Below are 56,649 nucleotides of genomic sequence, written 5' to 3' on the forward strand. Positions count from 1 at the left end.
TGTTTGGTCGGAACGGCAGGATTTGAACCTGCGACCACTACACCCCCAGTGTAGTGCGCTACCAGACTGCGCTACGCCCCGAATGACTGACTATTTTACGCAAAATTATGCATATTGCAAGGGCTATTTATTTTAGTCAAACTCTATAACCTTAATTTACGTATCACAGTCAGCATAACCAATGGGCAAAACCAATCAGCAATTATCCTTAACCTAGTAGCTCTTTGAGGATTTGGTTGACTTGCTGCGGGTTGGCACTACCACGACTGGCTTTCATGACTTGACCGACCAGACCGTTAAAGGCTTTTTCTTTACCGCCGCGATACTCTTCAACCATGGCTGCATTTTTAGCGATGACTTCTTCAACGATGGCTTTAATAGCGCCCGTATCGGTTTCTTGCTTAAGCCCTTTTTCTTCGATGATTTTGTCAGCGGCATCATCAGCATCACCGCCTTCACGCTCGTATAGAGCGCTAAAGACTTTCTTAGCCAATTTGCCAGATAGCGTATCGTCTTTAATTCGGGCTAGCATGCCAGCCAATTGCTTGGCGCTGATAGGGGAGTCAGTAATTTCTTTATCATCTTTATTTAGCGCACCGAGTAGGTCACCCATCACCCAGTTGCCAGCCATTTTGGCATCTGCTCGCCCAATTTCTTCGACGACTGCTTCGAAATAATCAGCAATTTGACGACTACCCGTTAGGATGCGAGCATCATATTCTGATAGACCAAGCGCTTCTTCAAAACGGGCACGACGAGCAACGGGTAGCTCCGGCATTGCTGCACGAATGCTATCAACCGTATGCTGTTCGATACGCACAGGCAGCAAGTCAGGATCAGGGAAATAGCGATAATCGTTGGCGTCTTCTTTGGTACGCATGGTACGAGTTTCATCACGCTCTGGATCATAAAGCATTGTCGCTTGAACGACTTTGCCACCGTCTTCTAAGATATCGATCTGACGCTCGATTTCACGATTGATGGCACGCTCAATAAAGCGGAACGAGTTGAGGTTTTTCAGCTCAGTACGTGTACCCAATTCAGCACCAGGCTTACGGATAGAGACGTTACAATCACAGCGGAATGAGCCTTCTGCCATCACTGCGTCTGAGATACCAAGCCACGTGACCAGCTGATGAATGGCTTTGATGTAGGCAAGTGCTTCGTGAGCAGAGCGCATGTCTGGCTCAGAGACGATTTCGATTAATGGCGTACCAGCACGGTTCAAATCCACACCAGTCATACCATCGACGGCGTCGTGTACTGACTTGCCAGCGTCTTCTTCTAAATGCGCACGAGTGATACCCATACGTTTGGGATATTCGTTCTTATCCCCTTCATTGACCACGACATCGATATAGCCTTCGCCAACGATAGGGTTGGCCATCTGGGTGATTTGATAGCCTTTAGGCAAATCTGGATAGAAGTAGTTTTTACGGTCAAACGTATTAAATAGACCCAACTCAGCGTTGACGCCGATACCGAATTTTAAGGCACGATTGACCACGCCAGCATTTAGCACTGGCAATACACCAGGCAGACCTAAGTCTACAATGCTGGCTTGGCTGTTTGGCTCATGACCAAAATCAGTTGGCGCACTTGAGAATATTTTACTCTCCGTATTTAGCTGGCAGTGAATCTCAATGCCGATGACCACTTCATAACCATCGACGAAAAGCTCTTTACGTACGGCGTGTTCACGGACGGCATTGTTATCAGTAATAGCTGTACTCATTATACCGTCTCCTTCGCGATGGCAGAGTGTTGTAGATGATGATCTGTATGCTGCTGGAATAAGTGAGCAGTCGTGAGTAATTGGCTCTCTTGCCAATGTTGACCGATTAACTGTAAGCCAACAGGCAAACCTTCTGAGGTTAGACCAACTGGCTGGCTAACCGCAGGTAGACCCGCTAAGTTAACAGCGATGGTATAAACGTCACCCAAGTACATGGTCGCAGGATCAAGGTTGTCAGTAAGCTTGTAAGCAGCGGTTGGTGCTGTTGGGCTAGCAATCACATCACAGCTAGCAAACGCTTCATCGAAGTCTTTGACGATTAAGCGGCGAATCTTCTGTGCTTTAGTATAGTACGCATCGAAGTAGCCAGCCGATAGCGCATAAGTGCCGGTCAAAATACGGCGCTGTACTTCTGGGCCAAAACCTTCAGAGCGTGAACGCGTGTATAGATCGAGTAGATCGGTTGGATTCTCACAGCGATAGCCAAAGCGTACGCCATCGAAGCGTGACAGGTTTGATGATGCTTCGGCAGGGGCTAGCATGTAGTAAGTGGCAAGGGTAATCTCAGGATCAGTGATATTCACCTCCACAATCGTCGCACCCAGCTCTTCATATTTTTTCAGAGCAGCACGTACGGTCGTTTCTACCTCAGTGTCTAGTCCAGTACTAAAATATTCTTTGGCAACACCAATACGTAGACCGTCAAATGGCTTATCACCAGCCGCGGCTTCAGCATCATTGATGTCTTGTACGTAGTCAGGCATATCGTATTTGATAGAAGTCGCATCGCGTGGATCGTGACCAATCATTGGCTGTAGCAGATAGGCACAATCTTTAGCGCTGCGTCCCATGCTACCAGCTTGATCAAGGCTTGAGGCATAGGCAATCATACCAAAGCGAGAGACGCGACCATAGGTTGGCTTGATACCGGTTAGTCCACAAAATGAGGCAGGCTGACGAATAGAGCCGCCAGTATCACTACCCGTTGCGACTGGGACAAAACCTGCGGCAACGGCGGCAGCACTACCACCTGATGAACCACCAGGGACGCGCTCTAGGTTCCAAGGGTTCTGCACAGTGCCATAGTAAGAGCTGCTGTTGTCTGAGCCCATCGCAAACTCATCCATATTGAGCTTGCCTAAACTAATCATGCCTGCTTTGTCGATGTTAGAAACGATGGTAGCATCATAAGGCGAGATAAAGTTATGCAGCATCTTAGAGCCACAAGTCGTCAGTACACCTTGAGTACAAAAAATGTCTTTGTGCGCCATCGGTACGCCAAGTAATGGACGCTGATCGCCTTGTGCGCGCATCTCGTCTGCTGCCTTTGCTTGCGCGCGTGCTGTCTCAGAAGTATGAGTGATAAAGCTGTTTATCTTGCCATCTAACGCATTGATGCGCTTGATATAGTGTTCGGTTAATTCCGCGCTGCTAAATTGTTTGTCTTGCAAGCCCGTAATAAGCTGCTGGGTACTTAATAGATGAAGTTCTGACATAAGGTGTCGTCCGTCAAAATGTGAATAGCATAAAGTAAAATAGGGTAGCGATTAAAGCAGCGCGCTGCTTATTCAATCACTTGTGGAACCAAATATAAGCCATCTTCAACAGCTGGGGCGACTGACTGATTGCGCGCGCGGTTGATATCGTGTTTGGCCACATCAGCCCGCAATTCTTGGCAAGCTTCATGAATGTTTGCTAAGGGTTTGATGCCTGTGGTATCCACGTTAGATAGCGTATTCATCAGTTTTAATACTTTACTAATATCGTCGGCATAGCTATCGGCTGTGCTTTCATCGACACCCAAACGTGCAAGGTTGGCAACTTCTAGGATTTCTTCACGGCTGACGTTGCTGTCAGACGTTGCTGGTTGCTGTGACATAGTTTCTCCAGTGAAGGACAGTTTTTGTTAGAGTAGAATGCGGCTAAAATAGACAAGCATTAGATATAGATAATTATTAACACAAACTAAAACAAGGGGTTTATCTTAAGATGTATATATAGTGGCTTTATTATAAAGCATCTGGCTTAAGTTTACAGAGCATGACGCTTGATTGATGCACAATATCAACCAAGATGGCGTGATTTGCAAAATTGACCGTATAATTCACGATTGATTCTCAATTGCTTACCCATTACGTTCTGAAATACGTTACAGTATGCACCTGTGCTGCTAAGCAAAATTATCATTTGCCTGTAGAGCCTTGTTAGTTATTGAATTAAATGATGTTTCATTAAGTCGAATGGTGTTTACTGCTATTTTAAACTTTGTAACAACTTTTAGCGTTTAAGACCGAAATCCTGACTTACTGATGCAAATATCTGTGTTTTTTTTGAGCCAAATCGGTATAATTTAGCTCAGTTTTTCCATTGCATCATTATTGCTTAGGTTTGACTTGTTGCGAGGTTCAAATTTCGCCATAAGTAATGTCTAACGACGACCTGCTCAACGCTGACGAGTAACGCCTCAGTCAATCTCAGTCAATCTCATTCGCCTCATTTGTAATACGCTGGAAATATTAGTCATGAACCTGTTTGGATTTTTATCAAATAATATCGCTATCGACCTCGGTACTGCGAACACTCTCATTTTTATTCCTAATAAAGGCGTCGTACTTGACGAGCCTACGGTGGTTGCGTTACGAAGTAATCGTACACAAAACCCTACCGTTGCGGCTGTTGGTATTGATGCCAAGCAGATGCTTGGTCGTACACCTGCCAATATTACAGCGATTCGCCCATTAAAAGACGGCGTGATTGCTGACTTTGAAGTGACGCAAAAAATGCTCAAGCATTTCATCACGAAGGTAAAAGCCAAGCGTTTTATGGCGCAGCCTAATGTGGTGGTTTGTGTGCCTTGTAAGTCTACTCTGGTTGAGCGTAAAGCGATTCGTGAAGCGGTATCTTCGGCAGGTGCGAGTAAAGTACTATTGTTAGAAGAGCCAATGGCAGCTGCCATCGGTGCTGGCTTGCCAGTTCATGAGGCCAGCGGTTCGATGGTGGTTGATATTGGTGGCGGCACGACGGAGATTGCCGTTATCGCGTTATCTGGTTGCGTTTATGCCGAGTCGATTCGTATCGGTGGCGATATGTTTGATGACGCTATTATCACCCATGTGCGCCGTACCCATGGTTGTGTGATTGGTGAGACGACAGCTGAGCGTATCAAACACGAAGTTGGCTCTGCTTTGAATGAAGACAGTCAGCTAGAAGTTGAAGTTCGCGGTCGTAGCATGGCAGAAGGCGTGCCAAAAACCTTTACTGTTAATTCAGAAGAAGTACAAAAAGCCCTGAGTGATCCGCTGAGCGGTATCGTTAGTGCAGTGAAAGCTGCACTTGAGCAGACGCCACCTGAGCTGTCATCAGATATCGCAGAGCGTGGTATTGTTTTGACGGGCGGCGGTGCGCTGTTACGTGATTTGGACAAGTTAATCTCAAGAGAGACAGGTCTACCTGTGACCGTTGCTGAAGATCCATTGACTTGTGTTAGCCGCGGCGGTGGTATTGCGCTTGACTTTATCAATAACAAAAGCTTGAACATGATTTTTGTTTAGATTGCTTTAGTTAAGCACTGCGGTATTGATAAATCATCTTCGTCGTGCTTGATGATAGCTTGTGTAAAAATAGTGGGTCAAAACAGTATAAAATTAAAGGTAGCCAGTTGCGCTGCCTTTAATTGCATTAATCAACTAGAACCCAGTACTGGCTACTGCTTATTTTATAACTCCTGAGTTAGAAGACTTATGACCCCAAGTATTTTTGCGCGCCAGCCGTTAGCACTTCGTAAGACTGCCATTGTATTAATAGCAGCTCTGATACTGATGTGGTTCGATAGCAAAAATTCAGAATGGTTTAATCCAGTACGCAGTACCAGTCATGCCGCGATGCAGCCTATTTATGAGCTATCACTGTTACCGAGTTATGCCAAGCATTGGGCAGGTGGCAGCTTACAGTCTAAAGAAGCGCTGCGCCGCGAAAACATGCAATTGAAGTCTCAGCTTATCCATGCGCAAGCCAAGTTGCAGCAGCAAGATTATATTTTGGCACAAAATGCGCGGCTGCAAGGTATTCTATCAACGACCAAGCCTGAACAATTTGATCTTAATTTGGCACAGGTAATCGGTACAGACACCAACTTACTCAGACAAATCGTGGTGCTCAATAAAGGGGTTCAAGACGGGGTTCAAGTTGGACAAACAGTGATTGATGAGGACGGTATTTTAGGGCAGATTATTAATGTCTATCCCAATACCAGTCGCCTACTATTGATTACTGATGAGCAGCAATCAGTTGCAGTTACAGTCAAGCGCACAGGTCAACGCGCTATCGTGACAGGGCAAGGTATACCAACCTCATTAAGCCTTGATTATGTGTTCAAAACCTCAGACGTGCGTGTGGGTGATGAGCTGGTGTCATCAGGATTGGGTGGGCGTATTCCAGCAGGGTATCGTGTCGGGCGTATCGCCCATATTAAAGATACTCAAGCCGATAACTTTAGAAGTATAGAAGTGACCCCAGCGGCGAACTTTATCGATAATGCGTATGTATTAGTCCTGCAAGATAAGCTGGTGAATAAAAATAATATGACTCTTAATGAGCGCTAAGAAGTTAGGCGCTCAATACGTAAGCACCAATCAGATAATGGCTGGCATCTATTTATTAACTGGTCTGTTTTTTGATACATTTTTAGCCATGGTTTTTATCCCATCAATGCCCACTCATGCTTTAACAGCAGCCATCAATACATTCGTTAAGGTAAGTACCCATGTCGTATCCTGATTCTGAGAATGCAACGGTACTACTGATTGCTACTATCATTCTAAGTTTTGTTATTGCGTCATCGCTTAATGTCTATCCGTTAAGTCCTAGTATGGCTACCTTACGCCCTATGGTCATGATCATGGTGCTAATTTTTTGGTTGTTATTTCAGCCACGCTATGTTGGTATTTTTACAGCATTTACCATCGGTCTCATTGCTGACTTACTCATGGATACCCATTTGGGACAGCAAGCCTTTGCCGCCGTGGCAGTCGCCTTCTTCATAAAAATAACCAGTATTTATATTAGGCAACTAAATACCATCAGTGCATGGTTATTAGCGAGCTTAGGATTGGTTGTTTTTCAATTATGTTTATGGATATTACAGATGTTTATCCAGAATGTCTTTGTCGCACAATCTGCCTTATCGCTGTTGATGAGTATCATCAGCTGGCCATTGGTACTACTGGCTTTGCGTAAATTTGCGTCATAAGAAAAATTCTGCTGCCAACCAATAAGACTGTAGCGCTGGTGTTTATTAATCATGACTAACTAATATTAATGCACTAACAGGCAGCAGTTTTCGGTAGTAGGTAGATAAATTCAGATATAAAGAGAGTAGCGATGGATATTATTTTAGCTTCTGGTTCGCCGCGCCGTCGTGAGCTGTTAGAAAGAGCACAACTAGAATTTAGCACATTGAGTGTAGATGTCGATGAAACAAAGCATGATGAGGAGTCACCTACAGACTATATCGAGCGCATGGTCGCCACTAAAGCTGAGGCTGCCATACAGCAACTAGCATCACGCTTGAAAACGGATAAAAGCTGTTTTTCTGACTCATTTATCATTCTAACGTCTGATACCATCGGTGTGCTGGCAGATGGTCAAACAGTGCTGGTCAAGCCAGTCGATCGTGAGCACGCTTATAGCATGTGGCGACAGATGTCTGATAGTGTCCATGAAGTATGGACAGCAGTTCAAGCAACTTATGTATCATTATCTTCTAAAGCGGCTAACAGCCCAACTCATGAGCCAGTATTTCAAATCATTAATCAGCAACAAATCACTGAGCGTACCGAAGTGACCTTTATAGCGCTCACTGCGGAGATGATGAGTAATTACTGGGAAAGTGGTGAGCCTGCTGATAAAGCGGGTGGTTATGGTATACAAGGTTTGGGTGCTATTTGGGTCAGCCGTATCAATGGTAGCTATACCAATGTCGTGGGTTTACCGCTTCCACAAACGCTGGCGTTAATTAAAAACGTCACAGATATTAGTGTCAAGTAAAATACGAGACAGAACCTGATGGAGATTATTTGTCTCTCAGAGATTGATTGTCACTCTAACCTGCTGCACATAATAACACGCGAGAGTAATGGGCGAGAGCCAGCTGCATTTGTTACACTATAAAGATAATAGACGATGAACGTCTAACAAGAAAGCTGAGAGATAAGAGAAAAGTATTATGTCCGAAGAGCTGCTGATTAATATTAGTCCAATGGAATCCCGTGTCGCAGTCTTAGACAATGGCATCTTGGGCGAAATTTATATTGAACGTCATCATAAATTGGGTCTGGTCGGCAATATCTATCTGGGTACAGTCGTACGCGTTTTACCTGGTATGCAGGCAGCATTCGTTGATATCGGGCAGTCGCGGACAGCATTTTTACACGTCAATGATATGCAGCGTGAGCCGCGTCCAGTAGCAGAAAATAAAAGTAAAGCGGCTGACAATAGCGATAAAAACTCGGATAGCAATATAGAAGATGCTGTGGTAGAAAATAGTACTGATAACTTGGCTGTCACGCCACCGGTGGTTAGTATACAAAATACCGAAGTCATCCCTGTGTCTAAAACGTTGATTCAACATCGCTTGCATGAAAGCCAACGTATTTTAGTGCAAGTGACCAAAGATCAGTTAGGCAGTAAAGGCGCTCGCTTGACCACCAATATATCCTTGCCATCTCGCTATTTGGTGTATCTACCTTCAAGCGAACACATTGGTATCTCACAACGTATTGATGGGGAAGAGGAGCGCACTCGTCTTAAAACTGAGTTGTCTAGTTTGATGCAAACGGTCAATCTAAAAGGCGGTCTCATCGCTCGTACCGCCGCTGAACGTGTCCCTGTCGATAAGCTTGAAGAAGACATTTATTATCTATTGCAGCTGTGGCGTACCATCTGCGCGCGTCGCCAAGAGATGAAACAACATCAAAGTTCTGAGCTTATTTATCAAGAGCTATCATTACCGCTGCGCTCTATCCGTGATTTGGTACACGCGGATACCGAGAAAGTCATCATTGATAATGCACAAATTTATGAACAAGTCAGATCCTTTGCCAAAGAGTTTGTGCCTTTTGTCTATGACCGCATTGTCCATTATACCGCTGAGCCATCCTTGTTTGATGTCCATCGTGTCGAAGAAGATTTGCGTGATGCTTTAAAACGCCGCGTAGATTTAAAATCAGGTGGCTATCTCATTATCGACCAAACAGAAGCGATGACCACGATCGATGTCAATACGGGATCATTCGTAGGCGGGCGTTCGTTAGAAGATACGGTTTATAAAACCAATCTTGAGGCAACTCATGCAATCGCCCGTCAGCTGCGTTTGCGTAATCTAGGCGGTATTATCATTCTAGACTTTATTGACATGCTTGAACAGCAGCATAAAGATGATGTGTTAGAGAGCCTGCAATCACAGCTAGTACAAGACTATGCCAAAACTAAGATTACTCAGGTCAGTGAGCTTGGGTTAGTAGAGATGACGCGTAAACGTACGCGTGAGTCGCTCGGACAGCAGCTATGTGAGCCATGCTCGACCTGTCAAGGACGCGGCTTTGTCAAAACGGCTGAGACAGTGTGCTTTGAGATATTCCGTGAAATCATGCGTTGTGCTCGTACTTATAACTCTCCCAAGAAATTTACGGTCGTTGCTCATGCCGCAGTCATTGATTTACTTCTCACTTCAGAGTCAGACACAGTGGCAGATTTAGAGTATTTACTTGGTAGAGTGATTACCTTTGATGTCGAAAATCTCTATACTCAAGAGCAATATGACATTGTTTTGGATTGATGTTTCATAGCTTTAGATTAACAGTGCATAGTTATCGATTCATATAAGCGTGATTATTAAGCACAGATGCTGTTGTTTACATATTACTGTTTATAAAGGGTAATATCATAAGTCGCTACAGATATTACCCTTGCAATGACTGAAATACTATGTATAATATACACCACTGAATTATATATGCGCCGCCAATCAAACAGCGGGCGCTATGACAGCTAGAGCATCGTTTCTAGCACTATTTCATTATGCCTTTGCTGACATCCTATAATGGAAGGGTCGGCGGGGCTTTAAACTATTTTGCTTTTGGCACGCTACAAGTTCGGATAAAGAACTCATTCTGGTTAAGAACAGAAGGCCGCTTTAAGTGAATATTTAACCAAACGGCTTTTGATCATATCTTTGCAAAGCAAAAATGACAAAAGCACATATTAGGAGCTTGCTGGCATGGCTAACCAGAGAATCCGTATCCGTCTTAAGTCTTTTGATCATCGTCTGATTGATCAATCTGCACAAGAGATTGTTGATACTGCAAAGCGCACCGGTGCGCAAGTTTGTGGTCCTGTACCGTTGCCGACTCGCATTGAGCGCTTCAACGTTCTAACTTCACCACACGTAAACAAAGACGCTCGTGATCAGTACGAAATCCGTACTCATAAGCGTATGGTTGACATCGTTCAACCTACCGACAAAACTGTGGATGCGCTAATGAAGCTTGACTTGGCGGCGGGTGTTGACGTTCAAATTGCTTTGGGTTAATGCACATAAACACCCAACCCATTAATATAAGATATAAAGAGGTCTAAAATGGCGATCGGTTTAGTCGGTAAAAAATGCGGCATGACCCGTGTCTTCACTGAAGCAGGCGCATCTATCCCTGTAACAGTGGTTGAGATCAGTGCTAATCGCATTACTCAAGTAAAAAATACTGATGTAGATGGCTATCAAGCCATCCAAGTTACCACAGGTACCCGTCGTGACAGCCGCGTAGCAGCAGCTCAAAAAGGTCACTTCGCTAAAGCTGGCGTTGCCGCTGGTCGTGGTGTTTGGGAATTTCGTGCCAATGATAGCGATCTTGAAGGTCGTGAAATTGGTGGTGAGATCCTAGCTGACTTGTTCGAACAAGGTCAGATGGTTGATGTCACAGGTAACAGTAAAGGTAAAGGCTTTCAAGGCGGCGTGAAGCGTCACAACTTCAGCATGCAAGATGCCACTCATGGTAACTCAGTATCTCACCGTGCCATTGGTTCAACTGGTCAAAACCAGTCACCAGGTAAAGTCTTCAAAGGCAAAAAAATGCCAGGTCAGATGGGTAACAAACGCGTTACCGTTCAGGGCCTAGAAGTGATATCGGTTGATGTTGAAAAAGGGTTACTTGTCATCAAGGGTGCTATCCCAGGTGCCACCGGTGGCGATGTCATCGTACGTCCGTCAGTCAAAGCCTAAGCAAGGGGATTAACGTGGATTTAAAAACAGTTACAGGGGCGGCAGTTGAGCTTTCTGATACGGCTTTCGGTCGTGAATTCAACGAAGCACTAGTGCATCAAGTCGTCACCGCATATCTTGCTGGTGCTCGTCAAGGTACACGCGCTCAAAAAACCCGTGCCGAAGTTTCTGGTGGTGGCATTAAGCCATGGCGCCAAAAAGGTACTGGTCGCGCTCGTGCAGGTTCTATTCGTAGCCCAATCTGGCGTGGGGGCGGTCGTGCATTCGCGGCTAAACCACAAGATTGGTCACAGAAAGTTAACCGTAAAATGTATCGCGGTGCTATGCAGTGTATCTTAGCCGAATTGATTCGCCAAGAGCGTTTGATTTTGGTCGAAGAGCTAAGCGTTTCTGGACCTAAGACTAAAGAGTTGATTGCAAAGTTAGGTGAGTTAAATGCATCACGTGCATTAATCGTCACTAAAGAAGTTGACGAAAACTTATACTTAGCTGCTCGCAACATCCCACATGTCAATGTACTTGATACAAGTGAAGTGGATCCAGTGAGCTTGATCGCTTTTGATAAAGTGATCATGACAGTCGAAGCTGCGAAACAATTTGAGGAAGCACTAGCATGAATAACGCAAGACTTTATCAGATCCTAAGAGGACCTGTATTCTCAGAGAAATCTCAAATGCTTGGCGACTCACTTGGTGTGCAGGTATTTAAAATTGACTCTAACGCTACTAAGCTTGAAGTCAAAAAAGCGGTTGAGATGATGTTTGAAGGTGTTGAAGTTTTAAAAGTAAACACTTTGAATGTTAAAGGTAAGACAAAGCGTTTTGGTAAAAGTATTGGCCGTCGTAATGACTACAAAAAAGCCTACGTTACCTTAAAAGCTGGTCAAGATGTACAAATGGCTGATGCTGGTGAAGAGGTCGCGAATACGACTGCTTCTACTAGTGAAACAGCGAACAACGAATAAGGATTACACTCATGCCTATCGTAAAAGCAAAGCCAACATCACCAGGCCGTCGTTTTGTTGAAAAAGTGGTGCATCCACACCTTTATAAAGGTCGTCCGTTTGCAGCGCTTCTCGAATCAAAAAGTAAAACTGGTGGTCGTAACAATAATGGTCGCATAACGACTCGTCATATTGGCGGTGGTCATAAGCAGCATTATCGTATTATCGATTTCAAACGTACTAAAGACAATATCCCAGCAACGGTAGAGCGTATTGAATACGATCCTAACCGTACTGCACACATTGCTTTACTTAAGTACGCTGATGGCGAACGTCGCTATATCATTGCTGCTAAAAAACAAGCAGTTGGCGATACAGTAATGTCAGGTGAGCTATCACCAATTCGTCCAGGTAACTGTTTACCGCTGAAAAACATCCCATTGGGTACTGTGATCCATAATATCGAACTTAAAATCGGTAAAGGCGCACAGATGGCTCGTTCTGCGGGTGCTAGCGTTCAGTTGTTAGGTCGTGAAGGTATTTATGCTATTCTACGTATGCGCTCTGGCGAAACACGCCGTGTACACGTGAACTGCCGTGCCGTTATCGGTGAAGTTTCTAACACTGAAAACAACTTGAAATCACTTGGTAAAGCCGGTGCTTCACGTTGGCGTGGTGTTCGTCCTTCTGTTCGTGGTGTTGCTATGAACCCGGTTGATCACCCACATGGTGGTGGTGAAGGTCGTAATAAAGGTCGCCATCCAACCAGCCCTTGGGGTCAGAAGTCTAAAGGACTTAAAACGCGTAGTAATAAGCGTACTGACAATATGATCATCCGCCGTCGCGCCAAGAAGAAATAAAGGAAGAATTTCATGCCTCGTTCATTGAAAAAAGGTCCATTCATAGACGCGCATTTGTTTGCCAAAGTTGAGAATGCATTAGACACCAACTCACGCAAGCCAATTAAGACTTGGTCGCGCCGTTCGATGATCCTACCACAAATGGTTGGCTTAACCTTGTCTGTTCACAATGGCCGTACTCATGTACCGGTTATCGTGAGTGAACAGATGGTTGGTCATAAACTAGGTGAATTTGCCCCGACTCGTACGTATCGTGGTCATGGCATTGACAAAAAAGCTAAGAGATAAGGTGCTTACCATGGAAGTAACTGCAAAATTACGCGGTGCCGCCATATCGGCACAAAAAGTTAGACTCGTTGCCGATGAAGTTCGTGGCAAATCTATCGAGCGTGCTTTGGATATCCTAACGTATAGTAATAAAAAAGGCGCTGTATTTGTTAAGAAATGTCTTAACTCAGCCATCGCCAATGCCGAACATAACAACGGTCTAGATATTGATACCCTTAAAGTATCAACCATCTACGTTGATGAAGGCATTACGCTAAAACGTATCCTACCACGTGCTAAAGGTCGCGCTGATCGTATCAGTAAGCGTACCTGTCACATCACTATAAAGGTAGGAGAATAAGTTATGGGTCAAAAAGTACATCCAATCGGAATTCGTCTTGGTGTTGTAAAGAAGCATAACGCAAACTGGTATGCTAACCCTAAACAATACTCAGAATACCTAATCAACGACATTCAAGTTCGTGAATATCTGCGCAAAAAGCTTGATAGTGCTATGATTAGCAAAATCATGATTGAGCGTCCTACCGGTGCTGCTAAGATTACCATCGCTACTGCGCGTCCTGGTATCGTTATCGGTAAGAAAGGCGAAGACATTGAAAGACTTCAAAAAGAATTGACCAAAATTATGGGCGTACCTGCTCAGGTCAACATTGAAGAAATCACCTCGCCTGATCTTGATGCTCATTTAGTAGCGGAAGGTATCGCAAGTCAGCTTGAGCGTCGTGTTATGTTCCGCCGTGCTATGAAGCGCGCCGTACAGAACAGCATGCGTTCTGGTGCTAAAGGTATTAAAGTTGAGCTGTCTGGCCGTCTTGGCGGTGCTGAGATTGCTCGTACTGAATGGTACCGTGAAGGTCGTGTGCCATTGCATACACTACGCGCTGATATCGACTATTCGTCAGTACGTGCGGAAACTACTTACGGCACCATCGGTGTAAAAGTTTGGATCTTCCGTGGCGAAATCCTTGACGGTATGAACAGTGTATACAATCCCGTTAAAGAAGAGCAGACTCGTGCGCCAAAACGCCGTGGTCGTGGAAACGGAAACCGTCGAAACACAGACAGAGGTTAAACTATGTTACAGCCAAAACGTACCAAGTTTCGTAAAATGCACAAAGGTCGTAACACTGGGCTAGCTCATCGTGGAAGCACCGTTGCATTCGGACAAATTGGTCTAAAATCGTTGACTCGTGGTCGTATGACTGCCCGTCAAATTGAAGCAGCACGTCGTACCATCACTCGTAAAATTAAGCGTGGTGGTAAGATTTGGATCCGTGTATTCCCAGACAAACCAATTACCAACAAACCACTAGAAGTACGTATGGGTAAAGGTAAAGGTCCTGTAGAATATTGGGTATGCGAAATCAAACCTGGTAAAGTGCTATATGAACTCGAAGGGGTTTCAGAAGAACTTGCTCGCGAAGCGTTTACGCTTGCTGCAGCAAAACTGCCCTTTAAAACTACCATTGTTAAGCGGACGATAATGTAATGAAGATCAGTGAATTACGTGATAAATCATTAGAAGAACTGACTCAGTTACTTGATGAAAAGCAACTTGATGCTTTCCGTATTCGTATGGCTAAAGCAACTGGTCAGTTGGGTAATACCCATGAAGTACGTGTTAATCGTCGTGCGATTGCTCAGCTTCAGACTTTGATTAACGAGAAACAACGAGGCGACTCATGAGCGATAACAATCAAACAGCTAATGCTAGCGTATTGACAGGACGAGTTGTCAGTGACAAGATGGACAAGTCCATCACAGTTTTGATTGAGCGTCTGGTTCGTCATCCTTTGTATGGCAAGCAGCTTCGTCGTTCTACAAAAATCAAAGCACATGATGAGAATAACGTTTGCCAACAAGGCGACCTTGTCCGCATCAAAGAAACGCGTCCAATCTCTAAAACCAAGTCTTGGACTTTGGTTGAAGTGGTTGAAAAAGTAGAAAAAATCTAAGTAAATTGCATTAAAAGCCAGAAGCTGTTAAAATAGCCGCCTTTTTAAGGATGCTGATTGCGCCGAGCGTATATCACTCACATTAAGAGTAGCAGCGGTTATTATTATTAAAATGCCGACTACTCATACTGTGCTAGCGGCAGCAACTGGTTTTTATTGCTCATACGTGTGGAGTAACGCTATGATTCAGGTTGAATCGATGCTGGAAGTTGCAGATAATAGCGGTGCAAGACGAGTTCAGTGCATTAAAGTACTGGGTGGCTCTCATCGTCGTTATGCATCAGTTGGCGACATTATTAAAGTAACGGTTAAAGAAGCCATTCCTCGCGGTCGTGTTAAAAAAGGCGACGTGATGAATGCTGTAGTTGTACGTACCAAAAAAGGCGTTCGTCGTCCTGATGGTTCTGTTCTGCGTTTTGACGACAATGCTGCGGTATTGTTGAACCAAAATAAAGCACCGATTGCAACTCGTATTTTTGGACCGGTAACTCGTGAACTACGTGGTGATCAGTTTATGAAAATTGTATCACTAGCACCAGAAGTATTGTGAGGTAATCCATGTCAAAATTACGTAAAGGCGATACAGTTATCGTGATTGCTGGGAAAGACAAAGGCAAGCAAGGTACTGTACAAGCTGTAAAAAATGATCGTATTAAAGTTGAAGGCATTAATATTGTCACTAAACATCAGAAGCCAAATCAGGCAACTGGCGTTGAAGGTGGCATTCTTAAGAAAGAAGCTTTTCTACATATCTCAAATGTCGCAATATTAAATGCGCAAACCCAAAAAGCTGATCGTATTACTTATCAGTTCGGCGAAGACGGCAAGAAACAACGCGTCTATCGTTCGAACGGTGAAGTAGTGGCGACTGCGTAAGACACTAAGGGTGTAATGGTAATGGCAAGATTAAAATCTTTATATAACGAAGAATTAAAGCAGCAAATCAAAGAAGAGCTTGGTTTGGCTAATGTGATGCAAGTGCCTAAAATCACTAAAATCACACTTAACATGGGTGTGGGCGGCGCGTCTCAAGACAAGAAATTGCTTGAAGGTGCAGTAGCTGACATGACCGCTATCGCTGGTCAAAAACCTGTCGTCACCAAAGCGCGTAAATCAGTTGCTGGCTTTAAAATTCGTGAAGAATGGCCAATTGGCTGCAAAGTAACGCTACGCGGTGAGCAAATGTACGAATTTCTAGATCGTCTCATTGCCATTGCAATTCCTCGTATTCGTGATTTCCGCGGTTTTTCACCTAAAGCCTTTGACGGACGTGGTAACTACTCATTGGGTATCAAAGAACAGATCGTATTCCCAGAAGTAGATTTTGACAAGATTGATCGTATCCGCGGTATGGATGTGACAATCACCACGTCAGCTCAATCTGATGAAGAAGGTCGCGCGTTGCTTAAAGCATTCGGCTTCCCATTTAAATAAGGTAAAGACGTTATGGCAAAGAAGAGCATGATTAACCGCGAATTAAAGCGCGAAAAAATGGTTGCTAAGTACGCTGATAAGCGTATCAAGCTAAAAGAAACTATCAGTGATATGACTGCAAGTGACGAGACTCGTATGGAAGCGATGCTAGAGCTACAAGCTCTTCCACGCAATTCATCGCCAGTACGTCTGCGCAATCGTTGTGCTATCACCGGTCGTCCTCACGGTTACTTCCGCAAGTTTGGCTTGTCACGCAATATGCTGCGTGAGCGTGTCATGCAAGGCGATGTGCCTGGTGTTCGTAAAGCAAGCTGGTAAGGGGTAACTATATGAGTATGCAAGATACCGTTGGGGATATGCTAACCCGTATTCGTAACGCACAAATGGCTAACAAAGTATCGGTAGCAATGCCGAGCTCTAAATTACGTAAATCAATTGCTGATTTGCTAGTTAGCGAAGGTTATGTGGCGAGCGCTGTTGTTACTGAAGAAGCAAACAATAAAGCAACCCTATCTATCGAATTGAAATACTTCGAAGGCCGCGCTGTCATCGAAACGATTCAACGTTTTAGCCGTCCTGGTTTACGCCAGTTCCGCGGCAAAGACGCTATCCCTACTGTTAAGCAAGGTATGGGTGTTGCTATCGTATCAACCAGCCAAGGCATCATGAGTGATCGTGCTGCACGCGCTGCTGGTATCGGTGGTGAAATCGTCGCATTTGTAGCGTAAGCTACACGACGATAAAGTCTATTTGATGATTGTTAGACTTCTATTGATTGAGTAATAATGAATTATTTCAAATTGATAGGTGTCTAACGCAGTCAACTATGCTAAACTAACACGCTTTTTAGCCTGTTAGTTTTTTCGCTAATATAAAGAAGTTAATTTTTTAAGGAATATTCCTATGTCTCGTGTGGCTAAAGCCCCAGTGACACTGCCAAACGGCGTAAGTGTTACTTTGAACGATCGGCAGGTCGAAGTGAAAGGCAAGAACGGCATTTTGTCTTTACGCCTGCATGAATTGGTCGAGCTGAAACAGGAAGATGATGCGATCATTTTCTCACCTACAGTCGATTCAAAAGAAGCTATGATGCACACTGGCACCATGCGCGCTCTTGTTAACAACTATGTTAAAGGCGTGAATGAAGGCTTTGAAAAGCGTCTTCAGTTAATTGGTGTTGGTTATCGCGCACAAGTTGCTGGTAACAAGGTAACTTTGAACGTTGGTTACTCTCATCCAGTAGAATATACGTTGCCTGAAGGTGTGTCAGCTGAAACCCCAACGCAAACTGAAATTGTTTTGAAATCAAACAATAAACAGCAGCTTGGTCAAGCAGCGGCTAATATCCGCGGTTTCCGCCCACCTGAGCCTTATAAAGGTAAAGGTATTCGTTATAGTGACGAGCATGTGATTCGCAAAGAAGCCAAGAAAAAATAAGGTGAGTTGAAATGTTTGATAAAAAAGCAGCTCGTCTGCGTCGAGCTAAGAAAACCCGCGCGCATATCCGTTTCTTAGGCGTTCATCGCTTAACGGTTACTCGCACGCCAAAACATATTTATGCCCAGATTATCTCTCCTACCGGTGGTGAAGTGATTGCTCAGGCATCTACCTTAGACGGCAGCTTGCGCTCAGGCGCGACTGGCAATGCTGATGCAGCAACGTCTGTGGGCCAAATGATCGCAGAACGCGCAAAAGCAGCTGGTATCACTAAAGTTGCCTTTGACCGTAGTGGTTTTAAATATCATGGTCGAGTTAAAGCTTTAGCAGAAGCAGCTCGCGAAAACGGATTGGAGTTTTAATCATGGCTAGAAATGATAAAAATGATAAAAATGATAAAAATGAACAGACTGACGGTCTAGTAGAACGCTTAGTTACCGTTGATCGCGTTGCAAAAGTTGTTAAAGGTGGTCGTATTTTCTCTTTCACTGCATTGACTGTAGTGGGCGATGGCAATGGTCGTGTTGGTTTTGGTCGCGGTAAAGCACGTGAAGTGCCAGCGGCTATCCAAAAAGCACTAGAAGCTGCCAAACGTAATATGATTACTGTTGAGCTAAATGATGCAACTTTGTATCATCCGATCAAAGCACGTCATGGTGCTAGTAAAGTTTATATGCAACCTGCATCTGAAGGTACTGGCGTAATCGCTGGTGGCGCAATGCGTGCTGTATTAGAAGTTGCTGGTGTCAAAGATGTTTTGACTAAATGTTATGGTTCTACCAATACTGCTAACGTTGTTCGCGCAACGTTTAACGGTTTACGTGATATGTCAACTCCAGAGAAGATGGCAGCAAAACGTGGTAAATCTGTAGACGAAATCTTGGGTTAACTTAGACTAGGTGAGTTACGATGAAAAAAATGAAAGTCACTCAATTTAAATCGGGTGCCCATCGCCTAAAGAGCCACAAAGCGAGCTTGAAAGGATTGGGTTTACGCCGTATTAATCATACTGTTGAAGTAGAAGATACACCTTCAACACGTGGTATGGTCAATCGCGTTAACTACATGGTAAAAGTGGAGGAAGCGTAATGGGTCTTAGATTAAATGAATTATCACCAGGTGTTGGCGCAAAGAAAACTGCCCAACGTCGTGGTCGTGGTATCGGTTCAGGTCTTGGTAAGACTGGTGGTCGTGGTGTAAAAGGTCAGAAATCTCGTTCAGGTTCTAGCATACGCTCAGGATTTGAAGGTGGTCAAATGCCTTTATATCGCCGTCTACCGAAATTTGGTTTTACCAGTAAAATGGCAATGAAGACGGCTGAAGTACGTCTTTCTGAACTGAATAAAATTGATGGCGATGTGGTTAGCCTTGAAACACTTAAAGCTGCTAACCTAGTCCGTCACGACATGAAGCGTGCCCGTATTATGTTGTCAGGCGAAGTCACTAAGGCTTATACCTTTAAAGGTATCAAAGTGACTAAAGGCGCTAAGCTAGCAATCGAAGCTGCTGGTGGTAGCATCGAGGAGTAGTAACGTGTCAAAACAATCAATGTCATCGACTGGTATACCGCTCAATCCATTTGCATTCATACGCAAGTATGATGAATTATGGACGCGTTTATTATTCTTAATCGGCGCATTGGTTGTTTATCGTTTAGGGTCACATATTCCAGTACCGGGCATCAATCCGGTCAACTTGGCTGATCTGTTTTCGCGCAACGAAAACACCATTTTGAGTATGTTTAACATGTTCTCAGGTGGTGCACTAGAGCGTATGTCCATTATGGCGCTCGGCATTATGCCATATATTTCAGCATCGATTATTGTACAGATGATGTCTGCAGTATTGCCATCGCTTGAAGCCCTCAAAAAAGAAGGCGAAGCGGGACGACGTAAGTTGAACAAGTACACCCGTCAAGGGACACTTGCTTTAGCCCTAGTACAGTCATTAGGAATGTGTGCTGGCTTAATCAGTCAAAATCTTACTTTATCTTCTGGTCTGACCTTTTATATTCCAGCCGTTACATCTTTAGTAGCGGGTGCTATGTTCTTAATGTGGCTTGGTGAGCAGATTACAGAGCGCGGCGTAGGTAACGGTATTTCAATGCTCATTTTTGCGAGTATTGTGGCTGGTACGCCAGGTATGATTTCGCAGTCTATTGAACAGGTCAATCAAGGGCAGATGAACTTGATTGTACTGTTTATTTTTGTGCTACTAGGCATCGCGGTTACTGCTGGTATTGTTTATATTGAACGTGCTCAGCGCCGTGTTCCAGTGAATTATGCGCAGAAGCAGCAACAGGGTCGCAAAATATATGCTCAGCAGCAGTCACATTTGCCGTTGAAGCTGAACATGGCAGGGGTTATACCAGCCATTTTTGCCAGCTCATTGTTGTTGTTTCCAGCAAGTTTAGGGCAGTGGGTCGGTCAATCAACTGATCCTACCCTTACACAAAAGATACTACAGAATATGGCATTGGTGTTGTCTCCAGGACAGCCGCTATATTTGGTTCTGTTTGGCGCGATGATTATTTTCTTCTGTTACTTCTATACGGCATTGGTATTTAGCCCACGTGAAGTAGCTGAAAACCTTAAACGTAGTGGTGCGTATATCCCAGGTATTCGCCCCGGACAACAAACTCAGCGTTACCTAGATCATGTATTAAACCGACTGACCTTTATTGGCGCGATGTATATGACGGTTATTTGTTTAATGCCAATGGTCGTCCAGTCATCGTTTGGTGTGCCGTTTCAACTCGGTGGTACGTCTTTACTGATTATGGTGGTTGTGGTAATGGACTTCATTTCGCAAATCCAAGCGCATTTGATGACCCATCAATATCATGATCAGACGTTAATTCAATCGCCCACTCAACCTTAAATGAGCGGTACGATATCTCAAAGGAGCATGCTATGAAAGTTCAAGCATCAGTTAAAAAGATTTGTGGTAGCTGTAAAGTTGTGCGCCGTAAAGGCCGTGTACATATCATCTGTACAGCAGAACCTCGCCACAAGCAACGTCAAGGTTAATATTTAGTATTATAAAGTCTTAGACTTTTGTTACTATCTCAATTAATACTTGAAAAATGACGGCGGATGGGATATCATCCGCCACTTGCCGTAGTTTATGCAAAAACTTTTATAAGACCGTCAATGAATAGGCTTGTAACTAAGTCAAAGCAGCGATTATAATTATAAAAGCTTTAGTATTGACAGCAACAAATCTGAAAAATAAAGCCTTATTGATAAATAACGCTTATTTTTCTTTAATGGAGAGAAATCAATGGCTCGTATTGCCGGCGTAAACATTCCGGATAATAAGCATGCTGTTATTTCACTAACTTACATCTTTGGTGTAGGTCGTACCACTGCTCAGAAAATCTTAGAAGCAGTTGGCATTGCCCCTACTACTAAAGTTAGTCAGTTAGATGATACACAGTTAGATGCTATCCGTGCACAAGTTGCAAATTACATGACTGAAGGTGATCTTCGTCGTGAAGTGTCAATGAATATTAAGCGTTTAGTTGATCTTGGTTGTTACCGTGGCATCCGTCATCGTCGTAACCTACCAGTTAGAGGTCAGAATACTAAGAACAACGCTCGTACTCGTAAGGGTCCGACACGCCCTCTCAAAAGATAATTAACTTAGGAAGCTAAAAGATGGCTAAAGACACTCGTAGTCGCAAGAAAGTGACTCGTCGTTCAGTATCGGAGGGCATTGCCCATATCCATGCGTCTTTTAATAACACCATTGTTACGATTACCGATCGTCAAGGTAATGCACTGGCTTGGGCCACTTCAGGTGGACAAGGCTTCCGTGGTTCACGTAAATCTACACCATTTGCAGCTCAGGTTGCAGCTGAGGTCGCTGGTAAAGCGGCTCAAGAATATGGTGTTAAGAATATCGACGTTTTGGTCAAAGGACCAGGACCGGGTCGTGAGTCTGCGGTAAGAGCACTAGGTGCATTGGGTTATAAAGTTAACAGCATCTCTGATGTAACCCCAATCCCACACAATGGTTGCCGTGCGCCGAAAAAGCGCCGCGTCTAATATTAAAGACGAAGCTTTTTATCCCAAAAGCTTATAGGAGACATAACAATGGCCCGCTATATTGGACCAAAACTCAAATTATCACGTCGTGAAGGCACGGACTTAGGTCTTAAGTCTGGCGTTAAACCATACGACGTAAAAACGAAAAAAGCTGGTCGTCCACCAGGTCAACACGGTGTAAGCCGTAACAAGACCTCAGAATATGCTTTACAGCTGCGTGAAAAGCAGAAAGTTAAGCGTATCTATGGTGTATTAGAGCGTCAGTTTGCTAATTACTATAAAGAAGCTGCTCGTAAGCGCGGTGCTACTGGTGAAAACCTGTTAGCTATGCTTGAGAGCCGTCTAGATAACGTTGTTTATCGCATGGGCTTTGGCTCAACTCGCGCCGAAGCACGTCAGCTAGTCAGTCATCGTACTGTTATGGTAAAAAAAGCTGGCCGTGATGAGTTTGTTCGTGTGAACATTCCATCAATTCAGTTGCAAGACGGTGATGTCATCGCTATCCAAGAGAAGTCTCGCGAGCAATTACGTATTAAAAACGCAATTGAGCTGGCTAGCCAACGTGGTATTCCAGAATGGCTAGATGTTGACCACAGCAAATTACAAGGCACGTTTAAACAAGCGCCTGATCGTATTGATCTACCTGCTGAAATCAACGAAAGCTTGATCGTTGAGCTATACTCTAAGTAATGACGTACTGCTCGATGTCGTGAAAACGGCATTGAGCAATCAACGTTAATTAAACCAGTTTAATAAATCGAGGTGACATCATGATGCTAAATGCAACTGAGTTTCTAACGCCGAATGCCATTAATGTGGATACGGTTAATGAAACGATTGCGAAAGTCACGCTCGAACCGTTAGAACGCGGCTTTGGGCATACCCTTGGTAATGCCTTACGTCGCATCTTGTTATCTTCATTACCTGGTGCTGCAGTCATTGAAGCTGAGATTGATGGTGTTGACCATGAATACTCAACGCTTGAAGGGCTACAAGAAGATGTACTTGACTTGCTTTTGAATCTAAAAGGCTTGGCTATTACCCTTCATGACCAAAATGAAGTATTTTTGACCTTGGATAAACAAGGTCCAGGCACTATTACTGCTGCAGACATCGCGTTACCGCATAATGTAGACATCGTCAATCCAGAATTGGTGTTGGGTACATTGAGTGATCGTGGTCATCTTAAGATGCGTTTGCGTGTAGTAATGGGTCGTGGATATGAGCCAGCAAACCAGCGCCGTGAAGATGGTGATACTAAAGCAATCGGACGTTTAAAGCTTGATGCAAGTTTTAGTCCTGTGCTTCGTGTTGCTTATCAGGTTGAGAACGCTCGTGTAGAGCAGCGTACTGATCTTGATCGTCTTATCATTGAGCTTGAAACTAATGGCACTATAGATCCAGAAGAAGCAATTCGTAAAGCAGCCACTATTTTACAACAACAGATTTCTATCTTTGTTGACCTAGAAGCTGAAGAAGCGCCTGAGCCTGTGAAAGAGAAAGAAGAGGTTGATCCGGTGCTATTACGCCCTGTGGACGATCTTGAACTAACGGTTCGCTCAGCCAACTGCTTGAAAGCTGAAAACATTTACTATATCGGTGATTTGGTACAACGTTCAGAGACTGAACTTCTAAAAACCCCAAATCTTGGTAAGAAATCATTAACGGAAATCAAAGACGTACTAGCGTCTAAAGATTTAGAGCTCGGTATGCGCCTAGATAACTGGCCACCAGCTGACCTTCGTGTTGATGATCGCTTTTCTTATCGTAGCCGTTAAACTTTAAGGATTTTTGACTATGCGCCATCGTAAGAGTGGAGTCAAGCTGGGTCGTACCGGCAGTCATCGTAAGGCAATGTTTCAGAACATGACTAACTCATTATTTGAGCATGAACTGATCAAAACAACTTTACCAAAAGCAAAAGAGTTACGTCGCGTTGCCGAGCCATTAATTACTATGGCTAAAGAAGACAGCGTTGCTAACCGTCGTTTGGCATTTAGCCGTATGCGTAGCAAAGCTATGGTAGGCAAACTATTTGGCACGTTAGGTCCTCGTTACCAGACCCGTCCAGGTGGATATTTGCGTATCGTAAAATGCGGTTACCGTGATGGTGACAATGCGCCAATGGCATATGTAGAATTGGTTGATCGCGACTAATTTTACAATAAGCAAAAGATGTATATAAAAAAGCTCCAATTGAATTGGAGCTTTTTTTGTGTCTGATGCTTTAGTTTATTACCGTAGTAGTGAATCTACATCCGCGGCACCTTGTCTGATAATTTCAGGCTGGCTACCAGTCATATCAACAATCGTAGTTAGTTTAGTGGTTTTTATACCTGCATTTATCAAACCATCGATTTGATTGCCTAATAAATCCTCAATCTCAAAGGGATCATCTAGTATGTCATCACGGTTAGGCAATATTAATGAACTGGTTAAGATAGGTTCATCCATGGCCTCTAAAAGCGCCTGCGCAATGGGGTTGCTAGGTACTCGAATACCGATGGTTTTTTTCTTCGCATGTGCCAATTTTTTTGGTACGTCTTTTGTGGCGTTGAGGATAAACGTGATGGGCGCAGGAGTAAGTGCTTTGAGCTGTTTAAATTGTATATTGTCCACTGCAGCATAGTTGGCAATTTCGCTTAAGTCACGGCAAAGCAAGGTAAACTGGTGTTTATCATCAAGTTCACGAATTTGTTTGAGCTTATCGAGTGCATCCTTGGCCCCTAAGCGACAACCAAAAGCATAGCTGGTATCGGTAGGGTAGATAATGAGCTGGTCTTTACGTAACAGATCCGCCACTTGCTCAATCAGACGTGGCTGTGGATTTTCTGGATGAATATAAAATACTTGCATAGCAGTTCCTTATTTTATAGTTATAGGTTTTTAAATGTGAAGTTTTTGACTAAGTAGAACATTTGTGGCACGTATGCTTCTTTCACTAAGTTTATTAAAAAAGCATCACTGCCTTCTTAGTATAGCGCAAAGCCAATATAAGTTTGATTGCAAGCCGTTACTATGCGTAGACAATCGTTAACGCAAAAATGCCACACCTTTATGCTGATATGCTGCTGTTACTCTGGATCAGCTATAGAGACACTGAGTAAGGCGTGTAATAAAGTCTTAGCATCAGATGGTAATATATTGGGCTTAGCGATGTATTGTTGCACTTGTCGGTAGACGTCATTTGCGAATGTACTATTGCTCGTATCAAAGTCAGCAAACAAATTATCTTGTGACACCTCAAATGATCGTTCACAAGCGAGAGTAAATAAACACTCTAACGCTTGTGGCTTAATCTCTACGCGCTCAAATGCTTGCTGCTGAGCGGCGGTACGCCCATCTGGTGCGTACCAGTAGCCAAAGTCAGGCAAACGTCTACGAGCCTCTCCAGCCACACACCAATGGCTCAGCTCATGCAATGCGCTAGCAAAAAATCCATGAGCGAATTCAATTTTTGCGGGTTCGTTATTTTGTGCCGGAAAGTACTCTGGTTCTCCTTGTCCACGAACCAATGTAACGTTTTGATGAGTGAATAAATTATTGAATAATTGGATGAGCCAATCAGTAGCCGCTTGCTCGTATTTATTAACCAATGATGGAATGCCATCTAAGCCTTTGATAGCAGCTAACCTTTCTAACCTTTGCCATTCACTTTTTACGTTCTCTAAGCACTGATTGTTGTTAAGGTTCCACGAGTCAGTGGAAGAGGCATTCACATTACTGGTTAACGTAGTGAGACGCTGCAATAGTATTTTTGCTTCAAGTGGAGAAAGTAGGTTCGAGAAGTCAGGTTTATTATTAAACACATTCATAGGTAAAACACTGGTCAAATAAAAGATAAAAAGAAGAACTATCTTTGAATATAAATAGGAGAAATAAAGAGATGAAAATAGAGCTTATATCAAATAAATTTAACATACTAGCGCTAGCGTCGCTCAATGCTTTCCGTTAGTATGGCAGGCAATATTATACACCGTTTTGATGAATGAGGTCGCGCATGTCAAGCACTCCAGAAAGTAAACCGTCAGCAGGTTATGCTGATAATAAAAAAGCGCCTTTATCTACTAGTATGCCTGAATCTATTTCTTTGGATAAATGGGCAGATACTGGTTATGAATGGACAGGAGAGGTAGAGCCAAGCGCTTTCAAACGTCTTGCTACTACCTTAGCCACCGAACATGAACAAGCAAACATCTCGCTTAATGCCAATCTGTATCGCCGCAATAATGTCTTATATTTGGCATTCACATTGACGGGTGAAGTTTGGTTAACCTGTCAGCGTTGCCTACAGCCAGTGGCTATCGATTTGTCTGATGATTATAATATTGCGCTACTAGAAGATGAGAGCCAAGCACGTTCAATCAATGATGAACAAGACTATTTATTACTTGATGAAATTATTACTGAGCCTGCACCAGAGCTTTTATTGCCATTCAAAAAATTGGTAGAAGATGAGATATTACTGAAGACGCCAATGTCGCCAAAACATGACGACTGTGAAATGACGGTAGAGCAATTTGGTGAGATTCCAGAAGAGGAAGAAAGCGAAAATCCTTTTGCTGCTTTAGCCTCGCTAAAAGGCAAGTTGTAATCTTATTAAGAGACAAGTCATATATCAATGTACTACTTAATAAATTTATGATACCTTTCATCAGCTTTCTACCAAAGAGTGAGAAGCAGGGCTTTATTAATCCGCTAAACATGCGTATAATGTCCCGTTTATTGCATTCTAGCAATCTGCTACTGGCAGATAGATGCTGATCTTGCAGACTAACTATAGATTTTAGACGTAATCAACACTTTAATACGTGGCAATCTATTTAACTAATGATGCGTAAGACTTAGGTTGTTGTGATTATATAGCCTCTGTCAGTGTCGATTAAAGCTGAATTTCAAGCTTATCCCCTTTTAAGTATAGGAGCTATATCATGGCCGTTCAAAAAAGTCGTAAAAGTCGTTCTCGTCGTGACATGCGCCGTTCACATCATCGTATGGAAATCGCTGAGATAAGCGTAGATGCTACCACTGGTGAAAAACATCGTCGTCATCACATGACTAAAGATGGTTTCTACCGTGGTCGCCAGTTGTTTAAAGTTAGTCAAGACGCTTAAACTGTTGGCTATTCAATAGCTGATTGTAAAAATAATGATAGTACTGGTGACTGTCATTATTTTTGCAACGCTGTTATTAGGTAATATGCTTTGAGCTGAAGAAAGCCAAGTTATTTCGCTATCATATATTATGTGGCTAGATAACTTGGCTTTTTGCTATTGGCTTTTATAGTAGGTATTTGAACAACCTTTTACCATGTTACCATGTGCCTTTAGAAAACATGAAAATGAACCGATATACTCTACCATTTTAATTTGAGTGGTATCTTTTACTATACGTGTTTCAGTAGCATCCGCTATGATAATAGTGTGCGTCAGTGTATAGTTTATCGATAATCCGTTTTTTTAGACAAATACTAAAGCAACGGCTTTATATCGCCTCTAATAATATAATAAACCCCAATTGTTTTTAGGGATATTTCCAATTAAATAAGGAATATTGGTTATGGCCTCTGTACCCGATATGGTAAAAAAGCCGCCGACACGTATTGCGGTAATTTTTCCTGGTCAAGGATCGCAAGTAGTCGGGATGACTAGTGAGCTTGCTGAAATCTATCCAGAGATTCTCGATACCTTTACTGAAGCTAGCACCGCGCTTGGTGAAGACTTATGGGCAATCTGTCAAAATGAAGAAAAACTCAATCAAACACAATATACTCAGCCTGCATTACTGACGGCCAGCATCGCCATTTGGCGTATCTTAAAACAAAAAATAACCACAGCGCCTTGTTATTTAGCGGGTCATTCTCTAGGTGAGTACAGTGCGCTTTGTGCGGCTGAAGTCATATCGCTTGCTGATGCGGTTAAATTGGTACATAAGCGCGGTCAGTTGATGCAAGAAGCCGTTGTAGGTGTCGATACTGCCATGGCAGCAGTGTTAGGGCTTGAGGATAATCGAGTAGAAAATTTGTGTGAGCAAGCGACTGAACATGTCGAAGGTGCCATTGTAGGTGCAGCCAACTTTAATAGTCCAGGACAAGTGGTGATATCGGGTAATGCTGCTGGTGTGAATGCAGTTATTGATAAAGTGCAAAACACTGGCAAAAAATCTATCCCGCTAAAGGTCAGCGTACCATCACATTGCGCGCTTATGGAGCCAGCCAGTAGTGCATTGGCTGAGATTCTGGCAGAAATAAAATTTGATCAAGCGACGATTCCTGTTATCCAAAATCGACATGCGCGTGTTGAGAGCAGTGCGGTAGGTATCAAGCAGGCACTAACAGAGCAATTAAGCCAACCAGTATTATGGTCAAAAACTATGCAAGAGCTGGCTGACAAGCAAATTAATATTTTAATCGAATGTGGCAGTGGTAATGTGTTGAGCAACTTGGCGAAGCGCCAAGCACAGCCAATTACGAGCTATCCTACTGACAAGCCCGCTCGTCTTGATAAATTAATGGAGGTGTTATCATGAGTCGTACGATTACTCTAGTGACAGGTGCTAGCCGTGGTATTGGTAAAGCCGTTGCCAAACGTTTCGCCAAAGAAGGACATTTTGTTATTGGTACAGCCACTACGGAAAAAGGTGCCGAGCTGATTGATGGTTATCTCCACGATAGTGGCGGTATTGGACGTGTTTTAGACGTGCGTGATACCGCACAAATTGATAAGCTGTTTGAAGAGATTGAGAGCGTCTACGGCGCAGTACAAGTCTTGGTCAATAATGCAGGTATCACCCAAGATGGTCTGCTGATGCGTATGAAAGATGACGACTGGGAAAATGTTATTGATACCAATTTGACGTCGGTATACCGCATGAGTAAACGTGCTGTGCGCGGTATGATGAAAGCACGTCGTGGTCGTATCATCAATATAACCTCTGTCGTTGCGCAAATGGGTAATGCAGGTCAGTCTAACTATGCGGCGACCAAAGCGGGCGTCGAAGGGTTCAGTCGTACGCTCGCGCGTGAAATTGGCTCACGACAAGTGACGATCAATTGCGTAGCTCCTGGTTTGATCGAAACGGATATGACGGACGAGCTTGATGAGCGCCTATTGAACTCTATGCTAGACGCTGTACCTATCAGCCGCCTTGGACAGCCAGAAGACATTGCCGCCGCCGTACATTTCTTAGCCAGCGATGAGGCAAGTTATATCACAGGCGCTGTTATCCCTGTCAATGGTGGTATGTATATGTAGGTGATAAATAAGTGTTACACAGTTATAATAAAAAACTCTGTGCACGAGTGTAAACTATAATAAAGGGTGTTATAATGACGGATACTTTTATGTCAAAGCCCTGTATTATAGCAGGGCTTTACTAGACATCTGTCAAAACGTATAACCAGCTATAAAACAAGTTACAAAGTACTCAGATAGCTGTGCTAATCTGAAGATATGATTTTATATACAATGCTGTAGAGCCTAATGATAGGCCTATGGTGACTTGCCAAAATAATAGATCAAAAAGGAGAAATCTACATGAGTAATGATACCGAGCTAAGAGTTAAAGCTGCAGTAGCTGAGCAATTGGGTATGAATGTTGAAGATATCAACAATGATGCATCATTTATGGAAGACTTAGGTGCAGATTCGTTAGACCTAGTCGAATTGGTCATGTCATTTGAAAGTGACTTTGGCATTACCATTCCTGATGAAGATTCAGCAGAATTAACGACTGTTCAAAAAGCGATTGATTATGTACAAGCGCAGCTATAATTAGCTAGTGGCTTAGCGAGTTATTTTAGCCGCCTATCTGTAGAGATAGGCGGCTTTTTTATGTTCTTAATTTACCATAGCAACAGGTAGTTATGTGACTAATCAATACGTTAACATAAGCTACGCCAAATCAACATTACTCAACATACTATTACTATCTACCTCACCTATCTTTGTCTATAATCATAATGGTAAGCAGTAACAAAGTGTAGTTATATATAAAGTGTGGTTATATATGAAAGTATATGCCATTAAAAAAATAATGATGAATAATAAATAACAATATTTAAAGGAGTATGTAAATGGGTATGTTCAGTTTTGCAAAAGATATCGGTGATAAAATTTTCAATCGTGATGACGCCAAACACGATGCCAAGTCAGAAACAAAAGCAGACGCTAATACGCCAGTACAGAGCAGCGAGCCTTCTGCGCAATCAGTTGCCAATATTTTACTTCGTCGTATTCAGCAGCAGAATCTTAATATCAGCGATTTGAAAATCAAGTATAACGGCTCAACAGATACTGCAGAAATCAGCGGTAAAGCTAAAACACAAGCAGACCGCGAAAAAGCGATTATCGCCATTGGTAATGTACAAAACGTGGCCAAGGTAATCGATAATATTGATATCGAAGAAGATGCGCCTGAGTCAACGATGTATACAGTGAAATCTGGTGATAGCTTGTCTAAGATCGCAAAAGAGGTTTATGGTTCAGCGGATGATTACATGAAAATCTTTGAAGCCAATAAGCCGATGCTATCTAGCCCTGATAAGATTTATCCTGGTCAAGTACTGCGTATTCCTAAGCCATAATATGGTTTTGAACTATCAGAGATATGTGTGAATACAATAGACAATGCCTCTTACTATAATAAGAGGCATTTTTTTGGCGTATATAAATATAAACTTAAGATTTAGAGGTCTTTTAACTTCTCATACTGTTCAGCTATGGCCCAATTGATATGTACATCGAGCATTTCGTTATGTACGCCCAACTTTGATTGTAACTGAGTAATGGTTTCTTCATTACCATTAGCATTTCCAAGACCAATCGCGATATTACGCAAAAAGTTCACATAGCCTGTGCGTCTGAGCGGGCTGCCTTCAGTTTTTTTCATAAATTCAGCTTCTTGCCATTGCCACAGCTCAAGCAAACTGCTGCTATCAAGGTTATGCCGTGGTGCGAAGTCCTCTACAGGTGTAAGATTGGCGTAGCGATTCCAAGGACAGATAAGTTGACAGTCGTCACAGCCAAAGATGCGATTACCAATTGCGCGGCGGTACTTTGTATCAATAATACCATCGTGCTCGATAGTAAGGTAGGAGATACAAGCTGAAGCATTGAGCTCATAGGGCGCGACAATCGCTTGAGTGGGACAGATATCAATACAGGCGCTACAACTGCCGCAATGCTCTTTGACGGGTTTGTCATCAGGTAACTCGAGGCTAATAAATAGCTCACCCAATACAAAAAATGAACCCGCTTGCTTGTTGATTAATAAGGTATGCTTTCCTGTCCAGCCAAGACCAGCAGCATCGGCAATGGGTCGCTCGAAAATAGGAGCAGAGTCGCTAAAAGGCCTAAAAATAAAATCTTGCTCTGAGCCTATATTGAGGTGTTGCCACTCAGGAAGCATGGCTTCTATCTTTAGTGCCAATTGCTTCAAACGACTGCGCATCGTTTTATGATAGTCGCGTCCTCTGGCATAACGAGCAATGATACCTTGATTGGGGTAGTCATTGTCAGTGATCGTACGTGGGGTTGGTGCTTGAGTCAGGTAATCCATACGGACACTGATGATGGTTTTTGCCCCTTCTACCAGTTGGTCAGGATTTGCCCGCAGTTCATGGTTGTTATGCATAAACTGCAGTTGTCCCTCATAGCCTTTTTCGAGCCATTGTTGCAATTGTACAATCTGCTTAGCAAATAAAGGATGATGCACCGATAAAAAACCACAGTCGGCAAACCCTAAAGCCTGTGCTTGGTCTTTAATCCATTGTTTGACATCCGCTGTGGTGGTAAATGTTGGGCTATTATTCACCTTAATCTTTTTTTCGGACGCAGGCTTAGGTTCAGAAGAGATTTTCTTAGCTGATTTCTGCTGGGTTGAAGAGATAGGCTTTACTTTAGGAAGATTATTCATGTGTGACAGTAGGCGATAAAGTGAATACCGATATAATAAGCCAGTGAGCTGAGAGCGCAAGTATAAAAGCAAATAATTTCACATTCATATTGATACATACGTTGATGTAAGCGTTTGCTAAGCTGATGCTAAATGATAGTAATCATATCTCAATAAAATAAAAAATCAGCAAAAAATACTCAAGGATTAGCTATGAAAAATCAGATCAATTTATCACCTATAAAAAGTACAAAACCTATCCCGTTATATAGCAGTGAACAACTCTATGCGATGGAGCAAGCATGGTTTGTAGAGGGGCATGATAGTTTTGGGTTGATGAAACAAGCAGCCTGGCAAATGGCGCAACACATAGAACAATTATATGAACAAAAGCAATTAAATATATATTTAGCAGCCACTACTTATGTGCCTCGTCGTCATATGCGCCAGCATCGAGTGAGTATTTGGGTTGGAAAGGGTAATAATGGTGGCGACGGTTGGCTCATTGCTTATTATTTACAGCAAATGGGTTGGCAGGTACAAGTGGTAACAGTGGGTTTTGAGAGTGATGATTTTGATACCAATGACACAACAGCATTTTCCGACGCACAAAAAGCCTTAAAAGAGGCGCTATTGGCTAATTGCCCTTATCAACACTTTGAAAATAGTGCTTGTGAGCTAGAAGAAGGAGTAGATGGTAATCTGCAAGCCGATGTCTATATTGATGCGTTGTTTGGTATTGGACTGGATCGTGCGCCTACAGGTATTTATAAAACAGCCATTAGCACTTTTAATGAATTATCTAAACGAAATAACACCTTGGTCATTGCGGTTGATATTCCAAGTGGTTTGGTGGCTTCGACTGGCGAGGTGTTTGACCATGTGGCTATACAGGCTGATATAACGCTATGTTTAATTGCACGGAAATTCGGTTTGCATACCAAAGATGGTATGGATTGTAGCGGCAAGGTAATTGATATACCGCTGATACCTTACCCAATAAATGACAAAAATTTCATGCCAGTAGCAACACTAATTACTACTGCATATGGTCTAAGTCCTCGCCGTCAAAATAGCTACAAAGGTAGCTATGGTCATGTACTGATTATTGGCGGTAATCGTATCGATGGCTCACAAGGTATGGGCGGCGCTGCGATACTGTCTGCTTCGAGCTCGATGGCGGCAGGAGCGGGTAAAATTACAGTTGCTTGCCATGAGGCTTTTCATAGCGCCCTATTAACTTCGCTACCAGATGCAATGACGATCAATTTGCATGATGTGGATGGAGTGCAGGAGTTAATTAAGTCAGCCACTGTGATTGCGATTGGTATGGGGCTTGGTCGTGATGAAAAAGCAAAAGTGTTATTTATAAAGTATCTACAAACTGCGATGACCGCTAAAAAAGCAATAGTGATTGATGCTGATGGACTTTATCATTTGGCATCATTGCAACTAGAGCATCATGAATTGGTCAGTCAGCTGCGAGAATATAGCGTTACTCATCAAGTTTGTTTGACACCGCACAGTGGTGAAACTGCTAGATTACTGAATAAGAGAATCAGTGAGGTGGAAAGCGATAGACTACAAGCGATAAAACAGTGCGCTACAACTTATGGTGGTGAATGGGTGTTAAAAGGCGCAGGTTCTTTGATATTAGAGCAGGGCTTAGATGAGCACCACGTTTATGTTTGTGCTGTCGGTAATGCTGGGATGGCGACGGCTGGCATGGGTGATGTGTTATCTGGTGTCATTGCTGGTCTGCTAGCACAACAAGATTTATCGTCAGGAATGCAAAGCTTGCATCAAGCGGTTGTTATACATGGATTAGCAGGGGATACGCTGGTCAATCAAAGTAATAATACGTTATTGGTTGGACAACGAGGACTACAAGCTCAGGATATGCCAGCAGCCATTCGTCATGTGATGCAGCTATTGATTAACGTCTATAATTAGCATTAAGCCTAGGTAGTTGAGCTGCCACAATACTGATCAATTGCCTGCTGTACGCGTTCACGTTTGAGCTCAATTTCACGACCGTCTAAATACTGACGCTTGCCATTTGCATCCATCTCATAAATACGTCCGCCGACATTCAAGTTGGTCAAATTATTGCGGAGTGACTGGCAACGCTGTGCATTGGCTTGTGCTTCTTGTTCTTTAATCCGTGCTTCAAGCGCTGCAACTCTTTGTTCTTCTACGCTTTGAGTACTAGTACTTTGATTGGCATCTGTTTTGCCAGCCAATTGTCCTGCATTGCTTTGTCTGCCGTCACTACGAAATTCAATCAGCTCAATGTTTTTACCATTTTGCGGCGCATGTTGGCTGTATTTGACTTCACCATGTGCACCAACAGATTTGTAAACTTGAATAGCATGACTGGCATTCATCGACAGCATTAGCACATACGCAGTACTCACAAGCAGTTTGGTAGCAGTATTGATTTTAGACGTATATGCCATAGTAGCAATCCTCTCAAGGGGTAAAAAACAGATGTGTATATATGTGTCAATATAACATTTAAGTGTTGGAATGGTACTAAAAATGTACCAGCTCTCGATTCTAACAAATAATCCTTATGAATGTATATTATTTAATAACTAATAGTTAGGGATGGGCTTTAGAAGTTTTTCTTGACAATAGCTCACAAACCATCGAATATAATAGCAGTTGATTGGTCAGTGAGCGGCTTTTATGATATTGCCGTGGCACTTGAAAATGAGGACGATAGGTTACTTATCAGTGGCTTACGCAGTTTTCGTTTCTTTGTGACAATGATATTGCAAAGATAGTAATCATAACGATTGTTATCGATGACTTTATGTATTGTCTCCGGACTTATCTGTCTACAATGACTAAGATAAACTTATTATTTGAAATGCGCTAAGCATGACTCTAGCGGTTGTATTAAACATGGAAAAATATTCAGCAATTCAATCTTTTTAATAAGCCTATCGTAAAATCTAACCATTTTACAAATTAGTATTGGCTGTGAGAGTGATTTAAATTGTGAATATCAATGCCCCTGTATAAATCAATCTGTTGTAAATGCTATCTGCTATTTATCAATAATAAGCTTCTTTTATAGATGCACACGCATCTTGTCACTGTACATTGATAGACTCCTGCCATAAAACTGACCCTACATATATTGCTGTGTTTGAGTAGCCTGCTGTCTTATAAAACAGCGTTACTTAGAGATAGTGGGCACACATTCTTGATATGGATAAGGATTTGCAGCCATTTCTATAAGACGAACCATCTTGTGTAAATAGCATGGTTTTCTCTTATAAATGAACGCCAATTCTTGACAAAAAAAAGGTGATGACAGTGACGCAAACCACGCAAAGTCCGAATATGACGGGACATACCCAAACGGGGAATGCCGCCAAAAATTTTGAAGAAAAGCAACAACGCCTCGCTGAGGTTAGTGAGCAACCTATAATGCTATCTGGTGCTGAGATGTTGGTGCAATCACTGACTGATGAGGGCGTCAAATATATTTTTGGCTATCCAGGTGGTGCGGTTCTTCATATCTATGATGCTTTGTTTCAACAAGAAAATATCGAGCATATTTTAGTACGTCATGAGCAAGCAGCCGGTCACATGGCAGATGCTTATTCGCGAGTCACAGGGCAGACAGGTGTAGTCTTAGCGACGTCAGGTCCGGGTGCTACTAATACCGTAACGGCTATTGCAACAGCGTTTATGGATTCTGTGCCGATGGTGATTATCGCAGGTCAGGTACCTAGCAGCCTAATTGGAGAAGATGCCTTCCAAGAAACAGATATGGTCGGTGTATCACGTCCTATCGTGAAGCATAGCTTTCAAGTGCGCCACGCTAGCGAAATCCCAATGATTGTCAAAAAAGCCTTTTATATTGCTCAGTCTGGACGCCCAGGTCCTGTAGTGATTGATGTACCAAAAGATATGACCGCGCCAAGTGAAAAGTTTGCTTATGCTTATCCAGAAGAAGTGTTTATACGTTCGTATCAGCCGTCATTAAAAGGCCATAGTGGTCAGATTAAAAAAGCGGTTGAAACACTGCTTGCTGCAAAGCGTCCGATTATTTACTCTGGTGGCGGTGTTGTTTTAGGCAATGCGCATAAAGAGCTTACTAATCTTGCGCACCGTTTAAATTTACCAGTAACCAATACCTTAATGGGCTTGGGTGCGTTCCCTGGTTCTGATAGTCAGTTCTTGGGTATGCTCGGTATGCATGGCACTTATGAAGCGAATATGACCATGCATCATGCCGACGTCATCTTGGCAGTTGGTGCACGTTTTGATGACCGTGTCACTAATAATGTCAAAAAATTCTGTCCGAATGCGACGATTATTCATATTGATATTGATCCTACCTCTATTTCAAAAACGATTAATGCGCATATTCCGATCGTGGGCGATGTCAAATCTGTCCTGACCGATATCATAGAAATTGTTGGTGATGATAAAGAGCTAGACCAACCAGCATTGTTAGATTGGTGGTCACAGATTAATGAGTGGCGTAAGCGTCATGGCCTGCGTTATGACACCAGCACTGATAACGGCATTAAGCCTCAAGCGGTCGTACAAGCCTTAGATAAAGTGACGAATAGTAACGCTATTATCACGAGTGATGTCGGTCAGCATCAGATGTTTGCAGCGCTTTATTATACCTATAATGAGCCGCGCCAATGGCTAAACTCAGGTGGTTTAGGGACGATGGGTGTTGGCTTGCCGTATGCGATGGCAGCCAAACTTGCTAACCCTGAGCGTGACGTGGTTTGTATCACGGGTGAAGGCTCTATTCAGATGAATATTCAAGAGCTCTCAACCTGCTTACAATATAATTTGCCAGTTAAAATTTTAAATCTAAATAATGCCCAATTAGGCATGGTGAAGCAGTGGCAAGATATGCTGTATGAAGGTCGTCATGCCCATTCTTATATGAATTCACTACCAGACTTTGTCAAACTCGCTGAAAGCTATGGTCACGTCGGTATCAAGATTACTGATCCTGCGACCATGGAAGCGCAATTGGCGGAAGCCATGGCAATAACAGATAGATTGGTATTTATTGACGTTTATGTCGATCGTAACGAGCATGTATATCCAATGCAAATCGCTGGGCAAGCGATGCGTGATATGTGGTTAACAAAAGGGGAGCGTACCTAATGCAACAACAACATCTGATTTCGGTATTGATGGAAAACGAAGCGGGTTCGTTGTCGCGAGTGGTCGGTTTGTTCTCTCAACGTGGCTACAACATCGAAACTTTGAACGTTGCGCCAACAGACGATTCGAGCATATCTCGCTTAACATTAACCACTATTACGTCACCTGAAAAAATAGAACAAATCACCAAGCAATTGCATAAATTGATTGAAGTGGTTAAAGTGCTTAATCTATCAGATACTATACACGTCGAACGTGAGTTGATGCTCATAAAAGTACGGGCAACGGGCGGCGTACGTGAAGAGATTAAACGCAGTGCCGATATTTTCCGCGCACAAATCGTTGATGTAAACGCCAATCTATATACCATTCAAATCGTTGGTGACAAAGCCAAACTTGACGGCTTTATTGATGTGATTGGTCGTGAACGTATCATGGAAGTGGTGCGTTCGGGTGTGATTGGTATTGCACGCGGCGAAAAAACGCTCAGTTTATAGTGGGTGCTTACTATACCTATTGTAGGTCAAATTATTTATTCAAACATTAACATAGCGCTTATCTCACCCATCACTTCGATAAGGTGATTATAATTTAAGTGTTTATTTAACCATGGCAAGCCATGATTTAGGAAAAGGACTCTGTTTATGAACGTTTATTATGATAAAGATTGTGATCTATCAATCATCCAAGGCAAAAAAGTTGCCATCATTGGTTATGGTTCACAAGGCCATGCACACGCGCTTAACCTACAAGATTCAGACGTTGATGTGACCGTTGGTCTACGTGCTAACTCTGGCTCATGGAAAAAAGCGGAAAACGCAGGTCTGAAAGTAGCTGAAGTAGAAGAAGCGGTAAAAGCCGCTGATGTCATCATGATTTTGACGCCTGATGAGTTTCAAAAAGAGTTATATAATGATGTAATCGAACCAAACATCAAAGAAGGTGCAACCCTAGCGTTTGCTCATGGTTTTGCGATTCATTATAACCAAGTCGTACCACGTGGTGATCTTGATGTCATTATGGTTGCACCAAAAGCACCAGGTCATACGGTACGTTCAGAGTTTGCAAAAGGTGGTGGTATTCCTGATCTTATCGCTATCTACCAAGATGCCTCAGGTCAAGCCAAACAATTAGCCTTGTCTTATGCTGCTGGCGTTGGTGGTGGTCGTTCAGGTATTATCGAAACCACGTTCAAAGATGAAACTGAAACTGACCTATTTGGTGAGCAAGCGGTACTTTGCGGCGGTGCAGTAGAGCTAGTGAAAATGGGCTTTGAAACCCTAACTGAAGCTGGCTATGCCCCAGAAATGGCTTACTTTGAGTGCTTACATGAGTTAAAGCTTATTGTAGACCTCATGTATGAAGGCGGTATCGCTGATATGAACTACTCAATCAGTAACAACGCTGAATATGGCGAATACGTAACTGGTCCTGAAGTCATCAATGAGCAATCACGTGAAGCCATGCGTAATGCCCTAAAACGCATTCAGTCTGGTGAGTACGCGAAGATGTTTATCTCTGAAGGCGCAACCAACTATCCATCAATGACGGCTCGTCGTCGTAACAATGCAGAGCATCAAATCGAAATCACTGGCGCTAAGCTACGTGGCATGATGCCTTGGATCGGTGGTAACAAAATCATCGATAAAGAAAAAAACTAATTCAGTATTAGGCTATTAAGAGATTAATCGCTGATATAAAACTAAGAGCCCATGCTATTAATTAATAGTGTGGGCTTTTTTAGTTTGCACTACTTTAGTGAAAGTTTAACCATAATCGCTTTGGTGTTGGTTGAAAACGACCAATCGATGCCTCATATATCTAGCCTTCATTGATTTTTTTGAATATTCTTAGTGCAACCAATTGCTGGTTAATTATCAAGACGATTGAGTTGCGCGTTCTTACTTTTTTATAGATTATAGGTTGTGTGTTGTGCAAATATCTTATCCAGACTGGCTAACGCCGCAATTCGTATATATTACTCTTAGCGCTGTGGTAGCTGTTTTAATATGGATAGAAGGGGAGATGCTCAAAAAAACCGATGGCAAATTGCCGAAGTCTAAGTTTTTTCAAATCAGCTCACTCTTGGATACTTTGTGGTTCTTTATTTCCGTTGTTATGTTATATGTGATTGACTTGACGCCACTAGCCATTACGGTACCTGCGGCTTATGGCATCTATACTACCTTTGGATGGATATACGGGACGCGTTTACTAAAGCGTAAAGGTATTCCTGACTCTCCTAAAGACTTGGTGATACCTGCTAAATACATCGCCTATAGTCAGTCATTTTCGCTGATATTTTTTGCGCTTTGTTTGTTAGTATTAAGTTCACCGTGGTTACCGATATCTCAATGAAGTATATGCTGACTTATCACCTATTTATTATTTGAGATAATGCTGTCATCAACTTAAATGACACCTTTACGTTAGAATGGTAGATAGCAAATGATATAAAACCTCTTTTTTATCAACGTATTAGATGGTATTTTATTGGCTATCGTGACTTTTCAAAACGGATTATCGTTATTTACAAAAATCATCAATTTAACCTGTTGCGATTATAAAAAGCTGCTATAATCAGCCTGTACTCAAAAGATTTTAGGTCGTAATTTTAAGCTATCTAACGATATTTTGATCGTATTGACTGTTGCATTTAGCAGAAAATAGTTTGGGTATATATCAATTAATCGGTGACGACACACGTCTCGCCAACAGTTAAAGAGTTAGGAAAATTTATGTCAGATAAAGTTGAAGGCACTGTAAAGTGGTTTAATGAAGCTAAAGGTTTTGGTTTTATCGCTCAAGACAATGGCGGACAAGACGTATTCGCTCACTACAGCGCTATCCAAGGTGGTGGTTTCAAAACTCTAGCCGAAGGCCAAAAAGTGTCTTTCATCTTAGGTGATGGCAAAAAAGGCCCACAAGCCGAGCAAATCGAAGCTATCTAATCTCATTTGACATCTGGTAAGCTGATTAGTCAGTAAGCTTGATGACAGTAAGATTATCAATATGCATTGATGCCTTTGTTTGTTAAAACAATAAAAATACTGTTTCAACTCTAAAAAAAAGCAACCTCTTATCAGGTTGCTTTTTTTATGCCATTTTTCTCGCTATAAACGTAAAATCATCAAAAGCATACTGATATTAGCTGTCAGTCATCAGCACTGACTCAAAAAAGATCTAACAAAATAAGGTTGTTTTATGAAGTGGGAGGCATGGTTTTCAATCGATTGGCAGCAAGTGCTGGGTATTTCTCTATCTGCAATCGGTTTTTATTTAGGGTTAATGTTGTTTACAAGATTGATGGGGTTGCGGAGTTTCTCCAAGCTCTCAAGCCATGATTTTGCGATGACTGTCGGTATTGGCAGTATACTCGCTTCAACGGTGCTATCAGACACACCGTCATTAATGCAAGGGCTGTTTGCTGTCGCAGTATTGTTTGTGATTCAAGGGGTCATCTCATTTATCAGGCGTAAATTCAAACCGTTAAAATCTCTGATAGACAATCGAGCCATTATATTAATGGCCCATGGCGAGTATTTTAGCGGAAATTTAAAAGAGGCCAATCTCAGTACCAGTGATGTTCAACAGGTTTTGCGCAAGAATGGGATCAAGTCTAAAACGGAAGTATTTGCTGTCATTATGGAAACCACAGGGGATATGAGTGTCATCAAAAATAATGCGGTTACGCCTGACTGGTCATTATTCGATGATATACGCGACAGTGAGTTGCTGATTGGTTCTAGTAAAAACAGCAAATCGTAGATTTTGAGTTTTTGATTGTTGTTCTCGATTGATGCCAGCGAGATAGATCACAACAATCCATTAAGTAACTATCGTGTTGACAGTGCTAAAAATAGGTGAAATATTGAGAATGTAGGTTAAAGAAGACTGTAAAATTGTGTACTTATAAACTATTTATTATAGAATGGTGACAAATTTATGACGCATTATTCACGGCGTTGTCTTGACCTTATGCCTGTGGTCACGCAAGATACAGGGGTCTGATAATAATGGTTGGCTTAGCTTTAGCAGATTTTATCAATGAGTAGTGTGATACTAATACCATTTTCGGTATTGTTTCTTCTTGCTTAATTAACTACTATCTGTTGACGCAGTAATAACCCTAAGTAGTATTTTGAACGACAGTTTAAAAAAATGAACCTTTGGTTCTTAACTGACAATTTTTAATTCATAACATTAATAAATGAGGAACGTATGAAAGCATTAGTAGCGGTCAAGCGTGTCATTGATTACAACGTAAAAGTTCGTGTAAAAGCTGACAACTCTGGCGTTGATTTATCAAACACTAAGATGTCAATCAATCCTTTTGATGAGATTGCAGTAGAAGAAGCGGTTCGTCTAAAAGAAGCGGGTGTGATTGATGAAATCATTGTTGCTTCAATCGGTCCAAAAGAATCACAAGAGCAAATTCGTGCAGCGTTAGCATTGGGCGCTGATCGTGGTGTTTTAGTGTTGACTGACGACAAGCCGTATCCATTACAAATTGCTAAGATCCTCAAAAATATCGCCGAGAGTGAAGGCACTGATATTATACTATTGGGTAAGCAAGCCATTGATGATGATAACAACCAGACTGGTCAGATGCTAGCGGCATTGATGGGTATCGGTCAGGGTACGTTTGCATCAGAAGTGAAGGTTGAAGGCGATAAAGTAAACGTGACTCGTGAAATCGACGGTGGTTTACAGACGTTAGCACTTGAGCTACCAGCGGTTATTACCACTGATTTACGTTTGAATGAGCCTCGTTATGCTAAATTGCCTAACATCATGAAAGCGAAGAAAAAGCCACTTGACGAAAAAACGCCTGCTGATTTTGGTGTTGATATGGCCTCTAAGCAAGAGATCATTAAAGTTGTGCCACCTGCTGAACGTAAAGCTGGCATCAAAGTGGGTTCAGTGGATGAGTTGGTCGATAAGCTAAGAAACGAAGCAAAAGTCATTTAATGTTTCAATGATTGGATACTTCGCTACGGCATATCCTGTACAAGGCTATAGATTTAACTGATTTATTTTATATTAAATAATAGTTGCTCAAACAGCTTTGTACACAAACAACCGCATGAATAGATGATACGAATAAAAAAGGATTAAAATCATGGCAATTTTGGTATATGCAGAACATGACAATGCCAGTCTAAAAAAGGCAACTTTGAATACCATCGCTGCTGCTAAGCAAATGGGTGATGATATCCATGTGTTGGTTGCAGGTAGTGGTGCTCAAGCTGTCGCTGACCAAGCAGCTAAAGCAGAAGGCGTGACTAAGGTATTATTAGCAGACAACGCTGCCTATGAGCATCAATTGGCGGGTAACGTCGCACTATTGGTTGCTGATATCGCTGGTGATTACAGTCATATTCTTGCACCAGCAACCACTACTGGTAAGAACTTTATGCCACGCGTTGCCGCTTTACTTGACGTAAGCATGCTATCAGAAATATCTGCCGTCGTAGATGCGCAAACGTTTGAGCGTCCTATCTATGCTGGTAACGCAACAGCAACTGTTAAGACCACAGAAGATAAAGTTGTCATGACAGTACGTACCACGGCTTTTGACCCAGTAGCAAGCGAAGGTGGATCAGCTACTGTTGAGACAATCGACAACGTGCAAGAAACTGGCAAAGCAAGCTTCGTTAATGAAGAGATGGCGAAATCTGACCGTCCTGAATTGACTTCAGCAGGCATTGTGGTTTCTGGTGGTCGTGCCTTAGCAAATGGCGAAAACTTCACCAAATATATCGAGCCATTGGCTGATAAACTTGGCGCTGCTGTTGGCGCATCACGTGCCGCTGTTGACGCAGGTTACGTACCAAACGATATGCAGGTCGGTCAAACGGGTAAAATCGTTGCACCAGACTTATATATCGCAGCGGGCATTTCAGGCGCGATTCAGCATTTAGCAGGTATGAAAGATTCTAAAGTTATTGTTGCTATCAACAATGACCCAGAAGCGCCTATCGCTAGCGTTGCTGATTACTTCTTAGAAGCGGATTTATTTACAGCATTGCCTGAGCTTACTAGCAAGGTTTAATCGTTATTTAGTGATTAGTTAAGTATAAAAACCCGCTATTATTTATAGCGGGTTTTTCGTGTTTGAGAGGTATGTTTTTGATTCAGTCAAACAACATTAGTTATAATTTCTTTGACGTAGTGTTTCATACAAGCATAATGAGCCTGCAATGGCGACATTCAGACTTTCTTGACCATTAGGCTGTGGTAGAGCGATAGGGGTAGCACACTGCATCAGCTCATCACAAACGCCTTGTCCTTCATGTCCCATAATCCAAGCCACAGGCGCAGATAAATCGTGATCGTAAATGATAGTATCTGTGTGTGAGCTGGTCGCAAATAGCGGTGTTTGTACATGGTCTAAAATATCTTGCGCACTTAGACCTTCATAAATAGTCAGAGCAAACTGAGCGCCCATGCCTGCTCGTAATGTCTTAGGGGACCACGCTTGTGCCGTAGCGCTGGTACAGAGTATGTTCTTGATGCCAACCGCTGCTGCGGTGCGTAATAGGGTGCCCACATTGCCGCTGTCTTGCACATCATTTAAAATCAAGCAGTCATCATTAATCATCGATAAACGAGGCGTTGGTACCTTAATGATTGCCATGATATCGATACCAGTACCTAAGCTACGAATGCTCTCATACAGCGAATTTGATAACGTTAAAATAGGCGTATAAGTAGGCAAGCGCGTCAAAATTTGCTGAACCTCAGGATGGTGGTGCGCAGACTCTGCGAGTAGGATTTGGACAAACGGGTAGTCGCTACGCAGCGCAGCATCGATGAGATGCACGCCCTCAATCACCGTTTGACCTTGCTTCTTCCGCTGCCGTGCTTGTGTTAACAAGGATTTGACAAGTTTAACGGTCGTATTTTTATCTGAGGTAATAAGCTCGGTGGGATTTGCTACCATAGTGGATCGCTTAGAAAAAATATAGAAAAATTAAACAATCAGTATAAAGCCTATACATGCTGTAGTTTTATACTGACTGTTATCAAAGTAACGTTAAAGGGCTTATTTATCAGCGTAATTTACATGCAGATTTTTAACATAATCGACTTCATTTTTGCTGCCTAGTACCACTGGGACGCGTTGGTGAATGCCATTCGGTTCTATGTCTAAAATGCGATTGACTGCATCAGTAGCAGCGCCACCCGCACGCTCAATCAATAAGCTCATTGGATTGGCTTCATACATCAAGCGTAATTTGCCCGCTTTATTGGCATATTTGGTATCGAACGGATAAGTGAAGAGACCACCGCGACATAAAATACGATGCACATCACCGACCATGGCAGCCACCCAGCGCGTATTAAAATCGCGACCACGAACACCCGTTTCGCCGGCAATTAACTCATCGATATACTGCTGCATGGGTGCGCGCCAGTAGCGGTAGTTTGAAGCATTGATGGCGTATTCGCTGGTATCGGCATCGATTTGCACGTTTTCTTCTATTAATACATAATCGTTAGTGTCAGGGTCTAGGCTAAACATCACGACATGATCGGCGATAGTTAGCGCTAGTAAGGTAGAGGTGCCATATAATAAATAACCGGCGGCTAACTGTTGATTACCCGCTTGCAAGAAGTCGCTATTTTCACTGACTTGACCTTGGCGCTGGTACGGTAGAATAGAAAAGATAGTGCCAACGGCCATATTAATATCGATGTTTGATGAACCATCAAGCGGATCGAACAATACCAACAAACTGCCATCTACATTGGCAGGGGTAGCGTCGTCAAGCTCTTCTGAGGCAACGCCTGCACAATGGGTATTTTTCGCTAATGCATCTAACAATAAGTCATTGGCCAGTACGTCCAGTTTCTTTTGGTCTTCACCTTGGACGTTTTGGTTGCCAGCTTCGCCTAGAATGTCTGCTAGTGCCCCTTTTCTCAATAATTGTGAGATGGTTTTACCCACGTCAGTGACAGTCGTAATAACGTCACTCAGTGCAGGATTGGGTGAATAATCATTGAGATAGTCTGTAAGGGTTGTCATAAGGCTTCCTAATAAATACTGTTAAAATAAAGGCTACTGAAACTAAGGATTAAATAAGGGGTGGAAAAATCGGTTGGGTCGCATGTTACAGACCTAAATCTGGCAAATTTTTAAATACCTCGCACGGCATCTTTGTCCTGACCACAAAATCAGCTACACTATCACTATTATTATTTATTTATCGTTTGGCTAAGCGGATTTTTAATGATGGTTTTGACAGGTCTATGGCTACTGCCCAAGAGGATGACGATGGCTGTTTTTTACAGCGCTATGTCTCTCACTGCCACTGGGGTAAATTGTAGCAAATAAGTGCCAAAATGTCCTTGTCTCTGTGCTTATCGTCGACTATAAATCGCCAAAAAACGCATAAATAATGATTATTAAATCATATAAACCAACAATAAAGACCTGCCATTATGCCAAATTCTATCGATAGCCGCTCAACTCAGACAGTCTCGCCAACGGATTATGCCAAATTCGACCCTGACACCATTCATGAGAAACTTGATGCGTCGTTAAGTCGTCCGCAGCTTAATAGTGATGGCAGTATTCGTCATTTTTTGGGAGTAGAAGGTCTTAATAAAGCGCAGTTGCAGGCGATTATTGCCAAAGCAGAGACGTTTTTTGATGATAATGGACAGCTCATTAACCGTCCTGAACTCGAAGGCTATACGGTAATGAATTTGTTTTTTGAGCCGTCAACGCGTACCCGTACGACCTTTGAAGTAGCCGAAAAGCGTCTCGGTGCTAATGTGCTCAATATCGATATCGAGCGCTCTAGTACCAAAAAAGGTGAAAGCTTGCGCGATACGCTGTGGAATCTACAAGCGATGACGGCAGATATCTTTGTGGTACGGCATTCAGCGTCGGGCGCTGCCCATTTTATGGCAACCGAAGTAACACCAGATATTGCTATTATTAATGGCGGTGATGGCTGGCATGCGCATCCAACACAAGGGATGCTCGACATGCTCACTATTCATCGTGAAGCGCCGCGTCCATTTGAGGAGTTGTCAGTGGCTATCGTTGGCGATATCAAGCATTCGCGAGTGGCGCGCTCAGATATCAGTGCGCTACAGACCTTAGGGGTCAAAGACATCCGCGTCTGTGCGCCGCGTACCTTATTACCGAAAGGCATTGAGCGTTTTGGGGTACAAGTCTATGAAGATATGAATGACTGTGTCACGGACTGTGATGTCATTATGGGATTAAGAATACAAAACGAACGTATCGGCTCGCCACTATTGGCATCATCGAGTGAATATTATAAACACTACGGCATTACACCAGAGCGTATGGCGTTGGCTAAGCCGGATGCGTTGGTCATGCATCCAGGGCCGATGAACCGCGGTGTTGAGATTGCATCAAGCGTTGCTGATGGCGACCAGTCAGTGATTTTAAAACAGGTGAATAACGGCATCGCTATTCGTATGGCAGTACTGTCGTTAGCTATGGAAGGTCAGCGCGCTCACCAAGCCGCGAGTAAATAATCCTCTGCCTCGCTGTTTTATATTTATTTATCCCATTTTATTGATACGGTAATAACGCTCATGACAACTATGTTAAATACGGATGCACCGATAATTAACCATCTTCCTCAATCATTTAAAGACTCACTATCAAGTGCTACAGCAGATAAGTTGGCTTCACTTGAAACTGGCCGTGAAATGTGGCTACTGCCGCCTTTGGTTGATCTGTGCGCCCGCTTGCGTGAACCGGGTCAACAACAACATGGCACTTTGGAGTCAGAAGGGCGCGCTGCTCGTGGCAATGGTTTTTTGCATGTGGTCATTCCTCCTGATACCAATCCTATCTTAGAGAACGGTTCATTATTAAAAGGCTTACGTGAGCGCGCGCTTGGTGATGGCGGCATATATTTGCATATTTTAGGTGCGTTGACTGCTGGTTTAGAAGGCGAGCGTCCATCAAATATCGCTGGGCTTAAAAAAGGCGGTTGTATAGCCGTTTCTAATGCGCGCCGCCCTTTTCGCAATGATTTAGTATTACTGCGTACACTGGAATACGCCGCGACTTTTAATATGAAAGTATTCTTTTATCCTGATGAACCAAGTCTATCTGGTGATGGCGTGGCGCATGAAGGTTATATCGCGTCATATCATGGCTTGCAAGGGATTCCTTGGATCGCTGAAACGGTTGCCTTGTCAACGCAGTTGCTAATGGTTGAAGAAACGGGCATCGCCGCTCACTTTAGTCAATTATCCTGTAAATCTTCAATCGAATTGATGCGCTGGGCAAAAGATAAAGGTCTGCCCGTGACTTGTGATGTGGCGATGCATCAGTTGTATTTGACCGATGATAATTTAGAGGGTTTTAACGCCCAAGCCTATGTATTACCACCCTTGCGTAGTAATACCGATCAGCAAGCCATCCGCCGTGGTCTAAAAGATGGCACCATTGATGCGATATGTAGCCATCATGAACCCTTGAACAGTACCGCCAAAAAAGCCCCATTTGCTGAGAGTACACCAGGCATCTCAAATTTTGATACCTTTATGGCGCTGGCTTGTCAGCTAGTCAATGATGGGGTGTTAACCTTAGAGCAACTTGTCGATAAAATCTGTCTCAATCCGGCGAAAATCGCTGGTATTAGTGAGCAATATGAAAAAATCGGCGGCGCAGTACTGGTGGATCCTAAGTTAGAGTGGCAAGTGACCGCACAATCCATGCTGTCCAATGGTAAAAACACGCCATTCTTTAATCAGCAGTTGCAAGGCCGCGTTGTGGAGACTTTCTTTGGCTAATTTGCCTAGGCAGGATGATAGTCTGCAACCATCCTCGAAGGATAACGATCATCACTTGCACAACCAAACCATTAAGTCGCACAGTACTGCCAGTGAGTCTATCAAAGCGGTGGCAATCTATGAGGTGGTTAAAGGGATCGGTGCACTATTAGGGGCAGGGGCTTTATGGTCATGGCATACTGACCTTGAGCATTGGCTGACGACAGCGACTGCTTCTTGGCAACAGACTTTTGGACAGCTACTGGCACCGCAAGTTGACAGTGCAGTACGGATTGCCCAGCAGGCAAGTAAAAACTGGCCATTATTCTTGTTATTAATCTTTGCTTACGCCAGTCTACGTTTTCTTGAGGCTTATGGCTTATGGCAGGATAAAACATGGGCGTATTGGTTTGGTGTGCTGGGTTATGGGGTGTTTATTCCTATTGAGCTTTACTATCTAATCGTTAGCCCATTTGATTGGTTTAAACTTGGAATATTAGTCTCAAATCTTCTTATTGTGGTCGTGGTCTATCGTAATATGAAGCGTAAAGGATTGATATAAAAAAGGCGTATATAGCGGCTATCAAAAAAACTGAATGTGTATGAAAAAACCAGCATAAGATAGTATCTTATGCTGGCTTTTCTTTTGCTAAAACGATGGGCTTAAAACTGGTTATAAATTATGGCTTTGCTGTACTTTTATCAGTACGAATGCTTTTGGCGACTTTGCCAATACTCAAACCTTGCACCAAGATAGAGAATATCACCACTGCATAAGTGAGCGCCAACAAGATATCGCGTTCGGTTCCCAGCGGTAGCTGCAACACTAAAGCAACCGAAATACCCCCACGTAATCCGCCCCATGTCAGCACTTTCCATGCACCAGTCGGTAAATCGAGCTGACGATGGAAGGTTTTGGTCGTCATACCTACAACGATAAAACGTGCAACTAGGGCAATGACAATCGTCAGGCCAGCGGCGATAAATAAATTACCCGAATAAGCAATCATCACTACTTCTAAACCGATGAGTACGAATAAAATAGCGTTGAGAATTTCATCGATTAATTCCCAAAATAGATCAATATAATGCCGCGTTTTATCGCTCATCGCCAATGCTCGTCCGCGATTACCAACCATCAACCCCATCATCACCATGGCGAGTGGTCCTGATAAATGCCAATGGCTGGCGAGTGCATAACCACCTATCACACCAGCAAGCGTTAATAACACTTCTTCTTGATAGCTATCGATACTTTTCAGCATGTAATACAAAATCGCCCCAAGTACTAAGCCAAAAATAATGCCGCCACCGGCTTCAACCGCTAAGGTATGCGCCACATAATTGGCGGTTGGGATATCACCACTGGATAAAATACCTAGCAGCAATACAAAGATGACGACGCCGATACCATCGTTAAATAAAGACTCACCCGCGATGACCGTTTCTATACTTTTTGGCGCGCCAGCCGATGCCAAAATACCCATTACGGCAATGGGGTCGGTCGGTGATATTAGAGCACCGAATAGCAAACACCAAAGAAACGGCAAACCGAAACCAAGCAGCGGCAGCATAAAATAAAGCGCCGTGGCGATAAGCATCGCAGAGACGATGGTACCGACGCAAGCAAGGATACCAATAGGCAGTTTATAACGTTTTAAATCGCTGATATTGACGTGCAGCGCTCCTGCGAACAGTAGCATAGAGAGCATGCCATCTAATAAGACTTCGGTAAAATCAAGCTGCTCTAATAAGCTTACTTCATAATCAATCAGCTGATCAAATCCCAAAAAGCCCAAAAATATGGCGCCAATAGATAATAAAATGGAGATAACCATCACGCCAATCGTGGTCGGTAGACCAATAAAACGATGGTTAACGTAAGTTAATAGGGCTGTGATTGATAAGAATATGGCGCTGATTTCAAGTATGGTTAGGCTACTGGTAGGGGCCATGAAAAAATTCTCAAGTGAGTTTAAAATTGTCATAAGCTTAGCGCTTACAAACACTAAATAGGTTTGATTTTAGTTTAGTTATCGTTTGTCTTTTTATTTTGATTGCGTTTGTAATGCTTGGCGAATATGGGCGTCAAACGCGCTAACATAGTTAAAATACTGATGACGAGCATCGTTGCTAAGTATAAATTGTTGGGCTTGTTGGCACATCGCGCTCAAGTCATCTATCAGCTCTTGATAGCTTAGGTTTTCTTCTCCTGCGCGCTTAATCAGTTTTATCTCATGCAATAGGGTTTGCTGCTGTGCGTTATTTACGCGAGCATAACTTAGATTGACCATCGCCTGACATAGCGCTTTTAAGACCATCAAATCTGCTGCTGCATACCGACGTATCTCGCCAAGCGAGGTATTGATAAAATCAGATATTTTGGGAGTATGAGTAACTATGGCTAATATAGCCAAGCGTCGCTGTTTAACTTCGGCTTTCGATGAATCATCGTTTTGTGCTGGTGTATAGAAATGATAGGGGCTGGGCGGCTGGCGACGCATCATAATACTTAAGCAACTGGTCAGTGATTGTACGCAGTTGACCGCTGTTTTTGGATCATTGATACCGGGCGATAAGGCGCGGACGGCGATTTCTGTCATTTGTCCCAAGCTATAAGCAATATCGTTAGAATGAGTCAATCGTTGTTCGATACGTATACAGCCGGCAAAACGTTGCCAAAAAATTCCGTCAGGCGCGCGCGGCACCACAGCTAAAGATGGCGTCGCTGTTTTCTGTTGATTGTTTGGATGATCTGCTGGCCGCTGGTAAAAATAGCCGATGATGTTTTTGTCAGTGACATAATCGCCAAGATTAATACGCATTTGCACCACGCCGCCATAGTCTTGGGTCAGTGTAATCAGTGACTCAAGGTAAAATTGTTGAACATAACCTGAGCTTGGTGGATAGATGGGCATCGCTGACCAGTGATGAAACTGTTCAATGTCATGATGTTCTATATCGCGTTGATGCTGGATGTCGCAATGATCGCGATACCAATAGTGAATATTATTAATCGCATCATTGCTGGCGTTTTGAATCACATGGGAAGCTTGAATGGCATGTACCATATGCTGTACAAAGTACACCAGCAGCAGCGCACATATAATTGCCATGATAATCGCAAAAGTTACTGCGAGCTGTGGTACACCAAAAGCCACGTCATATTTATGGATGGATTTTAACACCAATAAACTATAGCTAAACGTGCCAATAAACGCTCCCAACACAAACTGGTTAGGTGTATCAGTTAAAAAATTGCGCAACAGCCGTGGGCCAAATTGCGAAGAGGCCATCGACAGCACGGCGATTGTAATGGAAAAGGTCGTGCCTGCTACGCCTAATACTGCGCCTGCAATCGCTGTCATGATAGCGCGCGCCGCATCGTCGTCACCGGTAAAAGCAAAGGTAATCTCTCTGACAGTTTCGCGGTCAAAGTGTTGATCGATAGTGACCAATAAAGGCGCAAGCAATATTCCAACGATGACGCATGCCGTTGGGATAAACCAATAAGAGCCAATAAGCTGCTGCCATAGGTTTCTTAGTCGATCAGGCAAATCGGTCAGTGTTTGTAGCGACCATAACTTGGCAAACTGCTTTAGTCTATGCGTTATTGTCAGCAATGCAGAGTTAAACCAGCCACTTTCAGGGTGTTTATTCAATATTATATGCTCCACAAGTGACCTAAAAAGTGACCCATTTTTTATTACTAAGCTAGGATTTTATTTGGCTAATAAAAACTCTTAAAAGTAAATTACCTTACCATATAAGCCACAAAGATTAAAAATTTAGTAAAAAATAAGCCCCTATCATAGGAGCTTATTTTTAGCATAATGAATTCTTTTGTTAACTGACTAGATTGTCAATCCAATTGCTTATCGCAGTGCTTACTTTTGCTAGCACTGATGGCTCTTCTTTACTGTCCATACTTAATGAACGCGTTTGCATATCATCCGTCGATACTGGCTGTTTTTGCAGACTATCTACGATTAATGGTAGGTTGTTACCAGCGGTTGCTAAGATAAAGCTTGGGTTTTTGGTTAACGTTGTCCATTTCTGATTCCAGCCACCACTACAATTGTAAGTAATTAAGCTTCCGCGATTATCTACTAAATTACCAGTACGCAAATCAAAGCATTTGCCACCTTGTTTGATTTGGTCAGTACCGTTCATCTCCCAAACTTGCGCTGGCGAGTCCAAGCTACAAGCACCCAAAACCACCCAAGAACCTTGTTCCGTTAAGCACTGATCTAATGCCATTTTGCTGTGAATTTTGCCTTTAATATCGTAAATCCACTGTTCAGAGTCATCACCAGTACAGCCACTTGGGCCGCTAATAAAGCTATTTAACTTACCATCTTCTAGAGTTTCAACTTTAAGGCAGTTGTTGCCATTACGGATAGTAGTCACATTATCTAAAGGTTTATCATCTTGTAGCTCTAAATCTACAACAAACTTTTGAAATTCGGTAAGTGCTTCAGGCTCTTTTTTGATTAAATCTGTACGATAGACATTAACCCAACGGTTTAGACGATTTAGAGTTTCTTGCTGCTTCTCATAACGCTCTAATGTTTGGAGTGCTAAAGGGCTAAGCTCATCACGATACTCTTTGTAAGAATCATATAACAACTGACCGTTGGCGTCTAAACTAATAGTCGAATGTTCTGCTTGAGCAAGAAGTTTCTGCTCTAAGATTGATAACTCTACCTTTCTTAGTGCCGTATAGCCCTGTTCTTTACCAAAGGTAACCGCGGGTTTAATCGCATCACTATATTGACGAATATCAATGGTTGAGAGCTGTACTTGTGCTTCATTGGCTTTTTTACAGTATAAATCTACTTTTTTCGGATTGTCTGCAATCGCTAAATTTATATGGAACTTATTGGCGTTACTGGTCATCCGATTAGGAGCCAACGCAATATCATTAATCGTGTTATTACTATAAGTAACGCTTAACCAGCAGCTTGCTGATTCAAGCGAGTTATGCGGTGTCGGTAACTCAAAAACGTTGCCCCAGTTACCACGTGCTTCTGGATAAATGATGCCTTTTTGCGCGACAGGGTCATAACCGCCTAAAATGGTAAATACTGGCACGCCTTGTAAGCGTGGTTTTAAGTAATTACCGTCGGTACTGTTGTACCAAACGTTTTTGGATTCTTTCCACACTTTAGGCTGGATGACTTCCATCTTTCTAAGCTCAGCATTCCATTTCTTATAGCCAGTTGGTGAGTCAGCGTCAAATACTGCTTTATCAAATGCTGGCTGTATCTTAATTTTTGTACTATAACCCGTATAGTGAGTATAGTTTGAATAAGCGCCACTCTGTGATCCACCAGACATCGCATCGCGACCATAGCCATAGGTGGCTAAGAAAAGAGGTTTACCAGTGAGATCATCACCCTCGACCTGTCGTGGCCAGTCTAAGTTGCTGCGCATTTTGTTTCTGACGCCATTATAGCCCCAGCCACTATTGGCATGATGCTCGGCCCAAAAGAAATCGCCGTTCTGTTCACCAGGATAATGACCCAAGCCATAATGATGACCGATTTCGTGGCTGAACTCATTACCTTGAGAGTCGATTAGGGTCAACATACCATTACCGCCGCTTAAGCCGTGGTTATATTCACCATTCTTATATTTACCGCGAGCGTGATGCGCATTGACGTTCTGGGTCAATTGCGGTTGCTCTTGACTTTGCATTGAAGCACTGGTGACGCCCCAATTGGCTAAATTAATGCCAACACCAAAGGTTGATTTCGCGGTGTTTTCGCGCATATCACCAGCATAAACGCCAGCATCATTTGAGTCACTGACTGAATCATAAATAGTGCCATTGGCGACCATTACTCGTTCGAGCTTCATGTCATCATAGCTAGCAACGGTCATTTGTGCTGCTGGAATGGTTTGGAAGTAGTCTGAACCCGCTCTTTCTGGATCGCGTAGCATATAATGACCCCAAGATTGAGGTGCATCCGTTAACATGCCTAGACGGATATTGGTCAATACCAACTCACCAGGGGCGGCAAAATCTATGTTATCTTCTGACAGTTCACCGCTGCGATTTTGGTCATCCACAATGCGAATTTTGAGACCACCTTGTACCTCATCCCAGTTGAGTTTGGTTGACCATGCGCGCTTACTGTAAGCAACGCGTGCGCGCTGATCAGTGTTAGTCTGATCCGTGTCTGGGATTTGAGTCGGATCGGCTAAATTGACAGTTCGTAATAAACCTCCGTCTTTGTAAATTTCAGCCGCTAATTTATTAATGTCACCCATTTCAAGCGTAGGCGTCACCAATAACAGCGCCTCTTTTTCTGCCGTCAGGCGCGGCATGTTTTTTGCTTCGTTACCCTGTGGATCAACGGTATGATTCTGCCCAAACTGTATCATCGCTTGAAATTCGCCAACCAAGTCTGGACGAATAGCACGAATTTCTCCCGCTCTACCATCGTGGTCAAAAAACCCTAATAAATAAAAATCAGCAATATCCTTTTTTGGTTCTGGATATTTAATAGGCGTACTTGGTTCAAGTGGCGTAGCAGGAATACTCGTTACCGGTGGCTTAACAGGCGTACTTGGTTCAAGTGGCGTAGCAGGAATGCTCGTTACTGGTGGTTTAACAGGCGTACTTGGTTCAAGTGGCGTAGCAGGAATACTCGTTACTGGTGGTTTAATAGGCGTAGCTGGCACAAGTGGCGTTGCAGGAATACTCGTTACTGGTGGTTTAATAGGCGTAGTTACCGGTGGCTTAACAGGCGTAGTGACGGGTGGTTTAACAGGCGGCGTTTCTACTGGTAGATTAACGGTTGGTGGTACAAGTGATGATGTGCTGCCATCACCTTCACCACAAGCAGAAAGCATAATAGATACGATACAAATGCTTAGCGCTGTTACTGGGAATGCTATTGTATTTTTCAAGTTATTGCCCTAATAAATTTTAAGGCAATATAACAGCTGTGTTAGCATATCGTACGACTTTTGTTCGATGTATAATAATAAGTTCTATTATAACCTCTAGTGAAAACTAATTTTTATTATTCAATATACCTCACTCATTACTAACGCTTTTCTTAATTCGTTTTTGGGTTATCTGATTCAGTAATGATATCGCCTTTATGATTAAAGAGATTACCATTGGTTTTAGTTTGAGAGTCATTCAAATCTTTAGGAATAAGAATCTCATTGTCCCGCTCATCGCATTCAATATCACTGTCTTTATCATAAGCTATTGGGTCAAAGTGTGGGCTGTCTTTGATCGGCTTATTCTTGTCTAATGCTGCAGTGGTCGCTGAGGTTTTTCTAAATAAATTTGATTGACCGCCTTTGATGCCTTTTCCATTAGAATCAGCTTTTTTACGTGGCTCACTATTGGCAAAAATAGCATTTAGCGGTAGATCTAACTGTTGCTTGGCATAAGCTTCCGTATTTTCAAAACGATTGACTAGCAAGCTAAGCCAAGGTTTTTGATCCTCTGGCCCCATCTCATCTAGCTCATCTTTGATAGGCAAGGGGTAAGGTAGGGTGCGATAAAAATCCCATAATGTCATTTTGCTCAAATCTCTCTTGAGCACATAATCATTATCTTCAGTCATGGTGATTAAATTGCTGTCTTGCAGATAATTAATATAGGTATACCATTTCGGTAGCTCTTTGCGTCCTAATACATTACGTAACGCTTGTTCGCTTACCGCTTCCCCTTTTAAATGATGGGTATAAATGAGGTTTAGCATATCGAGCAAACTTAGGAGCGGATGGCGTGGATAGACCTCTTCAGTCTCAAAAATCGTCAAGGTATAGCTAATCTCAACACCTAATAGAATTAAATTCCACGACAAATATATCCATAATAAGAAGATGGGCAGTGCCGCAAAAGCCCCGTAAATCGCTTCATAACTGGTGAAGTTTGCCATTACTGTACCAAACAGGTGCTTCATCAGCTCGAATACGATAGCGACGAAGAGACCAGCAATGGCTGCATTTTTCGCGGGTACGCGTGCTTTTGGAATGAACCAGTACATACCAATAAAGCCTGCGACAGTGATACCAATGGATACAGCTTGTACCCAAAAAGACCAGTCAATGCCATAACCAGCAATTTGTCGGTTTAAAAAACTCAAACTTTGTACCGCGCTTGAAGCAAGAAATGCCGTACCCAGTACTAACGGTCCTAACGTGACGATGGTCCAATAGCGCAGCATGCTTTTCATACCGCCTGAGCGATTTTCTACCCGCCAGATTTGGTTAAATGCGCGCTCGATGGTTGTTAACGTCATAATGGTCGTAAAAAATAACACCATTGCCCCAATGATGGTTAGATTTGAGGATTTTTCAGCGAAGCTATTGATATACTCGCTGACCTGCATACTTGATTGTGGTAGCAAGTTACTATAAATCACTTCATATATCTGTGCTCTAACGGACGCAAGTGCGGGTACAGAAGATAGGATCATCAATAGGACGGTTAGGACGGGTACAATTGACAACATAGTCGTGTAGGTCAGCGATGCCGCTTTTTGCTGGCAATTGTCTTCAAAAAAGTGCCGAGTCAAGAATCGTAAAAATTGAAACCAGCGTTGATGTAAAAACGGGATTTTTTTTGATAAATTTTCCATATCGACCATTTAGCATGTGTTTGAGTGACAGTAGTGTAACAAAGATATGCTGTTACCATCTGCGGTTTAATTGTGTCAAAATGCACGGCAGCAACCTCTCTAGCAGGTTATTAGCGACAATGTGTACCAAGGCTGTTTGCATGTCGGTGAATGACTGGGGCATAATATATGCCTATATTACGGTATCTGTCATATATTATGTATATAGTCATTCCACTATAAAATTATTACAGCGTTAACC

The 56,649-nt window shown here is 42.8% G+C and carries 64 protein-coding genes and 1 tRNA gene; 51 read left to right on the plus strand and 14 right to left on the minus strand.

The annotated features are described in order from the left end of the window. Positions 1–4: 4 nt before the first annotated feature. The 4 genes from I3257_RS06350 to gatC form a co-directional block, all read right to left on the minus strand. A tRNA-Pro gene (locus tag I3257_RS06350) sits at positions 5–81 on the minus strand. 127 nt (positions 82–208) lie between these two features. Next, entirely contained in the window at positions 209–1,735 is a 1,527-nt protein-coding gene (gene gatB, locus I3257_RS06355) for an Asp-tRNA(Asn)/Glu-tRNA(Gln) amidotransferase subunit GatB (protein WP_238049155.1), read from the minus strand. Next, positions 1,735–3,231: an Asp-tRNA(Asn)/Glu-tRNA(Gln) amidotransferase subunit GatA gene (gene gatA, locus I3257_RS06360; RefSeq protein WP_238049156.1), complete on the minus strand. Its 1,497-nt coding sequence runs from the start codon at positions 3,229–3,231 to the stop codon at positions 1,735–1,737. Before gatA ends, gatB begins: the two co-directional genes overlap by 1 nt. Positions 3,232–3,299: 68 nt before the next feature. After that, positions 3,300–3,614, minus strand: a complete 315-nt coding sequence (gene gatC / locus I3257_RS06365; protein ID WP_045446594.1) for an Asp-tRNA(Asn)/Glu-tRNA(Gln) amidotransferase subunit GatC — start codon at positions 3,612–3,614, stop codon at positions 3,300–3,302. 643 nt (positions 3,615–4,257) lie between these two features. Between gatC and I3257_RS06370 the strand changes: the two genes are divergently transcribed. From I3257_RS06370 to rplQ, 33 genes are all read left to right on the plus strand, one after another. After that, the gene (locus I3257_RS06370) at positions 4,258–5,286 is read left to right on the plus strand and encodes a rod shape-determining protein (protein ID WP_083475748.1); all 1,029 of its coding nucleotides are present in this window, start codon (positions 4,258–4,260) and stop codon (positions 5,284–5,286) included. Positions 5,287–5,475: 189 nt separating this feature from the next. After that, positions 5,476–6,336 (plus strand): rod shape-determining protein MreC, encoded by an 861-nt coding sequence (mreC, locus tag I3257_RS06375; protein ID WP_238049157.1) that lies wholly within the window; start codon positions 5,476–5,478, stop codon positions 6,334–6,336. Positions 6,337–6,497: 161 nt separating this feature from the next. Beyond that, positions 6,498–6,983: a rod shape-determining protein MreD gene (gene mreD / locus I3257_RS06380; protein WP_045446600.1), complete on the plus strand. Its 486-nt coding sequence runs from the start codon at positions 6,498–6,500 to the stop codon at positions 6,981–6,983. Between the two features lie 131 nt (positions 6,984–7,114). Beyond that, the gene (locus I3257_RS06385; protein WP_238049158.1) at positions 7,115–7,780 is read left to right on the plus strand and encodes a Maf family protein; all 666 of its coding nucleotides are present in this window, start codon (positions 7,115–7,117) and stop codon (positions 7,778–7,780) included. A gap of 178 nt (positions 7,781–7,958) precedes the next feature. Then, the gene (locus tag I3257_RS06390) at positions 7,959–9,569 is read left to right on the plus strand and encodes an Rne/Rng family ribonuclease (protein ID WP_238049159.1); all 1,611 of its coding nucleotides are present in this window, start codon (positions 7,959–7,961) and stop codon (positions 9,567–9,569) included. Between the two features lie 441 nt (positions 9,570–10,010). Next, positions 10,011–10,322 carry a 30S ribosomal protein S10 gene (rpsJ, locus tag I3257_RS06395; protein WP_010196670.1) on the plus strand — a complete coding sequence of 104 codons (312 nt, stop codon included), beginning with the start codon at positions 10,011–10,013 and terminating at the stop codon, positions 10,320–10,322. 48 nt (positions 10,323–10,370) lie between these two features. Further along, a complete protein-coding gene (gene rplC, locus I3257_RS06400; protein ID WP_055125271.1) occupies positions 10,371–11,009 on the plus strand; it encodes a 50S ribosomal protein L3 in 639 nt (212 codons plus the stop codon). A gap of 14 nt (positions 11,010–11,023) precedes the next feature. Continuing rightward, positions 11,024–11,626, plus strand: coding sequence for a 50S ribosomal protein L4 (gene rplD / locus I3257_RS06405; protein ID WP_045446611.1), 603 nt, complete (start codon positions 11,024–11,026; stop codon positions 11,624–11,626). Then, positions 11,623–11,973 (plus strand): 50S ribosomal protein L23, encoded by a 351-nt coding sequence (gene rplW, locus I3257_RS06410; RefSeq protein ID WP_010196677.1) that lies wholly within the window; start codon positions 11,623–11,625, stop codon positions 11,971–11,973. The genes rplD and rplW overlap by 4 nt, the downstream gene beginning before the upstream one ends. An 11-nt stretch (positions 11,974–11,984) precedes the next feature. After that, positions 11,985–12,812 carry a 50S ribosomal protein L2 gene (rplB, locus tag I3257_RS06415; protein ID WP_055125272.1) on the plus strand — a complete coding sequence of 276 codons (828 nt, stop codon included), beginning with the start codon at positions 11,985–11,987 and terminating at the stop codon, positions 12,810–12,812. A gap of 12 nt (positions 12,813–12,824) precedes the next feature. Continuing rightward, a complete protein-coding gene (gene rpsS, locus I3257_RS06420) occupies positions 12,825–13,100 on the plus strand; it encodes a 30S ribosomal protein S19 (RefSeq protein WP_010196682.1) in 276 nt (91 codons plus the stop codon). A gap of 10 nt (positions 13,101–13,110) precedes the next feature. Next, a complete protein-coding gene (rplV, locus tag I3257_RS06425) occupies positions 13,111–13,440 on the plus strand; it encodes a 50S ribosomal protein L22 (RefSeq protein WP_045446615.1) in 330 nt (109 codons plus the stop codon). A 3-nt stretch (positions 13,441–13,443) separates the two neighbouring features. Next, positions 13,444–14,172 carry a 30S ribosomal protein S3 gene (rpsC, locus tag I3257_RS06430; RefSeq protein WP_045446618.1) on the plus strand — a complete coding sequence of 243 codons (729 nt, stop codon included), beginning with the start codon at positions 13,444–13,446 and terminating at the stop codon, positions 14,170–14,172. Between the two features lie 3 nt (positions 14,173–14,175). Further along, the gene (gene rplP, locus I3257_RS06435; protein ID WP_055125273.1) at positions 14,176–14,589 is read left to right on the plus strand and encodes a 50S ribosomal protein L16; all 414 of its coding nucleotides are present in this window, start codon (positions 14,176–14,178) and stop codon (positions 14,587–14,589) included. Next, entirely contained in the window at positions 14,589–14,786 is a 198-nt protein-coding gene (rpmC, locus tag I3257_RS06440) for a 50S ribosomal protein L29 (RefSeq protein WP_011279794.1), read from the plus strand. The genes rplP and rpmC overlap by 1 nt, the downstream gene beginning before the upstream one ends. Then, complete coding sequence (gene rpsQ / locus I3257_RS06445) at positions 14,783–15,055, plus strand: 30S ribosomal protein S17 (RefSeq protein WP_045446623.1); 273 nt, start codon at positions 14,783–14,785, stop codon at positions 15,053–15,055. The genes rpmC and rpsQ overlap by 4 nt, the downstream gene beginning before the upstream one ends. 181 nt (positions 15,056–15,236) lie before the next feature. Further along, positions 15,237–15,605 (plus strand): 50S ribosomal protein L14, encoded by a 369-nt coding sequence (rplN, locus tag I3257_RS06450; RefSeq protein ID WP_010196702.1) that lies wholly within the window; start codon positions 15,237–15,239, stop codon positions 15,603–15,605. An 8-nt stretch (positions 15,606–15,613) separates the two neighbouring features. Continuing rightward, on the plus strand, positions 15,614–15,931 hold the full coding sequence (gene rplX / locus I3257_RS06455) for a 50S ribosomal protein L24 (protein WP_045446626.1): 318 nt from the start codon (positions 15,614–15,616) through the stop codon (positions 15,929–15,931). 21 nt (positions 15,932–15,952) lie between these two features. After that, entirely contained in the window at positions 15,953–16,489 is a 537-nt protein-coding gene (gene rplE, locus I3257_RS06460; RefSeq protein WP_011512858.1) for a 50S ribosomal protein L5, read from the plus strand. 12 nt (positions 16,490–16,501) lie between these two features. Beyond that, positions 16,502–16,807, plus strand: a complete 306-nt coding sequence (gene rpsN, locus I3257_RS06465; protein ID WP_021813378.1) for a 30S ribosomal protein S14 — start codon at positions 16,502–16,504, stop codon at positions 16,805–16,807. A gap of 11 nt (positions 16,808–16,818) precedes the next feature. Continuing rightward, complete coding sequence (rpsH, locus tag I3257_RS06470) at positions 16,819–17,217, plus strand: 30S ribosomal protein S8 (RefSeq protein WP_045446631.1); 399 nt, start codon at positions 16,819–16,821, stop codon at positions 17,215–17,217. Between the two features lie 175 nt (positions 17,218–17,392). Continuing rightward, complete coding sequence (gene rplF / locus I3257_RS06475) at positions 17,393–17,926, plus strand: 50S ribosomal protein L6 (RefSeq protein ID WP_045446634.1); 534 nt, start codon at positions 17,393–17,395, stop codon at positions 17,924–17,926. Between the two features lie 11 nt (positions 17,927–17,937). After that, complete coding sequence (rplR, locus tag I3257_RS06480) at positions 17,938–18,288, plus strand: 50S ribosomal protein L18 (protein ID WP_021813381.1); 351 nt, start codon at positions 17,938–17,940, stop codon at positions 18,286–18,288. Positions 18,289–18,290: 2 nt separating this feature from the next. Continuing rightward, the gene (rpsE, locus tag I3257_RS06485) at positions 18,291–18,815 is read left to right on the plus strand and encodes a 30S ribosomal protein S5 (protein WP_238049160.1); all 525 of its coding nucleotides are present in this window, start codon (positions 18,291–18,293) and stop codon (positions 18,813–18,815) included. Between the two features lie 20 nt (positions 18,816–18,835). Then, a complete protein-coding gene (gene rpmD, locus I3257_RS06490; protein WP_010196714.1) occupies positions 18,836–19,015 on the plus strand; it encodes a 50S ribosomal protein L30 in 180 nt (59 codons plus the stop codon). Then, the gene (gene rplO / locus I3257_RS06495; protein ID WP_238049161.1) at positions 19,015–19,455 is read left to right on the plus strand and encodes a 50S ribosomal protein L15; all 441 of its coding nucleotides are present in this window, start codon (positions 19,015–19,017) and stop codon (positions 19,453–19,455) included. The genes rpmD and rplO overlap by 1 nt, the downstream gene beginning before the upstream one ends. A 19-nt stretch (positions 19,456–19,474) precedes the next feature. Continuing rightward, positions 19,475–20,806: a preprotein translocase subunit SecY gene (gene secY / locus I3257_RS06500; RefSeq protein ID WP_173936727.1), complete on the plus strand. Its 1,332-nt coding sequence runs from the start codon at positions 19,475–19,477 to the stop codon at positions 20,804–20,806. A gap of 32 nt (positions 20,807–20,838) precedes the next feature. Then, positions 20,839–20,955, plus strand: a complete 117-nt coding sequence (gene rpmJ / locus I3257_RS06505) for a 50S ribosomal protein L36 (protein WP_010196721.1) — start codon at positions 20,839–20,841, stop codon at positions 20,953–20,955. A 253-nt stretch (positions 20,956–21,208) separates the two neighbouring features. Continuing rightward, positions 21,209–21,565, plus strand: coding sequence for a 30S ribosomal protein S13 (gene rpsM / locus I3257_RS06510; protein WP_021813384.1), 357 nt, complete (start codon positions 21,209–21,211; stop codon positions 21,563–21,565). Positions 21,566–21,585: 20 nt separating this feature from the next. Continuing rightward, positions 21,586–21,975 (plus strand): 30S ribosomal protein S11, encoded by a 390-nt coding sequence (gene rpsK / locus I3257_RS06515; RefSeq protein WP_045454458.1) that lies wholly within the window; start codon positions 21,586–21,588, stop codon positions 21,973–21,975. A 48-nt stretch (positions 21,976–22,023) separates the two neighbouring features. Next, positions 22,024–22,665 (plus strand): 30S ribosomal protein S4, encoded by a 642-nt coding sequence (gene rpsD, locus I3257_RS06520; RefSeq protein ID WP_058368280.1) that lies wholly within the window; start codon positions 22,024–22,026, stop codon positions 22,663–22,665. Between the two features lie 80 nt (positions 22,666–22,745). Continuing rightward, positions 22,746–23,753, plus strand: coding sequence for a DNA-directed RNA polymerase subunit alpha (gene rpoA / locus I3257_RS06525; protein ID WP_045446643.1), 1,008 nt, complete (start codon positions 22,746–22,748; stop codon positions 23,751–23,753). A 19-nt stretch (positions 23,754–23,772) separates the two neighbouring features. Beyond that, a complete protein-coding gene (rplQ, locus tag I3257_RS06530) occupies positions 23,773–24,132 on the plus strand; it encodes a 50S ribosomal protein L17 (RefSeq protein ID WP_021813387.1) in 360 nt (119 codons plus the stop codon). A gap of 78 nt (positions 24,133–24,210) precedes the next feature. Here the strand turns inward: rplQ and I3257_RS06535 are convergent, their stop codons facing one another. Both I3257_RS06535 and I3257_RS06540 read right to left on the minus strand, forming a co-directional pair. Next, entirely contained in the window at positions 24,211–24,831 is a 621-nt protein-coding gene (locus I3257_RS06535; RefSeq protein ID WP_055125275.1) for an L-threonylcarbamoyladenylate synthase, read from the minus strand. Between the two features lie 218 nt (positions 24,832–25,049). Then, positions 25,050–25,790 carry an elongation factor P hydroxylase gene (locus I3257_RS06540; RefSeq protein WP_238049162.1) on the minus strand — a complete coding sequence of 247 codons (741 nt, stop codon included), beginning with the start codon at positions 25,788–25,790 and terminating at the stop codon, positions 25,050–25,052. 185 nt (positions 25,791–25,975) lie between these two features. Here I3257_RS06540 and I3257_RS06545 point away from each other — a divergent pair, with 185 nt between their 5' ends. From I3257_RS06545 to lysM, 6 genes are all read left to right on the plus strand, one after another. Then, positions 25,976–26,569, plus strand: coding sequence for a YceD family protein (locus I3257_RS06545; RefSeq protein ID WP_238049163.1), 594 nt, complete (start codon positions 25,976–25,978; stop codon positions 26,567–26,569). 337 nt (positions 26,570–26,906) lie between these two features. Next, a complete protein-coding gene (gene rpmF / locus I3257_RS06550; protein WP_011512869.1) occupies positions 26,907–27,089 on the plus strand; it encodes a 50S ribosomal protein L32 in 183 nt (60 codons plus the stop codon). A 445-nt stretch (positions 27,090–27,534) separates the two neighbouring features. Then, positions 27,535–28,503, plus strand: coding sequence for an ACP S-malonyltransferase (fabD, locus tag I3257_RS06555; protein ID WP_238049164.1), 969 nt, complete (start codon positions 27,535–27,537; stop codon positions 28,501–28,503). Further along, positions 28,500–29,228 (plus strand): 3-oxoacyl-ACP reductase FabG, encoded by a 729-nt coding sequence (gene fabG / locus I3257_RS06560; RefSeq protein WP_045454442.1) that lies wholly within the window; start codon positions 28,500–28,502, stop codon positions 29,226–29,228. Before fabD ends, fabG begins: the two co-directional genes overlap by 4 nt. A 282-nt stretch (positions 29,229–29,510) precedes the next feature. Beyond that, positions 29,511–29,747, plus strand: coding sequence for an acyl carrier protein (gene acpP / locus I3257_RS06565; RefSeq protein ID WP_025652201.1), 237 nt, complete (start codon positions 29,511–29,513; stop codon positions 29,745–29,747). A gap of 302 nt (positions 29,748–30,049) precedes the next feature. Continuing rightward, entirely contained in the window at positions 30,050–30,559 is a 510-nt protein-coding gene (lysM, locus tag I3257_RS06570) for a peptidoglycan-binding protein LysM (RefSeq protein WP_055125278.1), read from the plus strand. A gap of 101 nt (positions 30,560–30,660) precedes the next feature. Here lysM and queG read toward each other — a convergent pair whose 3' ends face one another. Beyond that, positions 30,661–31,890, minus strand: a complete 1,230-nt coding sequence (gene queG / locus I3257_RS06575) for a tRNA epoxyqueuosine(34) reductase QueG (RefSeq protein WP_238049165.1) — start codon at positions 31,888–31,890, stop codon at positions 30,661–30,663. Between the two features lie 192 nt (positions 31,891–32,082). On the opposite strand from queG, the gene I3257_RS06580 reads away from it, so the two are divergent. Then, complete coding sequence (locus tag I3257_RS06580) at positions 32,083–33,822, plus strand: NAD(P)H-hydrate dehydratase (RefSeq protein WP_238049166.1); 1,740 nt, start codon at positions 32,083–32,085, stop codon at positions 33,820–33,822. Positions 33,823–33,830: 8 nt separating this feature from the next. Here the strand turns inward: I3257_RS06580 and I3257_RS06585 are convergent, their stop codons facing one another. Then, the gene (locus tag I3257_RS06585; RefSeq protein WP_238049167.1) at positions 33,831–34,328 is read right to left on the minus strand and encodes a DUF4124 domain-containing protein; all 498 of its coding nucleotides are present in this window, start codon (positions 34,326–34,328) and stop codon (positions 33,831–33,833) included. Positions 34,329–35,190: 862 nt separating this feature from the next. On the opposite strand from I3257_RS06585, the gene I3257_RS06590 reads away from it, so the two are divergent. The 8 genes from I3257_RS06590 to I3257_RS06625 all read left to right on the plus strand — a co-directional run bounded on the left by I3257_RS06590 (position 35,191) and on the right by I3257_RS06625 (position 43,078). Then, positions 35,191–37,023: an acetolactate synthase 3 large subunit gene (locus tag I3257_RS06590; RefSeq protein ID WP_238049168.1), complete on the plus strand. Its 1,833-nt coding sequence runs from the start codon at positions 35,191–35,193 to the stop codon at positions 37,021–37,023. After that, on the plus strand, positions 37,023–37,520 hold the full coding sequence (ilvN, locus tag I3257_RS06595) for an acetolactate synthase small subunit (protein ID WP_087814659.1): 498 nt from the start codon (positions 37,023–37,025) through the stop codon (positions 37,518–37,520). Before I3257_RS06590 ends, ilvN begins: the two co-directional genes overlap by 1 nt. A gap of 147 nt (positions 37,521–37,667) precedes the next feature. Next, the gene (gene ilvC, locus I3257_RS06600) at positions 37,668–38,684 is read left to right on the plus strand and encodes a ketol-acid reductoisomerase (RefSeq protein WP_045446660.1); all 1,017 of its coding nucleotides are present in this window, start codon (positions 37,668–37,670) and stop codon (positions 38,682–38,684) included. Between the two features lie 271 nt (positions 38,685–38,955). Then, the gene (locus I3257_RS06605) at positions 38,956–39,381 is read left to right on the plus strand and encodes a hypothetical protein (protein ID WP_238049169.1); all 426 of its coding nucleotides are present in this window, start codon (positions 38,956–38,958) and stop codon (positions 39,379–39,381) included. Positions 39,382–39,761: 380 nt separating this feature from the next. After that, positions 39,762–39,974, plus strand: a complete 213-nt coding sequence (locus I3257_RS06610) for a cold-shock protein (RefSeq protein ID WP_010196799.1) — start codon at positions 39,762–39,764, stop codon at positions 39,972–39,974. 253 nt (positions 39,975–40,227) lie between these two features. Next, positions 40,228–40,791 (plus strand): YetF domain-containing protein, encoded by a 564-nt coding sequence (locus tag I3257_RS06615; RefSeq protein ID WP_045446667.1) that lies wholly within the window; start codon positions 40,228–40,230, stop codon positions 40,789–40,791. A gap of 453 nt (positions 40,792–41,244) precedes the next feature. Further along, positions 41,245–41,994 carry an electron transfer flavoprotein subunit beta/FixA family protein gene (locus tag I3257_RS06620; protein ID WP_045446670.1) on the plus strand — a complete coding sequence of 250 codons (750 nt, stop codon included), beginning with the start codon at positions 41,245–41,247 and terminating at the stop codon, positions 41,992–41,994. A gap of 151 nt (positions 41,995–42,145) precedes the next feature. Beyond that, entirely contained in the window at positions 42,146–43,078 is a 933-nt protein-coding gene (locus I3257_RS06625) for an FAD-binding protein (RefSeq protein ID WP_045446673.1), read from the plus strand. A gap of 96 nt (positions 43,079–43,174) precedes the next feature. Here I3257_RS06625 and I3257_RS06630 read toward each other — a convergent pair whose 3' ends face one another. Beyond that, a complete protein-coding gene (locus I3257_RS06630) occupies positions 43,175–43,969 on the minus strand; it encodes an RNA methyltransferase (protein WP_238049170.1) in 795 nt (264 codons plus the stop codon). Between the two features lie 102 nt (positions 43,970–44,071). Beyond that, a complete protein-coding gene (locus I3257_RS06635) occupies positions 44,072–45,055 on the minus strand; it encodes a class 1 fructose-bisphosphatase (RefSeq protein ID WP_238049171.1) in 984 nt (327 codons plus the stop codon). Between the two features lie 416 nt (positions 45,056–45,471). On the opposite strand from I3257_RS06635, the gene I3257_RS06640 reads away from it, so the two are divergent. The 3 genes from I3257_RS06640 to I3257_RS06650 all read left to right on the plus strand — a co-directional run bounded on the left by I3257_RS06640 (position 45,472) and on the right by I3257_RS06650 (position 48,358). Next, on the plus strand, positions 45,472–46,545 hold the full coding sequence (locus I3257_RS06640) for an aspartate carbamoyltransferase catalytic subunit (RefSeq protein WP_238049172.1): 1,074 nt from the start codon (positions 45,472–45,474) through the stop codon (positions 46,543–46,545). Between the two features lie 90 nt (positions 46,546–46,635). Next, the gene (locus tag I3257_RS06645) at positions 46,636–47,817 is read left to right on the plus strand and encodes a dihydroorotase (RefSeq protein ID WP_238049184.1); all 1,182 of its coding nucleotides are present in this window, start codon (positions 46,636–46,638) and stop codon (positions 47,815–47,817) included. After that, the gene (locus I3257_RS06650; RefSeq protein WP_238034854.1) at positions 47,810–48,358 is read left to right on the plus strand and encodes a DUF2127 domain-containing protein; all 549 of its coding nucleotides are present in this window, start codon (positions 47,810–47,812) and stop codon (positions 48,356–48,358) included. The genes I3257_RS06645 and I3257_RS06650 overlap by 8 nt, the downstream gene beginning before the upstream one ends. Before the next feature lie 118 nt (positions 48,359–48,476). Here the strand turns inward: I3257_RS06650 and I3257_RS06655 are convergent, their stop codons facing one another. The 4 genes from I3257_RS06655 to I3257_RS06670 form a co-directional block, all read right to left on the minus strand. Continuing rightward, positions 48,477–49,751: a sodium:proton antiporter gene (locus tag I3257_RS06655; RefSeq protein ID WP_087814710.1), complete on the minus strand. Its 1,275-nt coding sequence runs from the start codon at positions 49,749–49,751 to the stop codon at positions 48,477–48,479. A gap of 93 nt (positions 49,752–49,844) precedes the next feature. After that, complete coding sequence (locus I3257_RS06660; protein WP_238049173.1) at positions 49,845–51,458, minus strand: DUF2254 domain-containing protein; 1,614 nt, start codon at positions 51,456–51,458, stop codon at positions 49,845–49,847. Between the two features lie 184 nt (positions 51,459–51,642). Further along, the gene (locus I3257_RS06665; protein ID WP_238049185.1) at positions 51,643–54,657 is read right to left on the minus strand and encodes a M66 family metalloprotease; all 3,015 of its coding nucleotides are present in this window, start codon (positions 54,655–54,657) and stop codon (positions 51,643–51,645) included. A 209-nt stretch (positions 54,658–54,866) separates the two neighbouring features. After that, positions 54,867–56,408: a YihY family inner membrane protein gene (locus tag I3257_RS06670; protein WP_238049174.1), complete on the minus strand. Its 1,542-nt coding sequence runs from the start codon at positions 56,406–56,408 to the stop codon at positions 54,867–54,869. Positions 56,409–56,649: the final 241 nt, after the last annotated feature.

It is taken from the genome of Psychrobacter sp. Ps7 (assembly GCF_022129225.1).
In the GTDB taxonomy this organism is placed as follows: domain Bacteria; phylum Pseudomonadota; class Gammaproteobacteria; order Pseudomonadales; family Moraxellaceae; genus Psychrobacter; species Psychrobacter immobilis_A.

What these genes read in the sequence shown, in the direction of transcription:
- rpsE (WP_238049160.1), top strand. Translation starts at nt 18,291, where the DNA reads ATGGCTAGAAATGATAAAAATGATAAAAATGATAAAAATGAACAGACT.
- rpsK (WP_045454458.1), top strand. Translation starts at nt 21,586, where the DNA reads ATGGCTAAAGACACTCGTAGTCGCAAGAAAGTGACTCGTCGTTCAGTA.
- I3257_RS06655 (WP_087814710.1), bottom strand. Translation starts at nt 49,751, where the DNA reads ATGGCCCCTACCAGTAGCCTAACCATACTTGAAATCAGCGCCATATTC.
- rplN (WP_010196702.1), top strand. Translation starts at nt 15,237, where the DNA reads ATGATTCAGGTTGAATCGATGCTGGAAGTTGCAGATAATAGCGGTGCA.
- rplQ (WP_021813387.1), top strand. Translation starts at nt 23,773, where the DNA reads ATGCGCCATCGTAAGAGTGGAGTCAAGCTGGGTCGTACCGGCAGTCAT.
- mreC (WP_238049157.1), top strand. Translation starts at nt 5,476, where the DNA reads ATGACCCCAAGTATTTTTGCGCGCCAGCCGTTAGCACTTCGTAAGACT.
- rplX (WP_045446626.1), top strand. Translation starts at nt 15,614, where the DNA reads ATGTCAAAATTACGTAAAGGCGATACAGTTATCGTGATTGCTGGGAAA.
- fabD (WP_238049164.1), top strand. Translation starts at nt 27,535, where the DNA reads ATGGCCTCTGTACCCGATATGGTAAAAAAGCCGCCGACACGTATTGCG.
- rpoA (WP_045446643.1), top strand. Translation starts at nt 22,746, where the DNA reads ATGATGCTAAATGCAACTGAGTTTCTAACGCCGAATGCCATTAATGTG.
- mreD (WP_045446600.1), top strand. Translation starts at nt 6,498, where the DNA reads ATGTCGTATCCTGATTCTGAGAATGCAACGGTACTACTGATTGCTACT.
- I3257_RS06615 (WP_045446667.1), top strand. Translation starts at nt 40,228, where the DNA reads ATGAAGTGGGAGGCATGGTTTTCAATCGATTGGCAGCAAGTGCTGGGT.
- rpmJ (WP_010196721.1), top strand. Translation starts at nt 20,839, where the DNA reads ATGAAAGTTCAAGCATCAGTTAAAAAGATTTGTGGTAGCTGTAAAGTT.
- rplR (WP_021813381.1), top strand. Translation starts at nt 17,938, where the DNA reads ATGTTTGATAAAAAAGCAGCTCGTCTGCGTCGAGCTAAGAAAACCCGC.
- queG (WP_238049165.1), bottom strand. Translation starts at nt 31,890, where the DNA reads ATGAATAATCTTCCTAAAGTAAAGCCTATCTCTTCAACCCAGCAGAAA.
- acpP (WP_025652201.1), top strand. Translation starts at nt 29,511, where the DNA reads ATGAGTAATGATACCGAGCTAAGAGTTAAAGCTGCAGTAGCTGAGCAA.
- I3257_RS06370 (WP_083475748.1), top strand. Translation starts at nt 4,258, where the DNA reads ATGAACCTGTTTGGATTTTTATCAAATAATATCGCTATCGACCTCGGT.
- I3257_RS06630 (WP_238049170.1), bottom strand. Translation starts at nt 43,969, where the DNA reads ATGGTAGCAAATCCCACCGAGCTTATTACCTCAGATAAAAATACGACC.
- I3257_RS06640 (WP_238049172.1), top strand. Translation starts at nt 45,472, where the DNA reads ATGCCAAATTCTATCGATAGCCGCTCAACTCAGACAGTCTCGCCAACG.
- I3257_RS06580 (WP_238049166.1), top strand. Translation starts at nt 32,083, where the DNA reads ATGAAAAATCAGATCAATTTATCACCTATAAAAAGTACAAAACCTATC.
- rplF (WP_045446634.1), top strand. Translation starts at nt 17,393, where the DNA reads ATGTCTCGTGTGGCTAAAGCCCCAGTGACACTGCCAAACGGCGTAAGT.
- secY (WP_173936727.1), top strand. Translation starts at nt 19,475, where the DNA reads ATGTCATCGACTGGTATACCGCTCAATCCATTTGCATTCATACGCAAG.
- I3257_RS06670 (WP_238049174.1), bottom strand. Translation starts at nt 56,408, where the DNA reads ATGGAAAATTTATCAAAAAAAATCCCGTTTTTACATCAACGCTGGTTT.
- I3257_RS06535 (WP_055125275.1), bottom strand. Translation starts at nt 24,831, where the DNA reads ATGCAAGTATTTTATATTCATCCAGAAAATCCACAGCCACGTCTGATT.
- I3257_RS06390 (WP_238049159.1), top strand. Translation starts at nt 7,959, where the DNA reads ATGTCCGAAGAGCTGCTGATTAATATTAGTCCAATGGAATCCCGTGTC.
- I3257_RS06385 (WP_238049158.1), top strand. Translation starts at nt 7,115, where the DNA reads ATGGATATTATTTTAGCTTCTGGTTCGCCGCGCCGTCGTGAGCTGTTA.
- rpsD (WP_058368280.1), top strand. Translation starts at nt 22,024, where the DNA reads ATGGCCCGCTATATTGGACCAAAACTCAAATTATCACGTCGTGAAGGC.
- rpmC (WP_011279794.1), top strand. Translation starts at nt 14,589, where the DNA reads ATGAAGATCAGTGAATTACGTGATAAATCATTAGAAGAACTGACTCAG.
- rpsH (WP_045446631.1), top strand. Translation starts at nt 16,819, where the DNA reads ATGAGTATGCAAGATACCGTTGGGGATATGCTAACCCGTATTCGTAAC.
- rpmD (WP_010196714.1), top strand. Translation starts at nt 18,836, where the DNA reads ATGAAAAAAATGAAAGTCACTCAATTTAAATCGGGTGCCCATCGCCTA.
- I3257_RS06635 (WP_238049171.1), bottom strand. Translation starts at nt 45,055, where the DNA reads ATGACAACCCTTACAGACTATCTCAATGATTATTCACCCAATCCTGCA.
- ilvN (WP_087814659.1), top strand. Translation starts at nt 37,023, where the DNA reads ATGCAACAACAACATCTGATTTCGGTATTGATGGAAAACGAAGCGGGT.
- I3257_RS06590 (WP_238049168.1), top strand. Translation starts at nt 35,191, where the DNA reads ATGACAGTGACGCAAACCACGCAAAGTCCGAATATGACGGGACATACC.
- I3257_RS06610 (WP_010196799.1), top strand. Translation starts at nt 39,762, where the DNA reads ATGTCAGATAAAGTTGAAGGCACTGTAAAGTGGTTTAATGAAGCTAAA.
- I3257_RS06585 (WP_238049167.1), bottom strand. Translation starts at nt 34,328, where the DNA reads ATGGCATATACGTCTAAAATCAATACTGCTACCAAACTGCTTGTGAGT.
- rplE (WP_011512858.1), top strand. Translation starts at nt 15,953, where the DNA reads ATGGCAAGATTAAAATCTTTATATAACGAAGAATTAAAGCAGCAAATC.
- I3257_RS06620 (WP_045446670.1), top strand. Translation starts at nt 41,245, where the DNA reads ATGAAAGCATTAGTAGCGGTCAAGCGTGTCATTGATTACAACGTAAAA.
- rpsS (WP_010196682.1), top strand. Translation starts at nt 12,825, where the DNA reads ATGCCTCGTTCATTGAAAAAAGGTCCATTCATAGACGCGCATTTGTTT.
- lysM (WP_055125278.1), top strand. Translation starts at nt 30,050, where the DNA reads ATGGGTATGTTCAGTTTTGCAAAAGATATCGGTGATAAAATTTTCAAT.
- rplO (WP_238049161.1), top strand. Translation starts at nt 19,015, where the DNA reads ATGGGTCTTAGATTAAATGAATTATCACCAGGTGTTGGCGCAAAGAAA.
- gatB (WP_238049155.1), bottom strand. Translation starts at nt 1,735, where the DNA reads ATGAGTACAGCTATTACTGATAACAATGCCGTCCGTGAACACGCCGTA.
- rplV (WP_045446615.1), top strand. Translation starts at nt 13,111, where the DNA reads ATGGAAGTAACTGCAAAATTACGCGGTGCCGCCATATCGGCACAAAAA.
- rplP (WP_055125273.1), top strand. Translation starts at nt 14,176, where the DNA reads ATGTTACAGCCAAAACGTACCAAGTTTCGTAAAATGCACAAAGGTCGT.
- gatC (WP_045446594.1), bottom strand. Translation starts at nt 3,614, where the DNA reads ATGTCACAGCAACCAGCAACGTCTGACAGCAACGTCAGCCGTGAAGAA.
- rplW (WP_010196677.1), top strand. Translation starts at nt 11,623, where the DNA reads ATGAATAACGCAAGACTTTATCAGATCCTAAGAGGACCTGTATTCTCA.
- rpmF (WP_011512869.1), top strand. Translation starts at nt 26,907, where the DNA reads ATGGCCGTTCAAAAAAGTCGTAAAAGTCGTTCTCGTCGTGACATGCGC.
- gatA (WP_238049156.1), bottom strand. Translation starts at nt 3,231, where the DNA reads ATGTCAGAACTTCATCTATTAAGTACCCAGCAGCTTATTACGGGCTTG.
- I3257_RS06540 (WP_238049162.1), bottom strand. Translation starts at nt 25,790, where the DNA reads ATGAATGTGTTTAATAATAAACCTGACTTCTCGAACCTACTTTCTCCA.
- rpsQ (WP_045446623.1), top strand. Translation starts at nt 14,783, where the DNA reads ATGAGCGATAACAATCAAACAGCTAATGCTAGCGTATTGACAGGACGA.
- I3257_RS06665 (WP_238049185.1), bottom strand. Translation starts at nt 54,657, where the DNA reads ATGCTTTCTGCTTGTGGTGAAGGTGATGGCAGCACATCATCACTTGTA.
- rpsM (WP_021813384.1), top strand. Translation starts at nt 21,209, where the DNA reads ATGGCTCGTATTGCCGGCGTAAACATTCCGGATAATAAGCATGCTGTT.
- I3257_RS06625 (WP_045446673.1), top strand. Translation starts at nt 42,146, where the DNA reads ATGGCAATTTTGGTATATGCAGAACATGACAATGCCAGTCTAAAAAAG.
- fabG (WP_045454442.1), top strand. Translation starts at nt 28,500, where the DNA reads ATGAGTCGTACGATTACTCTAGTGACAGGTGCTAGCCGTGGTATTGGT.
- rpsC (WP_045446618.1), top strand. Translation starts at nt 13,444, where the DNA reads ATGGGTCAAAAAGTACATCCAATCGGAATTCGTCTTGGTGTTGTAAAG.
- rpsJ (WP_010196670.1), top strand. Translation starts at nt 10,011, where the DNA reads ATGGCTAACCAGAGAATCCGTATCCGTCTTAAGTCTTTTGATCATCGT.
- I3257_RS06545 (WP_238049163.1), top strand. Translation starts at nt 25,976, where the DNA reads ATGTCAAGCACTCCAGAAAGTAAACCGTCAGCAGGTTATGCTGATAAT.
- rpsN (WP_021813378.1), top strand. Translation starts at nt 16,502, where the DNA reads ATGGCAAAGAAGAGCATGATTAACCGCGAATTAAAGCGCGAAAAAATG.
- rplB (WP_055125272.1), top strand. Translation starts at nt 11,985, where the DNA reads ATGCCTATCGTAAAAGCAAAGCCAACATCACCAGGCCGTCGTTTTGTT.
- rplC (WP_055125271.1), top strand. Translation starts at nt 10,371, where the DNA reads ATGGCGATCGGTTTAGTCGGTAAAAAATGCGGCATGACCCGTGTCTTC.
- ilvC (WP_045446660.1), top strand. Translation starts at nt 37,668, where the DNA reads ATGAACGTTTATTATGATAAAGATTGTGATCTATCAATCATCCAAGGC.